The following is a 51,140-nucleotide window of genomic DNA, read 5'->3' on the forward strand; positions in this document are numbered from 1 at the left end:
CCGCAACCGTCGGAATCAACAACAATCGACTCCAGACAGCTTGACATTGAGCGGCTTCTGACAAACGCGCGCGCATTTGCGGCGTCTGGGCGCAAGGCGCGAACTCACGGGCTCACTGCGGAATTCGTCATCTATCCGTAGGTCGACGGGCACCCGAATCTGCGACAGCCGATGTTACGTCGGTTCCGGGCTGTTGCGAATGGACAGGGCCGCAGCGGACGACCGGATGTGTTCTTCGGCCGACTTCATTGCGAGCTCTGCGTCACCGGATTCGACGGCCGCCAGAATCTGCCGGTGTTCGGTATTCAGCTTGTCGGCCAACGAGTCCCAATCCTCGATCCCCAACAGCGCGGCGAGGATCGGCGCACGCATCGACTCCCGGATTGCTGCGGTGAGGGACGCGACGAAGTCGTTGCCCGACGCCTCGGCCAAGGCGATGTGAAAGTTCGTATCCGCGTCGTTGAACACCTCTCGGGTGACACCCCGCGCTGCCATGATGTCCACTTCGGCCCTCGCCTGCGCAAGCTTGTTCTGATCGGGGGCCACCGCGGCAAGGTGAACACTTGCCCGCTCGAGCGCAACTCGCGTGCTGATCAAGTCGTCGATCCGAAAGTTGGTCAGCGCGACGTGCAGGCGAAGGAGACGTGTGAGCGCCGGCCGCGGCAGCGCCGCAACGAAGGTGCCGGCTCCGGGACCCGAACCCGGTGACGACCGGAGGATTCCACTGCTTTCGAGGACGCGTACCGCTTCACGGACCCCGGCCCGGCTGACGTCGAGCTGAGCTGCGAACTCCCGCTCGGGCGGCAGCGGATCTCCGACGCGGAGATCGCCCGCCATGATGCGCTCCTCGATCGCGTCGATGACCAGTTCGTGCGCGCGGGCGCGCCGGACCGGCTTCCACGGAAGCGGTTCGTTCTGCGCCCGTCCAGCGTCGTCAGCCATAACGGTCATCCAACCAGAAGAAGGTCTGTGCCTCGAGCCTCTTGACCCCATCGAGTGTGATCCATATCATTCGTTATGTGGTCAGACCTCACACACCTCGAAGGTCTTGAATGGAGAAGCCGTGTACACACCCGATCTCGAACCGCTCGACGGCAGCGTCGGATTGTCCGCTGCGGTCGCGTGCCTGCCGCTGTTGACGGTCTTCGTCACGCTGGGCCTTCTTCGTTGGAAAGCCCACTTCGCCGGTCTGGCCGGGCTCGTCGTCGCATTGGCGGTGGCAGTTCTGGCCTACGACATGCCGGTGAATCTGGCCGGACTATCGGCCACACAGGGCTTCGCCTTCGGGTTGTTTCCCATCGTGTGGATCGTGATCTGTGCGATCTGGTTGTACGAGTTGACCGTGACAAGCGGACGATTCGACGACCTGCGCCGCATCATCGATGCCATCTCCGACGATCCGCGTATCCAGGCGATCATCATCGCGTTCGGCTTCGGCGGGCTACTCGAAGCCCTCGCCGGATTCGGTGCTCCCGTCGCCATCACCGGTATCATGCTTCTGGCCATCGGTTTCGCTCCGATGCGCGCAGCCGTCGTCGTATTGCTCGCCAACACCGCGCCGGTCGCCTTCGGCGCCATCGGCATTCCGATCCTCACCGCCGGAAACTTGACGGGCATCGACTACCACGAGATCGGCGCGTACGTGGGCCACCAGACCCCGTTCATCGCCCTGTTCGTACCGCTGTTCATCGCGTTCTTGACCGATGGTCGACGCGGCGTCGCCCAGACGTGGCCGGTCGCCCTGGCCGTCGGCGTAGTGTTCGCCGTCGCGCAGTGCGTCAGCGCAACCTGGATCTCGGTCGAATTGACCGACATCATCGCCTCGCTGGCGGGTATCGCCGCAGCAGTCGTGGTTCTGCGGTTCTGGAAGCCGACCGGATCCGACGCGGCCCGCGAACGCATCCTCCTCGCCCGGGATGCGGACCTCGATTCGGGAAGCTCGGGCAGCGCCCCGATCACGCCTGCACCGATCGCCACCCGCACCATCGAGGCCGCGCCGCTGACGACCCAACGAGTGTGGCTCGCACTGTTCCCATACCTTCTCGTCATCGCGGTGTTCTCGGTGGCCAAACTGTGGTCCCCGGTCGCCAGGTTCCTCGCCTCGACCGACATCGCCGTACCGTGGCCCGGTCTCGACGGCAATATCCTCACCGCCGCCGGTTCCCCCGCAACCACCACCATCTACAAGTTCACCTGGCTGTCCACGCCGGGAACACTGCTCCTGATCTGCGGTGTCATCGTCGCCGCCGTCTACCGCGTCAGCGCTCCCGACGCCGCCCGGCTGTTCGGAAGCACCCTGATCAAACTCCGATTCTCCGCACTCACGGTGGGCGCGGTTCTGGCGCTCGCCTACGTGATGAACCAGTCGGGGCAGACCATCACCATCGGAACCTGGATTGCCGGCACCGGCGCATTCTTCGCCTATCTCTCCCCGATTCTCGGGTGGCTGGGAACCGCGGTCACCGGTTCTGACACCAGCGCCAACGCGTTGTTCGCGACGCTGCAGCAGACTGCGGCGATCAACGCCGGCATCGACCCCACCCTGCTGGTCGCCGCGAACACCTCGGGTGGTGTGGTGGGAAAGATGATCAGCCCGCAGAATCTCGCCATCGCTGCTTCCGCGGTGGGGTTGGTCGGGCGGGAGTCCGAGATTTTCCGAAAAGTCATCGGGTGGAGCCTCGGCCTGCTGCTTGCCATCTGCCTATTGGTCGGACTCCAAAGTTCGGTCCTGGCCTGGATGCTCCCCTGACCCGTCGTCACCACCACTCACCGCAATCAGCCCACAGAATCGAGAACGTGACATGCCCATCACCCGGCAGATGCCCAAAGCTACCGACCTGCGCGAGGTCCTCTCGTTCAAGAAGCCGGATCTGAACCTGCGTCGACGACGCCTCAGCGCCGCACTCACCATCGACGATCTCCGCACCATCGCCCGACGCCGCACCCCACGGGCCGCATTCGACTACACCGACGGTGCCGCCGACGCCGAGATCTCGCTCTCGCGGGCTCGTCAGGCCTTCCGCGACGTCGAATTCCACCCCTCGATCCTGCGGGACGTCTCTCACGTCGACACCTCGACGACGGTGTTCGGCGGGCCGTCCGCGCTCCCGTTCGGCATCGCACCGACGGGATTCACCCGCCTGATGCAGACCGAGGGCGAATACGCCGGTTCTGCCGCAGCCGGAGCTGCTGGAATCCCGTTCTGCCTCTCGACGCTGGGCACCACGTCTATCGAGGACGTCAAGGCCACCAATCCGAACGGACGAAACTGGTTCCAGCTCTATGTGATGCGAGATCGCGACATCTCGTTCGGGCTGGTCGAACGCGCCGCGAAGGCAGGCTTCGACACCCTCCTGTTCACGGTCGACACGCCCGTCGCCGGATCACGACTGCGCGACAAGCGCAACGGATTCTCCATCCCGCCGCAGTTGACCGCGTCGACGATCGCCAACGCCATCCCGCGGCCCTGGTGGTGGTGGGACTTCCTCACCACGGCCAAGCTCGAGTTCGCATCGCTGTCCTCCACTGGCGGCACGGTCGGAGAGCTGCTGAATTCAGCGATGGATCCATCGATCTCGTTCGAGGATCTCGACGTCATCCGGGAGATCTGGCCCGGCAAGCTGGTCGTCAAAGGTGTTCAATCGGTGGCGGATTCGGTCCGTCTCGCCGAACTGGGAGTCGACGGAATCATCCTGTCCAATCACGGAGGCCGACAACTCGATCGGGCCCCCGTTCCCTTCCACCTGCTGCCTCAGGTGGTGAGCGAAGTCGGCTCCGATTTCGAGGTCGCCGTCGACACGGGAATCATGCACGGTGCCGATATCGTCGCCTCCATCGCGATGGGAGCGTCGTTCACCCTCGTCGGACGCGCGTACCTGTATGGCCTGATGGCCGGAGGGCGAGCCGGCGTCGACCGCATGATCGAGATCCTGCGCGAAGAAATAGTCCGCACCATGCAACTGCTGCAGGTCAATTCACTCGCGGAGCTGGCCCCGGAGCACGTCACTCAACTCACTCGATTCGCTCCTCTACAGTCCGGGGCCCGCACCTTCACACCACGCTGACCGCTGTAGGCCAGGGTTCGAGGCCGGGGTTCACGGCAAAGGCTCACGGCAAACGCGCGCGCATTCGCTGAACGCTCGCGAAATCGCTGGCCAGACGAGACGAATCCCCGCGCACCTGACAAACGCGCGCGCATTTGCGAATTCGGCCAGCGGGCGAGGCGGACCGGGACGGGCAAGCGGGGCGACCCTCACCCCGGACCCGCCCTTGCCGAGGCGGTGGCGTCGGACATTCCGAAGCGACCCAGGAACACCGACTGCCCCACTGTCACGATCACGTCCCACTCGTCGATCGTGCACTCCCGCAACTCCGTACCCATTCGCACCGACAGCCCCCGCGCCGTCTCGCACGCATCTGCTATCCCGCGGTCGAGGGCCCCGGCCCCGGCCAGCGCCGCGAGATCGGCCGCCGACTGCGCCTGATGACGTGCACCCACCGCCGAGCCGACGTGCATCACCATCACCACGACAACGATCAACGCCGACATCGCCAGCGCCGCCAACACCGTCGCGCCACCCTCCTCATCACGCAGCGCCCTCCAGAAAGCGAACTTCATTCCGCTGCAACCGGTTCCGCAGCAGCAACCGCCTCAGCAGACAACGTCAACCCCGGCAGCGGACTCGCCACCTCCACCCGCGCGACGAAGAACTCCCCGTCCTCGGTCACCGTGATGCGAGCCCCCTCCGGCGCAACCCTCTCCCCCACCGACACAGCCCGGTCCGTATCCCCTCTGGCCGCCAACCGAGCTGCCTCCCTGGCCGCATCGACGCAGCCGATGTGCAACGTCACCGACACGATCGCGCCGATGCACACCACGATCACCGCGACGATGGACGCGATCGCGAACGCCGCCTCCACCGTCACGGCACCGTCGTCATCGGCCAGGCTCAGACTGCTGTGTTCAGCGCTCGATCGATGATCCCCGTCAACGCCGTGACGATGCTGTCGCCGGTCACCACCGTGTACAGCACCGCCCCGAACGCCGCGGCCGCGATGGTCCCGATCGCGTACTCGGCGATCGCAATTTGCACCCGTGCGATTTCACCGCTCTAAGCAAGTTGCTTTCGGTCAACGAACTGCAAGCTGCATAGGCGAGGATGTCCTCGTTTTCAATGTGGACCGATCGCTCCGGGCACTCGACCTGACGACGCCCGGAATCGACGATCGCATCGCCGAAGCGACCAACCAGAAACTTGATCGAGACCATCTTCGTCTCCGACGGGATGGCTTATCCGTGACAACGGGCTTCGTGTGTCCGCGCCAACTGACAAGATGACCGCGTGAAGACGTATCGACTCGAGGCGGGCGACGACCACGTCCAGAAGCTCGCGCACGAGAACGATCCGGTAAGGGCCGTGATCGAACTCGTTTGGAACAGCCTCGACGCTGATTCCCACCACGTCGATGTAGCACTCCATCGAAGCGAAACTGACGTCGTGGTCGGTGTCGATGTCGCCGACGACGGTCACGGGATGGCACCGGAAGACATCGCCACGGAGTTCAAGTGGGTAGGAAACTCGTGGAAGCGAACTGCCCTGCGCAGCAATCAAGAGGGGCGCCCGCTGCACGGACGCCTCGGGCAGGGGCGGTTACGCGCCTTCGCCCTCGGCACACACGTCACTTGGGACACAGTGGGCGACAGCATCGACGGGAAGCGACTGCGTACCGTCATCCGCGCTCGTGCCACCAGCCGCAACGACGTCGAGGTCTCCGATCCCCTTGAGACCAGCGACGCGAAGGGAACAAAGTTCACCGGCGTGGGTAAAGAATCGCTCGACCCGCTCGCTCGCGACACCGCCGCCGAGCGGGTTGGTAGGACCTTGGCGCCATACCTCATTGCTCGCCCCACCATCACCGTTACCTATGACGGCAATCGCATTCAGCCAAGCGACAACATCCACCGCGACACGACACTTCCTGTCGAGTGGGAGCACAACGGCACCGTATGCCACGGCAAGCTGCGGATCATCGAATGGACCCAGTCCAAGGAACGCGAAATCCACCTCTGCGACGCTGATGCCGTCGTCGTCGACACGCTTGACTCGGCACCCGGTCCGGACTTCACATACTCGGCATACATGCTTTGGGACGACATGCCCCAGCACCACGACCAGTGGCCCCTCGCTCGGATGGAGACGACACCGACTGTGCTCGGTGTCCTGCTCAAAGAACTCGACCAAGTACTGGACGACTACCTCGACACTCGACGAGCCGAGCGGCGACGCGAGCTTGTGGAGGAGTGGAAATCCGGCCACGTCTATCCGTACGACGGCGACCCGTCCTCCGAGGAAGAGAAGGTCGAACGCGCCACGTTTGACGTCGTCGCGACGACGATTCGTAGGCACATCCCTAAGGACAAGAGCAAGAAACGTCTCACCCTCGGCCTACTCAAGGACTCGATCCAACAGCGACCGGGCGACGTAGCGGCGCTGCTCGACGAATACGTCGGCCTACCGCAAGACGAACGTGAGCAGCTCGACCGACTCCTTCGTAACACTGGGTTATCGCGGGTGATCCGGGCACAACCGACGTTACGAACCGCCTAGAATTTCTGCGCGCCCTCGAGCTAATGGTCTTCGACCCCGAGGCGAACAAGATGGTGGGCGAGCGCGAGCATCTGCACCGAATCTTGGAACGGGAGCTGTGGGTTTTCGGCGAGCAGTACAACTTCATGGTTAGCGAGCGAGGTCTTACGGCAGCCCTGCATCGCCACCGCGAACTTCTCGGGAAGGACCGCAAGGACAAAGTGCCGGTCAAACGACTCGACAACACCATCGGACGCCTTGACCTACTCCTGTCCGCCGCATCGACCGAGCACGACCGCAACCGTCACCTCGTTGTGGAGCTAAAGGCCCCAAGAGTTCTTGCGACACTGACAGAGCTGACCCAGATCAAGTCGTACGCCAAGGCCGTAGCAAAGGACCCACGTTTCGCCAGCAGTACGACGCAGTGGGACTTCTGGCTTGTCACCAGCGAGATCGACGATGATGTTCGGCAAGAAGCAGCTCAACGAGGCCGTGAGCGTGGCCTCGTGTTCGAGCCAGACCTCCCTGAGGCTCCCGGTGCCAAAGTTCGAGTGTGGGTTAGGGACTGGGGACAGATCATTGACGCTGCCAGGCACCGGCTCGACTACTTCCAAAAGAGCCTTCAGCATGACCCGTCGCTCGACGACGCCAGAGACTACCTGCGTCGAAACCACGGCGACGTCATCCCCGAGGGCCTGCTTTCAGACCGCGAAGTCGGCGAGCAGGGCCACGCGGAGTCCACTCCAGATCAGGTGCTTGCTTCGACGCGGCGCGCTACGTGACCGAGTGCGTCGCCGAAGCTCTCGCGCCGGGTCACAGCAGCCTGCTACATGCCACTGACTTGCCGCAGTCGACTCCATGCGACTCTTTCCATGACGAAGCCGAGGGTTCCGGGTTTGGACTCCCAGGCCCCGCCCCCGAGAAGCGATCGTCGACCGGTGACCAAATGGCTGCATTCGTAAATGAAGCTCTCCCAACTTAGCGCGGTGGAAGGCCGATATGCGTCTTCTTCTGTCCCGAGAGTCCAGTTAGGCTCGTCGGCAACGGCAACCCACAGTTCCATACTCGATTCCGCTGTAAGACGAATAGCGGGCGACTCACTCATCACGCGGAACCAGTCATCGATGTCGCCGGACGCTTCGGCAAAGTTGATGCGCTTGAGCTGGTTCACCCGCCATAGCAATTGTCCGCGCAGTCGACCTTGCAGGCCGCTCGCCCCGCTTCCGCTGCCGTGATAGTGGACGATGTCAGTTGCGGGGTTCACCCAGGCGTAGACACCGCGTTCGATCGGCAGCTCGTCGACGGATGCCGCTTGGAACCAGTCAAGCTTGGTCAGTTCGCTCACTGCGGTGAACGTGAGGCCACGGACCTGGGCTGTGCCACAGAATTCCTCGAACAACATATAATTCTCCTTGAACCTCTCTACGACTAGCGACTGAGGCTGGTCCTCAGCCCTGCGAAAGCAGGCGCGGCGAAGTTACCAACTAGGTGCGACAGTTTTACGGGACCCGACATCGATTTTCCATTGGGCTGACCTGCTGGACTGCGCGATCATGGTTGCGGCCTCAAAGCTGCGTGTTACCCTTCTGCCGAATTGACGCCGCTGCGGTCAGGTCGACGTCATTGATCCGCTGGGGGGCGAGAAGTGGGCGAACTGCTGTTAGTCGATCTCGAAGGGCTTCGAGCGCTCGGTAGGACACTCGCCGATACGGCGAGCACGATCAACGCAATCAACGTCACGGCGACTCTCACGATGCCGGGCTCGCCCATCACCCCGGCCTCGGGGCAGAGCACCACAACCACGGCCGACGCCTACACCCGCATCGCCAGCAACATCAACGAGATGGCGGCAACGTGCGAGTGGAACGCTACGAGCTACGAGGACGTCGACGAGACGCTGCGTAACCAGCTGCAGCGCTACGACGCCGGCGTCCCGAAGTGACCACCATCTCCCACGCACGGGGTTGTCTCCCGAATTCGATGGTCGATTACGCCACATCCCTACTGGCGTCCAACACCACTTTTACCGACCAGATGCACCGGATGGATCGCGCCGTCGACGCGACGATGGACACGTGGCAGGGAGAGGCGGCAGCCGCCGCGTCGGCGCGCAGTCTGTCGGAAAGCCTCGCCGCCTCCCATATCGACACGGCCGTCATCGCCATCGCCGAAGCGCACGCCTCCCACGGGGCAATACTCGACGGCATACGTACCTCGCTGCTGGCCATCGTGGACCTCGAGGTGCCCGGCGCCGGTATGACGGTGTCCGACGACGGCGCAGTGACGGCCCCGACAGTTCCGATCGGCGGCGCTGTAGTCATCGCGGCGCTCCTGCAGAGTCGACTCGACAGGCAGGCCGACGACATCGAGGTGCGCATCAAAGCCCTCCTCGCACAATTCGGTGACGGGGAACTGCGTGCAGCGCAGGCTATTCGAGCCGCGCAGCAACAACTCGACGTCGCCTCCAACTCGCCTCAGGCCGGGGCCATCAGCCCGGTCGTATCGGACATCGTCAGCGGCAAGACCTCGCTGCCGGCCGACCCGGCACAGTTGCACGAGATGTGGTCCACACTGTCCCCGGCCGACAAGGACGCACTGTTCGCCCACGACAACTACATCGGCAACCGCGACGGCCTCCCCGTCGTCGATCGCGATCACTACAACCGCATCAAACTCGACGACGAGTTGTCCCGAGCCGAGGCCTGCGACCCGACCGTGTCGAATCGGCTCACCGACCTACAGGCCGTCCGAGACACCATCGAGAAAGATCCCAACCGGATGCTGATGCTCCTCGACACCCAGTCGGGTGCGCAGACCCACGCGGCGGTAGCGGTCGGCAACCCGGACACCGCAGATCACGTGTCCGTCACCACGCCGGGTTTGAACACCACCGTCGGTGGCGCCATCGGAGCGATGACCGAGGAGGGCACGATGATGAAAGAAACCACCGAGGGGCTGCTCGAGCTCGTTCCCGGGCGCGAGAGTGAGACGGTGTCGACCATTGCGTGGATCGGTTACGACGCACCACAACTCGACAAAGACGACTACTTCTCCGAGGAGAGCATTGCGGGGGCGATTCAGGTGGCGCAACCGTGGAATGCGCAGGCCGCTGCGCCCAACTTGTCGCAGTTCTACGAGGGTATCGACGCGTCGAACCACGACGGCGACCCGCACCTGACCGCGGTCGGGCATTCGTACGGCTCGTTCACCACCGGGCTTGCGCTGCAAGAGACTCCCGACGGAATCGTCGACGATGTGATGGTCTACGGGTCACCCGGCTTGGGCACCGGCCACGACCTCGTCGACAGCAGCCTCGACACGCTCAACATCGCACCAGGGCACGCGTACGAGATGACCGCGCACGACGACCCCGTCGCGCACATGAACCGCTTCGGCTGGAGTCCCGGATACATGTCCGAATTCACCCACCTCGACACCGATGCGACGACCACCGCCGACGGTGTGGCGCGCCAAGGCGCGACCGGACACAGCGACTACCCGAGGTTGGGGGACAACAACGAATTGCGTACGTCGGGTTACAACACGGCCGTTGTCATCGCCGGTCTTGCCGATGTGCCCGGCCTGCTCGTCACCGGTGACTCGGCACTGCAAACCGGAGGAATCGACATTCTCGACGGACTGATGGATCTGACCCGATGATGCGCGAGAGCCAACCGGCCGATACCCGATCACGACGGTGGATGACGGCACTGCCCGTCGCCGCGGTCCTCACGTTGACAGGATGTGGATCAGACGTGCTCGACAACCCGTACGAAAAACCCAGCCCGGCCGTCACGGCGGACGCAGCAGCGGTCCTGGCAACTCTTCCGTCGCTGGAAGACACCGAGGTGCAGATCACGAGCGCCGTCGAGCAAATCGGAGCTTTCGTCGAAACTCTTGTACCGGGCAGGGAATGGACCTGGACACGAGACCGATCAGGCGGCGGATGCTTGGGACGGTACGGGGACACGGACGGGAAACTCGTCTACTCGAAGAACTACCTGTCGAAGGGACCGATTCCGGATGCGGTGTGGCCGGCCGTTTTCGAGCAGGCTCGTACTCTTGCCGCGGCAGTGGGCGCAACCGAGTACGAAACATTCCACGACAGTCCGGGCAATCACGATGTTCGGTTCTACAGCCCGGAGTCCACATTCATCACAGTGGCCAGCATGGGAAACGCAGTGATCACCAGCAGTACGGGATGCAGACTGCCGCAGGCGAAAATGGCCGGCGGATAACCCGTTCGCCGGGACGCTCAGTCGACCTCCTCTCCGCCCTCGAAAGGACCCCGGTGGCGATGTCCAACAGTGCATTCGACGAGCTGGGCGTCAAAGTGCAACGTGCACATGTAGTTGTCTCCGAGATCCGCGGTGTCGGCAGGGCCGGCGGCATCGTTGTCGAGGTCGACGCCGAGAACCGACTCGTCGCACTGCATCATCCAGATGCCGACATCATCATGGCTGCCTATCAGGCAGCGCTACTCGACAAGCAACCGCAATTGGACAAAGCGATGCGAGATGTTCTCAGCGATCCCGACGCCCACGCGATCGCCTCGTTCGTACAGAGCACCACTGCTGTCATGCCGGCGTCCCCAGCGCAGCCCGTCGAAGACGACGACACCTACTTCCAGAATTTCAAGCAGGATCCACTCGGCCGGAATAGATGACCGGCGACCTGGTTCGCCAGAGTTCGCATTCACGGCTCGCTTCTCCTGATTGTCTGGCGGCCTAGCCGGATACGTCCGGCTCGGCTCCGACCGCGATGCGGGTGTCCCGGTCCAGGCTGCGGAGTTTTCCAGTCGGAGTTGGGCCGTCCTCTGAGCACTTGCTGTGCGCGACGCAGCAGCGGCATCGACGGACCCGTCCATGCCGTGGATTGAGCCGGCACTCCGAATGCTGGTGGCTACATGCAGTTTGTGGGCACCTTCTGACCAAGCCCCGGGGGATTTACGTAACGGTCCACACGCCCGACCGATCGTCATCGGCAAACTTGCCGTCACGTCCGGTATTGCCATGGTCAAATGCACACCGCCACCCGCAGAACGAGGCACAGCGGCCAGGGAGGAAGTTGACCTTGGAGTAGGTCGAAGGTCAAAAATGTGGACCTCGACGCCCCACCAACGAGACTGAACCATGGCCGCGGCATCGTGGCTGGCTACGGCGACTGCGAGGCGGAAGGTAGTTGCGTTCGAGCTGATCGACCGATTCTTCGGCAGAGGCGACATCAACAAGGTCACTGTCGTTATGCGCGCGGCCGGCGTTGTCGATCACGGACGCGCCGGATCGTGTCGGCGACTCGATGCCTTGACTATGGTCGCAACACCGATCGGATATCGATCGAGGCGACCAGTCCAACCGCCAGTAGATGACGCATAGCACTGAATGTGAGCAATACGTTAGTCCTCGTTCAACTCCGGCCCGTTTCGATTCACAACGAGGTAGCGATGGATCGCGTCAGCAGAGATGGTTACCGACTGCAAGTCCTTCTGGCGCATGCGTCGACTCGTCAGAGCTAGCAGCACCAGTTCGTCGACCTTCTTTCGACCGAGCTTCGGAAACGAGTCGCGGCGTTCGCTCCGAATCTTTACGCGGAGATCTCGGGGCACCCGCCCTTCGAGCCTTTCGAGCGACTCGCCTAGAAGTCTCAACAGCGCCTGCCCCGAACCTCGATCGCGCGTTGCCAATCGAGCGAATCTGCAGTAGTCGTGCGCAGTGACTAGCAACTCAGCCGGATCGACCGGCACGGAAAGTTCGACTTGAGCCTCTTTCAGATCATGCAAAGCTACCGAGTAGTTGGTGAGAGCTATCGCTTGAAGTATCTGAATATCGAAGGCGCGCAGGAAGTCAAGTACATCGACCTTCTCGACCTCACCCGACAACTGCTCGATGTTCGGTTCTCCAGTCAAGTACGAGGCGAGTAGCCCGTCGTTGGTTTGTTTGAGCCGCAGCAACGCCTGCGCGTCGTTTTTTGCTTGGACCCCACGATCATCGACGGAATAAATGCCCATCAAGCTTTCTACGAGGGCTGCAATCCCTTCGGGGAAGATTTCGGACACTGCATCACCGAAGTCCCTCGAGCCCGTGTAAGCCCAATCGTTGGCGCACAACCGTTTGATGATCATTGTCAGGTCGTGGTAGCGGACATTCTCGGGATTCTCCACGTCATGTTGCCGCCTATGCCCGTCGATCAGCGCTGTGGACACCGCTCGGAGTGCCCTCAACTCACCCACGATGTCATTGAGCAACAAGCCCTGTGCGCGTTCGGCGTGGAAGCGCGCCACCGCTGCCGTTATCGGGCGGTTTAAGGACTCCGCTGCGTCAGCCTCTCGCGCTTTCCATAGGTGCACCGCCTTCAGAGCTTCGCGGTTCGGTTCATCTTCCCCTAAAGCGACTGCGAGGCGGGACCGGAGGACCCACGACCACGCTGCTGACCGTGCGCACTCCTCTAGGGCTGGTCTCAACGTCGAATTCTGGGAAACACGAGCTGCGTCGTAACCCACCTGCGCCACATCGAACGCCTTGGCCAAGTTCTCACTGCTACGTCGAGACTCCTGTAAAAGGCGGACTGAGTAGAAGGCGCTGATCTTCACAATGTCTGGCGTCCGCGCTTGCCCGACCGCAGAATGGTACATACGGCGCAGCAGTTCTGTGGGTGTGTCTGGGTTCAGCGTCGGTGGTAGAGCGACAGAGTCCTCGCCGCCGGGAAGCGATGCAACGAACTGGTCCAGCCGTGCCGGGACGGTTCGATCGTGCGCGCGTAGGTATCGAGCAGTCTCGATGAGGACAGTGTTGGCAGAACCGACCTGGCGGTAGATGGATGCTCTACTCTGCGGCACCCGCGATGCGCGATCCGGTTCCTGACCGCTCCGCTTTACTTGCCTGTCCAACTCTGCGTTGTACGCCTCGATCATTGCCTCGATGGTCCCCATCGTCACCGTCTTCGGCCACTTATACGACTTTCGGCTCACGTTCCAGCTGACCGCGTCGAAAATCTTATCCACGGAACCTCCCTTCGCTGAGGCGACCGTCTTACCGTACACAGCAACTTTCGCGAGACATGTCGCGCCGTTGTCTCAAGAATTTGTAGGCTTGACTCGCGTCAGTCTCTGATCTATCTCATAAGCGTTTCACCTGCACATATGTCGAAATTATTTTGTCTTTTCGCCTTGACGACGCGACATTTTGTGCGCAGACTTCAAGCACCGACACACTCCCGAGCCGCGACCTAAGAACCATCAACAGGCCCTGTGCGGATTGAACGGGAGAGTGGCGGGACCGGGGTCAAATCTGGGTGTGGTCGAGACAATTTCGTGCTTCGTCAATCAGGGCGCAATGAGCCCGTTGTACTCCACAGGAGGATTTATGTACCCGAGTTTCACCGAGCAGGCTGGGAAAGCTGCCGTTTGCCTCGCCGCCGTCGCTGCCATCGTGGCAGGTGCGCCCGCGGAAGCGTCGGCATCGACGCGTGAGCAACACTTCTGGGACGATTGCGGTCCTGTGCACTGCACCCGGTACTACAGCGTTGAGAAGTCAGTGGAGTTGTTCGAGGGAACGCAGTCGTGGGGCTGGTCCGTCATGCGAACCCTGTCCGATCTCAGCGCACTCTCTGCAGCAGTCGCTCACAAAGACCAGGTGGGTCAAGACGGTTTCGAGAGCAGCGTCAATGACGCCGTCCACTACGGCGGATGCCTCCAGTTCCAGTGGCGGCAGGACGGTGTTGGCAACGGCCGGTGGGACTACACCACGCACTCGGGCTACTGCTTCGAGGAGACCTACGTCGATTCCGACGGCAACGTCTGGAACTACGACTCCGAGTCAAACACCTACTCGACCGGTTTTTGAACTCTGACCGAGGTGCTCCCTGTCACGACAGTGCAGGGAGCACCGCTCGATCGGTGATTCTCGGATAGGCCGCTGTCACAAAGTGTTCACCGATCATGCGTCCGGAGTTCTGGCACGACGACCCGGTCTCGAGAAGTCACTGCAGATGGCACGGGGCGGCGATCAGATCGTGGCAAAGAAACCCGACTGGCCCGGTCGTTCGCATTCGAATATGGCCAGATTGCTGTGCGACCGTCCAATAGATCTCGTCGCCCTCGACCATGCGAACCATGGGGATTGGCCGCACTGTTGCTGAGGGCACCTCGGGGGAGATGCAGCGCTACGACGGTTTGCGCCTTCCCCTTGAAAAGATGGGATTCAGCTCCGATAGTGCTGACATACCAATCGCTAGTTGTGCGGGGAATGGTGCTGACGGATTTCACACGAATCCGAAAAGCTCGTCTACGTGGCCTCTTGTCGGAGACGCTGCGGGAAAGAGAGTTCTCGTGGGTAATCGCGCATAAATGCGGAGTGACTAGAGCACGAGGTGTCGTGGGCCTGACCTCGTCGATATTCCTGGTGCTGACACGTGGGCGCGGAGACGCGAGACGCGTCGGCAGCCGGAAGGCTTCGAGGGCGTGGAACGCATATTGCGCAGCAGCTCCGATGACAGGGCACGTCGACGAGCCTCTCGAGCCTTCGCCAAGACTGGCAGCATCGGCCCGGCACCGTTGGAGAAGACGGTGTTCAGGGCGGGGATCACGATTAGGTGAGATCTCCACGAGCTGACGGAACATCTGCGATCGGTACTGAATGTCGTTGCCGATTAGACTTTGTCGAGCGCGTTATCCCCTCGACGTCGACGAGGCGTACCCGCCGCCCACCGGCCGATCGAGCAAACCTGTCAGTTCAATTGATCGATAACGACGGGCTTCGTCTGCGCTCGTGCCATGAAATTCGGATTGAGGTCGAGGTCATCGTCGAACTCGCCTCCAAGATTCTTTACGAAAGTGTCCGCCAGTCGGTGACCCATCGGGCGGAACGTCACGTACGTCAGGCCGCCGGACACCACCCCGCCGACCAACGGAACGGCTTTGGTGATCGTCTTTTCCACGGTCTTCTTCGTGATCTTTTGCCCGACGACAGCGCCGACCTTTTTCACAAGCGGATACCAGGCGGTCTTCGTGAGTGCCTGTGCCGCGACCTTCTTACCGAGGTTCGCACCCGCAACCTTCGAGGTGTTCATTACCAGCGCCGATGCCCCGGCAGCTCCGAACATCGCTCCCAGGTAACCGATGACACGAATCTGCGCAGTCTCCGACAGATCCGGTCCGTCGAAGAGATCGTCCTCACCGAACATAAACGCGATCTGCTGGGCGAGGTTGATGGCGAAGCCGAAGTACTGCGCCACGTCAGCTCCACCCGCCGCCACCATGATCACGGGGTTACCGGGCAGGCCGCTGGCGAACGATACGGCCGAAGTTTTCGTCGCGCTGTTCTTGATCAGGGCATCGCACTTCTTGCGGAGCGACTCGACCGTGAACACAGCCTGAGGGCCCTCAGCGAGGATGATGTCGAGGTGCGGCGAACCCTTGAACTGCGCACGCAAGAAGGAGTCTCGGTCGACATGTACAACGGGAAGTTTCGCAACGACTCCGATCGTGCGCATAGTGGTTGCGTACAGCTTGTCCTGCGATTCTTCCGCCATGCTTCGAAGACTATCCGGTATGTGGAGTTCGCCCGGAAGGTGCACCGGCCGAAATCAACTGATGGATGATCGGCCTTCCAACTTGCTGCCGTCGCCGCAGCAGTTGCCTACCTTCCTGTCCGACTGGTCCGACGAGTGGCGGGAGTTGTCCCCGCGGACGAGGGACTGCGGGACAGCAGTTACGGAAAATCGGTAATCGATCCACCGTCGACGCCCACCACGACAGGGTCGGTGCAGCGTGAGTCGGTGGCCTACAAGTCGATAGCGCTCAGGAGGCGCGCTCTGATGTCGTGTGCAGACGCCGCCAGATCGACAGTGACGAAGCGGAAGCGGTGTCCGTCGATGACGGCCGATTCGTCGAAATGGCTGTCGACTGTCGGATAGAGCAGAACACCGTCCGCCGTCCTTCCCAGCTCATCTCGCGAGCTCTGTGAGCGGACATAGGCGTAGAGCTGAAAGACATGGTTGCGGTCGAGGCGGCGGACACCATGAAACCCGGGTTTAAGGGCGTCGGCGAACTTGGTTTCGACGATGATGCGTCGGCCGTGCTGTTCGAGTTCAATGTCGGTGCGCATGGTGGGCAGCATGGCGAGCATTCCCGGTGACGTCGCGGTGGTGAGCCAGTGGCGTTGTGTCTCTCCCGCCGCCACCCGCCATGTCGGTGGCAGTTCTGCGCGGTAGAAGCCGCGGACGGCGCGCTCGTAGAGTGCTCGGATCGTGGCTGCGTCGCGGTCGGGGTCGCGGCCGGCGCGTCCACCCGCATCTTCGGTGGGAATGAGCATGTTTAACAGCAGCGCTGCTGCGGCGACGGCTTCCGCATCGTCGCGGTCGTTGCGTCCGAGCCGCGCGGCCGCCGCGGTGCGCCAGGTCGTGGGGTCGGCTGTCACGCCGTACTGGATCAGTGTGCGGGCGAGAGCGCGGGCTCGGCGTGCTGTGGTCGCGTCATCGACGACGCGGCTGGCGCGGTGGAGAGCGGTGAGGAGAAGGCGGTTGCGGGCGGTGTCGACGGTCAGTTCGTCGAACGTGCACGCCACCCGTCCTTGGTCGAGCAGCTTTCTCGATTCGGTCGCCAGCGCGTCGATGCGGCCGCGAACACGCGTGAGCACAGCGCGACGGTCCCGGTAGGCGTGGCCGAGTGGACGCGCCAATCGTCGCTCGACGGCCGTCACGAGAATCTCCCCGACCAGGTCCACGAGATCCTCGGGGTTGTCCTCCACGGCGGCCAACAGGCGTGTGTCGTGCTGCTGGTACAGCGTCGAGGCGTACAGCATGAGCAGCCACAGGTTGCGTACAGGGATGCGGTACGCACCGCTGGTGATAGTGCGGGCTTCCGTCACCTCGGCACGTCGAGCAGGGCAGCTTCGCGTTCGATCGCGGCGGGATCGTCGAACCAGTACTCGGCCAGCAATGGTCGGATCTCCTGATCGATGATGCCGCGCAGCCAGAGGTGCGGGTCGTCGATCGCGGGGCCGTCCGGTGAGGGGGTGAAGAAGCTGTGGCCGATGCGGTACTGCTCGCCGAGGTCCGGCGCGTCGGCGATGCGCTGGTTGAGTGCTGTGAGCCGAGTTCGTAGTGCGTCGACGAATGCGACATCGACCCCGCGGGCAACGAGCCAGTCGCGCCAGGCGTCGTTGAACTGCGGCTGCAGGTCCGCGAAGGCGAATCGCCGTCGGAGTGCGAAGTCGACGATGGCCAGGGACCGGTCGGCGACGTTCATGGTGCCGATGAGATATAGGTTGTCGGGGATGTAGACCAGGTCGTCTCCTGGTTTGGAGTAAGCCAGCTTGAGCGCCTCGGACGCTTTTCTCTTGTCCGCTTCGAGCAACGTCAGCAGCTCTCCCATGACCTGTGCGAGGTTCGCCCGGTTGATTTCTTCGACGACGAGGACGTGCTCGGCATCAGGGCGATTACGGGCTTCCTCGATCACCTCTAAGAAGTAGCCGTCGGTGAGTGTCAGTCGCCCGTCGTCACCTGGACGCCATCCGCGGACGAAATCTTCGTAGGAGACGGTGGGATGAAACTGGACTGCGTGTATCAACTCCCGGTCCTTAGTGCCCATCAACGCGTATCCGAGGCGTTTCGCGAGCCAGGTCTTCCCTGTCCCTGGTGGACCTTGAAGAATGAGATTCTTCTTGCGCCGCAGCGCTTCGAGATAGCCGGTGAGGTCCTGCGGCGACACGAAGCAACCTTCGTCGATGATGTCGGCGACCGTGTAGTCGTCCTCGCCCGGCAGTTCCTCGATCGTTGCGTCGTTGTTCGGTGCCGGCTCCGAACGGCGTCGGCCGCCGAAGTACTTGTCCGCCCAGTAGGGGGCTGAGAGAAATGACGCGTAGTCCTGCTCCTCATCGTCAAAAGCGAAGCCGATCAGAGCCTGCGCCTGCCAGGAGTCGGGTTTGATGCCCCACACGGTGTTGCGTGAGGTCCAGAAGTACCAGTCCTCGTCCGGGACGGCGGACGGTTCGTCCCAGTCGACGACGACTTGGTCGCCGTCACCGGGGTTGGCGGTGATGGTGCCGGTGGCGCGGATCGCCATGACCGCCGAGGTCTGCCCGTCGATATCGAAGGGAAGGTCGTTCTTTCGCGTGAACGCTGCTTTGATGGCGATGCGTTCACCCGCTTTCATCGATTTGATCGCCGCGGCGTACTTGTGGGGCTGCTGCGCCCGCCAGAGCCCGTTGGCCACGAACTCCGGTGTTCGGTCCGACGGCGCGCCGCCGTCGATGCCGAACATCGCTCCGACGAACCAGAAGGTGGCGAGATCATCGGAATCGGTCGCCGCCGGCGCGGGACGGCGCGTGGGCTGATAGTTCTGAAACGCGGGGACAGCGTGCAAGTCCGCCTCGGTGATCTCGACCGGGTGATCGCGCAGCATCTGGTATCCGAAATCTGTGATGCGTGACCGCCCGTTCGCCACTTTCTCGACGGCGGCGGCTCGCCGTAGGAACGATAACGCCCAACCGATTCTGTTGTCTGCTCGTCCCTGGCCGGAATTCAGCGTTTCCGCACGCTGCGCCTCGGTAAGGCCGACGCTGTCCATCACAGTGGACTTGAGCGCGGACGTCCTCCAAATGGACCCGTCACCGAGCACGTTGAGCACCGGGCGAGCGAAAGTGGGCCATGCGGGAACAGGCGACGCCTCCATTGCCGAGTTGAGGTCGGTCACAGCGGGTACCGCCGGCCGTAGTGGTTGCTGAAGCAGCGAGCCATGACCGCGGGTAGATGCATCCTGTGACAGTATCGCGGCGACGACACCGCCGACCGAGCGCAGCGACGTCGGCCCTCTGCACGGGAAGGGTCACTGCTTCGGCTGACAGGATCGTAATATCGGCAATGATTATTGTTATGAATTATGCCTGCCGTTTCGCCGCGCCGGTCGGCCGGGCGGCTTTTGCGGAACACGACGAAAAGCAGTACCACCAGGAGCGATGCGGCGAGGCACAGCATCAAGAATGAGCCGACCGAGTCGCGGAAGAGGGAGGAGTCCTCCTCGGGCGGCTGCGTCGTCGACTGTCACGTCACGCGGTAGCCGGCGGGGTCGTCGGTTCCCCCGACTGCAAGCCGTCATCGCTAAACTCGGATACCAACCGCTTCTTCGCCTCCTCGGCCGCCACCTGGTCAACCTTCCGCTGGTCCAAAAACATCTTGCCCGCAACAAGACCGATGCCCATGAGTGCTGCACCCGCTCCGACGCTCTTCGCGACGATGCCGGGCAAGGCCTTAGATACAGCCCCGCGCTCGATGTTCTCGATCAGTTGCGGTACGCCCCCCGCAGACTTGGCTGCGATCGAGAAGGCTTGGTAGGGGCCCAGGTTGTTCATCTTCTACCCTTCGTACGTGTGTTAGTTAACGGCTCGCTGAGGGGATCGGCGAGCCAAGGGCCGGGTCTGAGCGAGCATGCGAGTGGGTCGGCCGCAGGCCTGCTTCATCTTGAACGCGCTTCCAGGGCGCGCCGAGCGGCTGCAAGTTCGTGTTGCTCGAAGGAGTCGTTGGCGTATTCGAGTGCAACGTCGACTATCTCGGCGATAAACGCAGCGTCGATATCGGTGCCGGGCGACAACCGGAACTTGTCGGTGCGGTCGTACTGCGAGTTGCTGGACCCCCTATGGAGGTCTGATTCAGCAAGTTTCGCGTGGAAATGGTCCGTCCAGAACGGTGGAGGTGCTGGTCGATATGTCACTTCGGCGATCAGCCCTTCTGAGGAGACATCGAAGTCATTCGGCACGACCCTTACGTCGCTTACGCGCTCAATTCGCTTCCAGGTCCTGACGGTGCGGGCCTCAAGGACTTCGAGGAATTCGGCGTCGGTCTGCAGAGGCTTGAGGCCTCTGGTGAAGCCATGACGTTGCGCCTCAAGGTTCGTCATTCGTCGAACCTGCTGTGGGGGCTGAAACCTGTCAGGTGTACGGATTTTGACGGCCTCGCTGGTAGTGATGCGCTCAATGGCCCCGCCCAGCTTTTGACGCCAGCGCCTCCCACTGGCGTCGGTGTACTCGACTACGAACTGAACGCCGTCAGCGCCGGTGGTGTGGACTGTCACGAGGGTGAACCAAAGGTGGTCCTCGGTGTGATCGCGGTACGGGGTGAGCTCTTCGCCGCTTGGGATGAACTCGTGCAGGCGGTTGTCTTTGGCGACGAGCTCGGCCGTCCGGTGTTCGACCTCGCCGTCTGCTCCGTTGGGTGCCTCAACGAATGGCACGGAAACATCGAAGAACGTGTCCTTACTGCGGTTCTCGATCCGGTAGGTGGGTAGAGACTCAAGCGAGAGCTCGCCCTCCACTTTGTAGATCGTCAGAAGCCGCGCTTGCGCCATCTCGTCGTCCTGACGGAGCCGGCCCGCTTCGCGGCGGTCGAATCGGGTGTGTGCACTGGAAACGGAGATGCTAGCGGCAGCGATGAGGAAGGCCGCCGCCGTCCCGAGGCCTCCGGCCCAGGTGCCCCACGCGATAAACCAGTTCGAGGTGATGTCATTCGCGTCGTACATGGCTTTGACAATGGTGACAACTCCAAAGGCAACAGCAAATAGAAGAACGCTTAAGCAGACGCCGAGAAGGACCGCTCGAAACGTTTGCTCTTCGGGCAGACTTCGCTCGCTGTCTGAGCTTCCGCTACGTCCGATCATCGACGAATGGTAGACGAGTCGTTGAGGCCGTCCGCCCAGCCGGTGGCGTCGAGATTCGCGTCCACAGAAGAACGCGCCGCAGAGGTGTCCTTTGCTGTGATCCCGATTGCAACGCACAGCCGGGCGCGCCTGGTGGCCGTACTCGGAGTCAGTCGTCAAGATTCGAGTTGTGCAGCCATCAAGTCCTGAACAGAAGAACGACCATCCTTTCCCGAGCGAGTACACGCTGGTTCAGGATTTTGGTTTGTTGACCGACGCCGAGCGCGACGTCGTGGCTGACTACACCCTTGGGTCGTACCTAGAAATAAACGAGGCGCTGCGCGGGCGGCGCGCTATGACGGATGAGACCCAAGCGAAAGTCGACCTTATGAGGTCGGCGGTGTCGAAGTTTCCACTTGAGAGCACGTGGCGAGTTTCACGCGAGACTGAGCTTGCCGACTTCGGCCTTGAGCCTGGTCAGACACCCGCGAGTCTGGTGGGAGAGGTCGTACAGGAGCTTGGATTTCTATCGGTGAGCGGGCTGCGCCGCCCTCCTCGGATAGTCGAGCGCAAGGTTCCGGTGTGGCTTGATCTATACGTCACGGCAGGTGTCCCGGCTCTCTACTTGTCTGAGGCGCTCACCATGGCGTCCGACTACGAGCGGGAGATGCTTATCGTGGACGCTCGCGAAGTGTTCGTGACCGGCGTAAGTTGGGACACGGAGAACGAGCTCTGGGTCTTACAAGGCCTCCTGACCAGCGAGGATGGTGAATGACGTGTCGGCGTTGACGAACGATCGTCTGGACCTTCGGCGAGTCAAGAAGACGCCGGAGCAGATACAGCGACTGCATGCCAAAGCGAGGAAAGAGCTCGGCACCGAGGCACCGGTGGCGGCGAGCCGCGTCTCGAAGGTTCGCGAGGCCGGCAAGCCGGGTAAGCGCTCTTAGGTTCCAGTGGGTGGCGAGCGATGAGCTAGCGACATATCGTCACATTTGATGCGCTAAGCAGCAAAAATGCCATAATATCTGTTATCGGCAGGATATTTCCGGCGCTGATTGTCGGATCTATAGACTCAAATTGGGCGGGATGATCCCGCAACACCGGCCTGGAGAAATATGTGCCGGGGACCAGCTGGCGCGTGCGGTAGAGCGATGAGGTGGGTTCCTGACGTGACTGCCTCTTTCTGTGTGAGATGCAAGCCGATCAGGTTGGTGACTGTCGCGGCGACAGCAGCGAGATCGGCTGCAGACCCATGGAACGTGGGCACAGAGCAGCCTCTCGTCGGGATCAATTCGTCGCCTTCGGCTGCTTCTCCCCAAAGCTGGTGGTAGAGCTCCAGCTCGCCATCTGCCAATACCAAGCGTCCTGCTTGATCGTCCAGCTCGGACGGCGTCGAGATGGCACCGGACGCAGAGATCGTGGCGATACCTAATGTTCCTGTCTTGGCGTCGGTTGCCACCTGGGCGATGAGTGCGTCCCGGTATTCGCCGGCAAGGGTGTCAAGGTAAGCGGTGATGCTGTGACTGACGGTTGCGTCGATGATGACGTCCGCGGTACGCGAGACGGTTGGATCGGAGATGTATCCGTCTGCGACGGTGACTTCCAGGTCATCACGGATTGCGCGGAGACGTGTTGCGAGGGCGTTGGCCTTTGTCTCGCCGATGTCGGCTTCGGTGTAGTTCTGTCGGACGAGAAGTCCTCCGGTGATGGCACTGGGGTCGCAGACCGTGACGCTTCTGACTCCGGCGCGCGCGATGAACTCGGCGATCCATGATCCGAGCCCGCCGCACCCCCAGATGTGAACGGTTGTCCCTCGAAAACCGTTGACGGGACGGTTGTCGTCGCGTCGTGTTGTGACTTCTTCTCTTTCGTCGGACATGTTGCACCATTCGATGGGGATATCGGCATTGATGGTGGCGAGATCGAGGTTGACCGCGGGGCCGTGCTTCTCGGCGATGCGCCGGAGGGTGTCGGCGGTACCGGCGGGTAGGCGTCCACAAAGGAGAAGATGCGGTCCGCCTGCTGGGTGAGGCACGGCAAGCACGAAGTATTGCTCGGTGCCGTTGGGGTTTCGCAGAGCGCTGGCGAGGAGCGAGGTGAGGAAAGCTGGTGACTGTGGTGAAACCTGTGGTGACCGCCCCTCGGCGCGGTCGAGGTGCGGGTCGTCCAGGAGCCTCAGCAACAGGGCGAATGTGGATGTTGCGCCGAACGGGAGATCGCTCGTTAGGACCAAGACTGGCACGCGTTGCCCGTCACGATCAGTGGAGTAGGTGAGGTCGTAGCGGTGGGGTGAGCGAGGGATGAGGCGAGCGATCTGCTGCCGCTTGAGTGGGCCGGTCTCGCGGGCAACGATGGTGGGCGTGCTGGCGGCGTGGTGAAGCACTCCTCCGACGGCGTGGTACATCGCGGTCGAGGGATCGAACACGCCGCCAGCGGCATCAGTGAGCCAGTCCCACAGGCGGCTGAGAAAACCAGCCATTCCTGAAGATGGACGCCACTCGCGGGACGGATCGAGATACATGCAAAGCCGCTGCCCTTGGAGCACGTGCGGGAAACCGAGAAAGCGCGTGTGATCGACTTCGACGCTCGGAGGCAGGAACATCGAAGGGCGAATCTTGACGACGAACTCCTCGTCGTCGGCGAGTACCAGCCCACCGGGCCGGTGAAGGATGTCCGTGGTGTGCAACTGCAGTCGTAGGGTGGCGTAACCGTCAGTGTCGAGATGCGGTTGCTGGACTATCCGCAGGTCTTGGGAATACGCCCTGACTAGTGACCTCAATTCATCGACGAGATATTTTTGCCAGGTCGTCAACGCGACCGCGCGGCGACGGCTCATCCCGCGCGACCAGACCGCCCCACGGTGGACACGACTGCGGGTGTCGCTGCCGGGAATCTCGCGCTGCTGGACGCGGCGGCCGGGGCCCGGAAGCCGTCACCGAAAACGCCCTGCCACAGCTCGACGCTGCGGTCTTTGTTCCTCTCCTCGAACGCTTCCTCGATCTCGGCGGCGTGGACGTGGATGCGGTCCCGAAAGTAGTTGTAGGTGGACTGCTCCCATCGATGGTCGAAGGTGACCCCGGACCCGGAAGGGTCTGGAATGGACGGCTTGGTCGGGCGGTCTTGAAGCCAGACGTCGAGGTCTTTGACTAGGTGCAGGAGAGTCGTGGGGACGTCGCTGTAGTAGCTAGGGTCGACGAACGTGCGCAGCTCGGTTATCTGCTCTCCGAGCAGTGTGGTCAAGAGGATGGACCGTGTGCCGGTGAATGAGTTTTTGTGGTCACGCAGGTACTTCATGAGTCGGATAACCTTGCGTAGGTTGCCGTTCGCGAGCGCGTCCTTGGTTTTCATCCAAGTGGTGAAGCCTTGAGGGTTGGTCAGCTCCCAGTCGTTGTCGTCCCGGTTCACGATGACTTCCCGTCCGTCAGCGAGGTTCAGGTGCGGCACTATGTCGAGGTGCATGGAGTTGGCGTAGACGAGTCGGACGCAGCGGCACTTGCGTGAATGGGGCATGGTGGCGTACGTGCTGTGGCGGTGCAAGACCGCGTACACCTCGTCGATGTACTTCTTGGGGCTGTCGGACCAGTCCGGGTTTTCGGTCATATCGAGCATGAAGTCTGCGTCGAACTCGTTGCTACCAACCGGGTTGATGATGGTTTTGTGCGCCCAGGACCCCTGGGCTGTCTTGCCCAGGATGAGCGGGCCGACCTGCTCGTCAGCTTTCAAAGCTTTGTAGACCGCTTCGACGCGCGAGTTGAGCGAGTCGAGCTTCACCTGGCCTAGGTTGACAGTGTCCTTGAGTAGGACGTTGAAGTAGTCAGTGAGCTTCATCGGAGACCTCCGTGGTCGACGTGCTGATCGGGTCGCAACGGTGTCGGCGGCCATCGATCAGCGGTGTGTATTTGGCTGCGCGATGGCCGGCGAACAGCGCTGTATAGATCGGGCTGAGGTCGCGGCTCACCGACGCCGCGAGGCCAGCGAGGTCGTCTGCATCTGCCGAGTCCAGTGCGTACAAGTTGCCGGGAACTCGCGCGTCGAATCGGGTGTAAGCATCCTTGCCGATCAGATGTTCAGCGACGCCCTGACTTCCGCGGCTTCCAGCATTGAGAATCAGGGGTGCGATCGGTTTCGCCCAGTTCACCAGTCCGCCGCGGTCAAGGCGTTTGGGGTGGTTCGTGATCTGGTCGACGGTGCCGACGTTGAGCACCCTGATCGAGGCCAGTGGTACTTCGAGCATGCTGACGGCCTCGGCAATCGCGACAACGGAAGGGTTGTTCGCCCATACCCCGCCGTCGATGAGGCGGTGTCCATCAACCCGTGCGGCGGGAAAGTAGAGCGGTGCCGCTGATGTCGCCATCGCGATGTCCACCATCGAAACGCGCCAGTCCCGGACGAGCCGCGTGTGATGCGGCGTCTTGAAGATGTGCACGGTGCCGCTTTGCACGTCCCAAGCCGGGATAACCAGGGGTTTCACACTGTCCCCGAGCAACCGTTCGCCAAGCACTCTCGTCAGGGCGGTGCGCAGCGCGTCTCCGTCGTAGATGGGTGCAGTAAGTTGGCGTGGCCGTCGCCAGAAACGCCGGCGCGCGGCCGGGAAGACCGCCTCGACCAGTTCTTCGTAATGCCCCACGATTTCCCTCGGAGTCAGGCCTGACCCCAGCGCGAGCGCGACGATCCCGCCGGCGGACGTCCCGGCTATCAGGTCGAAGGAGTCCGTAATGCTTTCACCGAGGTCCTGTTCCAACCGCGCGAGCACGTGAGCTGTGAACAGTGCCTTCGCTCCCCCGCCGTCAAGAGCAAGAATCTGGAATCGTTGCCGGGCAGAAACATTCACCTCGCCGGTCGCGGATCCATGGTCGCGCCAACAAGGTTCCGAGACAACTTCGGACTGCATCTCGGGTTCAGGTCCGGTCGAACCTTCCGGAATTACATCCATATACCCATGGTAGGGCCAGGCACCGACACAATCCGGTGCGCTTTGTGCTCTCCTAGCGGTCGATCTTCGCTGTTACAAACGCTTGTGCCGACGCCGGTTCATATCTTGTATCAAGTCGGCCCACTGAGGGTTGGTCATCATGTTCACAGGACAGGATCGGAAGCACCCAACGCACCGAGGTGATCCCAGCAGCACGACCTGGGCAAGCCTGGTGGTCGTTATTGGCGCGCCGGGGGTCAAAATTGAGCTGTGCAGCCACAATCCAGGAACCGGAGCTCGGCCACCCCTATCCCAGCGAATACACGCTGGTGCAGGATCCCGGCCTGCTTTCTGACGCGGCGCGCACTGTGGCGTTCGGTAGGGCGCTACCGCTAGCTCGGCTCAATCCCGATCTGGCGGCTGAGACTTCGCTCAGGCTAATACATACCCGGAATCTAGCGTCTTCGATGGGTTGCCACACACCCTAGGGTCGCGGAGCTCAGGGTGGGTCGTCGCAACTATTGCGGCGGCTGAGAAAATTTCGGAGATGCACCGGTGAGTTACCGAAACGGGTGACCCGCAGATCTACCACTGGTGCGTTACGACCGTTGACGCTGGTCTGGAAGAGATTCGAAGAACCAGTGGAAGACGTCGTTGAAGACAAGAGTGACTCACATAGCAAAGAGCCACGGCGCGGGCCACGGCTTCATATATGTTTCAACGGACTAAGTAATAGAACAACCGAAGGCGAGTGGCGTCGTGAGCACCATGCTGAGCTCGAACAAGCTACCCGTCCTTGGTCAACTAGTGCGGGTGCGGAGCCGTCATTGGGTGGTCACCGACGTAGCTCCTACGGCGCTACCTTTCGACGTCAAGTCGACCACCGTCGGCGAGGGGCAAACCCTCGTCACCCTGTCCAGCGTGGAAGACGACGGGCTGGGAGACGAACTTCGGGTGCTGTGGGAACTAGAGGCTGGACGTAAAGTTCTCGACGCCGCCACTCTCCCCGATCTCACGCGCGGGAAGTTCGACGACCCGGCGACGTTGGGTGCGTTTCTGGATGCACTTCGTTGGGGCGCAGTGACGAATGCGGAAACGACGGTGCTGCAAGCACCCTTTCGTGCTGGCATTGCGATCGAGGACTACCAGCTCGAACCCGTGACACGCGCGTTGACGATGCCTCGGGTAAATCTACTTGTCGCCGATGACGTTGGCCTCGGTAAGACGATCGAAGCTGGGTTGGTAGTTCAGGAATTACTGCTGCGTCAGCGCGCCCGCCGTGTGATGATCGTCTGTCCGGCACCGTTGACGGTGAAGTGGCATGAGGAGATGGCGGCCCGTTTTGGGTTGGGCTTTCACATCGTGGACACGGCTGAGGTGCGTAGGGTCCGCCGCGAACGTGGTCTGCACGCCAACCCTTTTCGGGTACACCCTTTGACGATCGTCAGCCTGTCGTGGCTGCGCGGTGCTCGGTGTCAGCGTCTTCTCGAAGAAGTTTTGGGTGATGACGGCCCCGCCCGTCCGCGAGCAATCGACTTGCTCGTAGTTGACGAAGCGCACCACTGCGCGCCTCCTGGCAAAGGGAAGTACGCCGTCGACAGCCAGCAGACACGAGCAATATCGCGTCTCTCGACGCACAGCGAGAACCGATTGTTCCTGACCGCGACCCCGCACAACGGATACGCCGAGTCGTGGACCGCTCTCCTGGCTATGCTGGACCCGCAGCGGTTCGCCCGAGGTGTGCCGCCGGACCCGGCGGCCCTTAAACAAGTTCTCATCAGACGCTTGAAATCCGAACTGACCAAACCCGACGGAACCGCATTGTACCCAGAGCGGTTGGTGGAGGAAATAACAGTCGACTACCCGCCACATGAACGGGACGTCCACTCCGTGCTGCGGGAGTACACCACAGCTCGCCGTACACGACTCGCGAAGCAACAATTGCAAGGTGCAGGTCAAGCAGCCGATTTAGTGACGTTACTACTGAAGAAGCGGTTGTTCTCCAGTCCCGCAGCGTTCACCCGCACAATGACGCTCCACCTGAACTCAGTCACACGTACATCTGAGGCAGCGGACATCGACACCGAGTGGGTCGGCGATCGGCAAGCGGAGTTGGTGTACGGCGAATGGTCCAACGACGACGCGCTGAACGAGGCGGAGGACGCCGCGGCCGATGCCGCGACCACCGCCGCCGGCAAACCAGGCCCCGCTGAGCGTGAGTTGCTCGGCAAGCTCGAAGCATGGGTGGGCGAACACGGACTCGACAGCGACGCAAAGGCGAAGGCGTTGCTTACGTACCTCGACCAAGTATGCAAAACAGACGGGCAATGGAACGACGAACGCGTCGTCATCTTCACCGAGTACCGCGACACCCAACGCTGGCTCGCTGATCTGCTCGCAACCTACGACCTCGCCGCCGCAGGACGCCTTGAGCTGCTTCACGGCGGCATGGACGAAGACGAACGCGAACGCATCAAGGGCGACTTCCAAAAGCCACCACGCATGCATCCGGTACGTATCGTGTTGGCAACCGACACAGCAAGCGAGGGCATCGACCTCCAGGCTCACTGCCACCGATTGATCAATTACGACATCCCGTTCAATCCCAACCGGCTGGAACAACGCGCCGGCCGCATCGACAGGTACGGACAAACCCACCGACCCGAGATCCGCCACTTCGTCGGATCGCACTGGAAGAGCGCACCACCCGAAAGCGCAGAGGCAGACCTCGACTTCCTTACCCGAGTCGCGGTAAAGGTCGCAACCATGCGCGAAGACCTCGGCAGCGTCAATCCGGTGTTGGCCGCAGCTGTAGAGCGACGCATGCTCGGAGGCTCCGACCGTGCCTTCAATATCGAGGCGGTCCAACCGAAGTCTGCCACCCGCGACGCCCTGAAGGTGGAGCGAACCCTGCGCGCCGAGGCCGACCGGCTGCGTGCCACCTTGGCCGAATCGGCGCACGAATTGCACAGCACCCCTGCCGATGTCGAACGCGTCGTCCGAGTCGGTCTCGAACTGGGCCGCCAATCCGCACTACAACCACACCTCGACGAACAGGCCGGCCGGACAGTGTGGCGAGTACCGCCGCTGACCGGATCGTGGGCCCGAACCACCGCCGACCTCGTCGACCGCGACTACGGCGCCCGACCGATCAGCTTCGACGCATCGATCGCCGCTAAACGCGACGATATTGTCCTCACCCATCTCAATCACCCCCTTGTCGCAATGGCCACCCGGCTGCTTCGCGCCGAAGTATGGGGGGCAGGCCACCTCGAACGGGCAGCGAGCCTCATTGTCGACGACCCCCGACTCACCGACCCGATGTTGGCGGCGTATTCGCGTCTCGTTCTCGTCGGAGCAGATGGAAAACGACTGCACGAGGAATTGTTTGCGGCCGGCGGCTGGGTCCGCGGGAGCTCATTCTCCCGCCTTGGAGTCACCGCCCTCGCCGACCTTCTTGATGCAGCCCTCGGCCCGGCCTCCTCCCCACGCGACAGCAGCGCCGTCAATAAGAACGACCTCACGCAGAGTTGGCCGAAAGTGTCCGGCAACCTCGAAGCGGCGATCACAGCCCGCGCCAAGGAACGAGAAACGTCACTGGGAAAGTCTCTCGCGAAGAGGCAAATGGACGAGCACGACCGCACGGCCGCATTGCTTTCGGGGTTCGAAAAGTCGTTGCGAAATGCCCTCGCAGAGCAACACGAGAGCCAGCAGTTGTCCTTCGCCGACCTCGACCCGGACGAACGCAATCAACTCACCGCGGACCGTGCAGCCTGGCGCCAACGCCTGGACTCTCTACCCGCTGAACGAGACGCCGAACTCGCCTCGATCGCCCGCCGGTACACCTCCGTGCAAATGCTGTGGTTCCCTGCAGCTGTCGTGCACCTCGTTCCCGCGAGGAAGGCCAGATGACCCCCACCCGCCGTCGCCCCCCACGCACCAGAACCAACTCGAATCCCACCGAATGGCTGGAGCTTCTCGCCGTCGACGGCCCATTCCTGGCCGCACCGGTAGCTATGGATGTCTGGCCGGGTGGGCTACCGGCAGTGGACAAGGACGCCGTCTCCGCACTACGGGACGCCAGCAGCGCCCTCGACGCCAGCCCCGGTACCCGCGACGCCTTCATCCGCCACGTGCTGGTCACCTTCTTAGGATGGAAGGCAAATCACCTCGGTGCCGGCCATGTGCCTTCCACTTTGAATACCCGAGTCGCCGAGTTCGGAATCGAAGTTCGCCCCGACCTTGCTTTGGTGAGCAACCCTGAAAACCCAGCCTTGCAGCCGCTGCTGTTGGGAATGGTCGTCGATCCTGGCGTACGTGCGAGCGCTCGCTCCATCACCGGTACTGAAAAATGGCCGGCGAGCCCGGTCGATCGGCTCGCGCACGTGCTGCGAGCACACAAGGTCCCTCTCGGTCTGGTCACCGACGGCACCGAATGGACACTCGTCTGCGCACCCGAAGGCGGAGCCACCACGACCGCCACCTGGACCCGGCACACCTGGTTCGACGAACCGGACACTCTCAAGGCCTTCGCAGCGCTTCTAGGCCGGCTTCGATTCTTCGGCGTCCCCGACGAGCACACCTTGCCCGCGTTGCTCGCCGCCAGCATGGACCGCCAAGAGGAGATCACCACCCGGCTCTCCGAGCAGTCCCGGGCGGTCGTAGAGATGCTGGTGGCGTGCATTGGACGACTCGATGCCAACCACAAGACACAGCACGGCGAGACCCTGTTACCTGCTGCGGTCGAACCGGCCGAGGTGTACCAGGGCGCAGTCACCGTCTTGATGCGCTTGGTATTCCTGCTCTACGCCGAAGAACGCGGACTGCTCCCCGTCGACGACAACACCTACGCGGACGGCTACGCCATCAGCACCCTCGCGGGGCAGCTGAGAGAGCATGCCAGCGACGTTGGCGAAGACACCTTGGAGCGCTCCAGCGCCGCCTGGCACCGCCTCCTCGGCGCATTCCGGGCGGTCCACCGCGGTGCCCGCCACGAGCAACTCGCACTGCCGGGCTACGGCGGCAGTCTCTTCGACCCCGACCGGTTTCCGTGGCTCGAAGGCCGGCGCGACGCCGACACAAGCCTCGACGACTGCGACCCGCTCCCTATCGACGATCGCACCCTGCTACGTGCCCTCGAAGCATTGCAATGGTTGAGGTTCGCCGGTGAGCGCCGCCGCGTCTCCTTCCGGGTGCTCGATGTCGAACAGATCGGCTACGTCTACGAAGGTTTGCTCGATCAGGATGCCCGCCGCGCCCCCGACTGGATTCTGGGCATCGCCGGTGACAGCAAGGGCGAAAAGGACGGCCCGGAGATCGCACTGACCGCCGTGATCGGTCATTTCGAGAAGGGCATCGAAACCTTTGCAGCGTGGCTGTCGGGTGAGATCAAAGAGGTAGGTGGAAGCCGCAGCTCCGCGGCAATCAAAAAATCTCTTGCCACACCTAGCGGTGCCGCGTCCGTCACCGCATGGACAGCAGTGTTGGAAGCGTGTGGTGGGGACGAGCTCACAGCCAACGCTATCTTGCCGTTCGCGGGTCTGCTACGCCGTGACCCCCGCGACCTCCCCGTCATCTATTCACCGGGCAGCCTCTACCTCACCGACAGTGACCTACGTGCACACACTGGTGCCGTCTACACCCCCAGAGCCCTCGCGGAACAGGTCGTCGCCCGCACCCTCGAACCACTCGTGAAATCACCAGGACCGCTCGACACCGAGGACGAGGCCGTATGGAAGATTCGAACACCGGAGCAGATCCTCGCAGTCAAGGTCGTCGACATTGCCGCCGGCAGCGGCGCATTCCTCGTCGCAGCCACCCGGTATCTCGCCGACCGACTCCTCGACGCCCGACGTATCCACGAACCAATACAGACAGGTGTCGAGGTGGACGACGAGCAGGCGATCATTGATGCCCGCCGTCAGATTCTCGACCATTGCATCTACGGCGTCGACATCAACCCGATGGCCCTGGAGATGGCGAAGCTCTCCCTCTGGTTAGTGACTCTTGATCGCAACCGCCCGTTCGGGTTCCTCGACGACCGCCTCGCTGTCGGAGACAGCCTCCTCGGGTTGACGAGCCCTGATCAACTTTTGGAGATGCATCTCGACCCTCGTGGGGGCCGCGCTGCGCGCAGTCACGAGCAGATCGCTGCCTACACCGCCGATGTGCCTGGTCTGCTTAAGGAAGCAGCCGTGCTGAGGCAAAGAATTTCCGACGTCGAACTCATCGACAGCCATTCCGCTGAGCACAAAACCCGTCTTCTCGTTGAATCTGGGGAGTTGACACGGCGGTTTGCCGTGCTGGCGGACGCACTGTCCGGTGCAAGCTTATCCGGTGGGGCACCGGGAAATTACGGCTCGGTCGCCGCTGGTTTTGGGCTCGCCACAAGCAGCTCTGGCAGTGGCACAGCATGGACAAGATTCGAGGAAGAAGCTCGATTTTCCCTGACGGAGGAGGGCGGTCAAGTCCGTCGTCCAGCGCATTTTCCGCTGCTTTTTCCCGAAGTGTTCACCTCACCGCAGACAGGGTTCGACGCCGTCGTCGGCAATCCACCTTTTCTCGGCGGATCAAAGCTGACGGGTGCCTTTGGTGCGCCATACAGAGAACATTTGGTCCGCGCCGTCGGACGTGGCGTCCGAGGGAACGCCGATCTGATTGCGTATATGTTCTTGACGGCGACCTATTTATGCAATGCTTCGGGAAGCTTCGGCCTCATCGCCACCAATACTGTCGCGCAGGGCGACACTCGCGAGATCGGCCTCGACCAGATCGCTGCTGACGATTGGGATGTGTATGCCGCGGTCAAGAGCGAGAAGTGGCCGACCAAGGGTGCAAATCTTCAATATAGTGTCGTCTGGGCGTCCCGTCGCGGTCGAACCAGTGGCGTTCGCGCGAACGCGGATGGTTTACTTACACAGGGGATTACACCAAGCCTCGATCCCCTCGGCCGCGCTACTGGCAATCCTTTCCGTTTGACCGCGAACCGTGGACTTGCGTTCTCCGGTTCTAAGGTCGACGGCTTAGGGTTCACCATGAGCCATGACGCGGCACAAGAACTGATCCGAAGCGATCAACGCAGTACGGATGTGCTCTTTCCCTATATAAACGGCGAAGACTTGAATACAAGACCAGATACAAGCGGAAGCCGCTGGGCCATAAACTTTTTTGGTTGGACAGAGGAACAAGCCAGACAATATCCCGACTGTTACGAGATTGTTCGCGAATTGGTGAAACCAGTTCGGGACCAAAACAATCGAGAAAGCCGCAAGCGTTATTGGTGGCGTTATGCCGAACACGCCCCGGGTCTTTACAAAGCGATCGAGGGCATGTCGCACGTTCTCGCAATTACGCTGGTGAGCAAAGTCGTCATGCCCGTACGGATACCGACTGGCCAAGTATTCGCGCACAGACTAGCAATCTTTGCGACGGAAGACATGGCAGACCTCGCGCTGCTGTCGAGTGCACCGCACTACTGGTGGGCAATCAAGTATTCATCAACACTCGAATCCCGAATCAATTACACCCCGTCCGATGTCTTCGAGACTCTGCCGCGTCCCACCTCTACCGATCGAATGCGCGCTGTTGGCGAAGCGTTTGATCGTGACCGTCGTAAGTTCATGTCAGAACGCCAGCTCGGGTTGACTGACACCTACAACCTCATTCACGACCCTGCCGTTGCTGATATCGAGGTTACCCACCTACGTGCACTGCATGTGAACATTGACGAAGCTGTGCTCACTGCTTACGGGTGGGATGATCTGCCCTTGGACCACGACCATTACGACACCCGCCAAGGCGTCCGTTGGTCCGCGTCACCGGCGGCGCGGCTGGAGCTGGTTGATCGGTTATTGGAACTCAACCAAACCCGCTATGCCGAAGAGAGAGCTGCTTTGACCATGTCGCCCCTCCGCAGCAAGGGCCGTATCAAAGCCACACCGAAACCCGCGGAGAACGCATTGTTCGACACTGATGAGGACGTATGAACATCGAGGCCACGCCCACTGGGCAGGCTCACACCGACAAGACGACACTGGAATCATCTGAGTCGGATGAATGGACCTCGCGTCAGGTCCGCGCCGAACTCGAACGGTTTCTGGTACGGGATCTGCTCGGCCCGTGGGCAGGCGAGATGGAGGAGCTACCCGCCGGCACCATCCCGTCAGAGCGGTACATCCTCGGAGTCCTGTCGCCGGCGCGTGTGTCGCTGGACGCGGAGACCACCGATGACACGGCCAGCGACGACGGCTCCGGAGAGGGAGCAGCCGAAGTCACCGCGGCCGCAGCAGCGGGGTCAATGGCCCCGGCCTCACTGGGTCTGTCTTTCAGCCTGCCGGTGGACGCCACATCGGTGCGTATCACCGCCTCGTGGGGGCGATACGTACAAGGTGAGTCCGCCGGCGACGTCACCGACGGCGGGGTACCCCGGCTCGTGTGGCGACGCGAGGCCGCAGGGGGCGCATTCGATCTGGACGTCACTGCAGCCGAATCGACCGAGATCCCTGATCGGAATCAGCCTGGAGTGCTGGTGCGTGCCCATTGCCGGCTACAAACTGCGTGCCGGGTCGTTGATGTGGCGATCGTCAACGCTCAACCGGAGTTACCAGACCGTAAGGACGCTGCGAAAATTTTCCAGGTCCGCGTACAGGTGACTGCTCTCGACGGAGCAGGGGCGGTGTTCCTGCCACACAACGATCCTTCACACGTCGTCGCCGACGACACCGCGCCGGTAGCGGATCTGGAGCTGCAGGGCTTGACGATGCTGTATCGCCACGCCCGGCAATTCGCGGTCGGCCGCAACGCCGGAGTCGACGTGGCTCGGCGCGCCGACGAGCACTGCGCATGGCAAGTTGCCACCACCAACATGCCCGCGTATGAGGTAGAGCAGACCGTCGCCCCGATCCCCGCTCAGGTACCGCAGCTCGCAGGTCTCGAGGTCGACATGCGGACCTTGGCGACCGCGCCCCGCGCACAGGTTCTAGCGGCTCTGCGCCCGCTGGCCGACGGATATCTGAATTGGTTGGACCAGCAGGACGCGCGCCTGACGACGGACCAAACGTTGGCCGGGCATGACGTTGCAGCTCGCAGTCATCTCACCGCGGCACGGACCGCGGCACGACGGATCGCGGCTGGGATCGACCTGCTCGAAGACAACGACATCGCCTGGCAGGCATGGCAATTCACGAACTTGACGATGGCCATGCAGCGTGAGCACACCGAAATTGCTACCGAACGCGCCAAGAACTCCGCCCTTACGCTCGCCGCCGCATCAGCTCTGGTCGACGAGCCCCGGAGGCGGTCGTGGCGACCGTTCCAGCTGGCATTCGTACTGCTCAATCTCCCGTCGTTGACCGATCCAGAGCATCTGGACCGCGCCTTGGCCGGCGCAGCGAACGGGCCTGGTTTGGCGGATCTGCTGTTCTTCCCCACAGGCGGCGGAAAAACCGAAGCCTATCTCGGTCTCACTGCGTTCACACTCGCGATACGCCGGCTCCAGGGTGTTATTGGCGACGGCGACGACGCGCGCGATGGACGAGCAGGCGTGGCAGTCCTCATGCGCTACACGCTGCGGCTTCTCACCGCCCAACAGTTCCAGCGCGCCGCGACCCTCATCTGCGCCGCCGAGCACCTGCGCCGCACCGCCGTCGAGGTGCAACGCGTCGGCGGGCCGGTCAACCCGTGGGGAGAAGAACCGTTCCGGATCGGGCTCTGGGTCGGATCCAAGGTCACCCCTAACTGGTACGACCAGGCGAAATCAGCGCTCGAAGCCATGCGCAACCGATATGCCGGTGCCGGGGCCTCGAATCCAATCCAGGTTCTGGCCTGCCCATGGTGCGGGCGAGCCATCGAGCCTGGGCAGGACGCAGAGTGCGACGACTCCCGCCGCCGGGTGTTGGTGTGGTGCGGTGACCCCGACGGACTGTGCGCGTTCTCCCGCAAGCAATCGCATTCCTGGGGCGAGGGGCTGCCCGTCGTGACGGTCGACGAAGAGGTCTTTCGGCTCGCACCAAGTTTGGTGATCGGAACCGTCGACAAATTCGCGCAGCTCCCGTTGCGCGGACAGACCGGTTTGCTGTTCGGTCGGACGTCGTCCTGGTGTGAACGCCACGGGTACCGGCACCCGGATCTGACTCCGAAAACGGACTGCAAAGACGGGGGCCACCCCAAGCGCGGCACCCGTCCCGGGACCAAACCGCAGGCCTGCGGGCCATTGCGGCCCCCGGACCTAATCATTCAAGATGAGCTGCACCTGATTTCAGGAGCACTGGGCACCATGGTCGGGCTGTACGAGACCGCAGTGGACCGCCTCGGCGCATGGTCGGTCAATGGGACCACTATCCGCCCCAAGGTCGTGGCCTCGACCGCGACGGTACGTCGAGCCAAGGAACAGGTGCACGGACTGTTCAATCGGGATCTGGCGATCTTCCCGGCCCCGGTCCTCGATGCCGGGGAAACCTTCTTCTCTACCCAGATTCCGGTTGATGAGGATCATCCCGGCCGCCGATACCTCGGAGTCTGCGCACACGGTCAACGCCTCAAGCAAGTCCAAATCAGAGTCGCGCAACTGCTACTGGCGGCCGCCCAGCTGCTGTTCGACGAGCACGGCCGCGCCGCCGACCCCTACATGACCCTGGTCGATTACTTCTCCTCCACCACGGAACTAGCCGGAATGCGCCGATTGGTCGACGATGACATCGCCACCCGGCTGCAGCAACAGGCTCGGCGCGGTCTGCGGGATCGCCGAAACATGGAAATACGCGAACTCACCGCACGCATCAACAGCCAAGACATCGGCAAAGCGCTCAGTGCACTGGCTAATCCGTTCGATCCCGATATCGATTCCAGCGCAGCAAAAGCCACCGTATCGAAGCTCCGAAAGGACTCGCGCGATGGCGGTGGAAAGACGGCCGCCGCAAGGGCCGCCCGCGCTGCGCTCGATGCCCTTCCGCTGCACGACTGGGAGGACAAACCCATCGACATGCTGCTCGCCACCAGCATGTTGCAAGTCGGAGTGGATGTATCGAGGCTCGGGTTGATGGTCGTGACCGGGCAACCGAAGAACAGTGCCGAGTACATTCAGGCATCCTCACGAGTCGGGCGAGACGCCACAAGACCAGGCCTGGTGGTGACACTGTTCAACTGGGCCCGGCCCCGAGACCTAGGGCACCTGGAAACCTTCACCCACTTCCACGAAACCTTCTATGCCCGTGTGGAACCGCTCTCGGTCACGCCTTTCGCCGACCGAGCCCTCGACCGTGGGCTGGCCGCGGTACTCGTCGCCGCACTGCGCCACGCCCGCGACGACTGGGAGAGCGAACCGGGAGCCCAGGCAGTGCCGGTCACCGACACCGACGTCGACGCCGCCGTCGAATGGATCGCGGAACGAGCTGGCGACGTGCTCGGCGATGCCACCAAAGTGGCAGAGGTCGAATCGATGTGTCGCGCCTTGCTGGACGACTGGGATCGTCGACGCAAAGGCCTCGAAGTCGGTGCCCTGTCCTACACAAGCGATAAGAAGGGCCTCGACCCGCTTCTCGATTCCGGGGTCGGCCGCTGGGGTACCTGGTCGGCAGGATGGTCGCTGCGCGAGGTCGAACCCGAGACGAACATGCTGATCACCCTGGCCGCACCCGAGATTGCAGAACGACCCGGTTGGATATTCGGCAACGCACCCGGCCCTAGCAACGACGAAGACGAAGACGACACAGAAGAGGCCGACGAAGCGGGATTGATCTCCGCGGAGCCGGTTCCGGCGACAGAGGGAGAACCCGACCGATGAACGCCGCGCCCGCCAATCCCCCCACCGACAAGTACCTCCGCCGAGTGGGTAGCCAACGCCCCAACGCCCTGTTGTATTCCGACGGTGTCGGCTCCGTCGTCGACCTACCGCATCTGTCGGTCGTGGTCCAAGGCTTGGACTACTGGGACTACCGCCAAGCCACCGACTTCGAGCTCACCGAACCACGCCTGCTCCAACGTGTCCGGCAAATCCTCGGCCCGCACGTACGCCAACTACGCGCCACCCCGCACCGAGAAGACAGCACCGACCAGGACGACACCGAGGCGAACCGGGTGGGGGTTCCCGTCAGCCCGTTCCCGCGCTGGATGCGCTGCACCAGCTGCCGATTACTGGCCGGCATCAACGCCGAAGGCACCGGCCCGTTCCGGTTCGAAAACAAGAACAAATTCCGCCCCGACGAAGCTCGCTTCGTCCACGACTGCCGTTCGACAGCACCCGGCAGCAAGAAGTCCCTACAACCGACCGTTGTTCCGGCGCGATTCGTCACCGCCTGCACCGGCGGACACCTCGACGAATTCCCGTACGTCGAATACGTCCATTACGCCGGCGCGTGCAGCAAAGGCCGCGAGGGTCGACTGACGATGCTCGACCCAGGCGGGAACTACGGTTCACAGATCAGTATTCGATGCTCGTGCGGCGCGAAACGCACCATGCGTGACGCCCTGAAACACCACCGGACGGAGGGCAGCATCGCCCTGCCCGGATGCCGCGCCCGCCACCCCCACCTCGGTTGGTTCGACCCCAAAGGATGTATCGCTCCGGTCCGCGCCATGGTCCTAGGGGCCAGCAATCAATGGTTCAGTCTTCTGGCGAAAGCGCTCTACATTCCGGCGCTGGGCACCGAACTGGCTGCCCTGATCGAAAAGCACTGGGCACCTTTGTCCAAGGTCACCGGACTCGAAATCTTGACCTTTGCTTTGACTACGATCCCCGAGCTCTCACCGCTGCGAATACACGACCCCGCGGCGATCTGGGCAGAAATTCAGGCACGCCAACAACGTGAGGCGGACGTGCCGGCCGAACCCGTCGATCTGACCGCCCGGGAATACGAAGCGCTCACCGACCCCACCAAAGCCCGACGCGATTCCGACTTCACCGCCGATGTGGTGCCCACGCCGCATGCGTGGACGGGGCTGGTGTCGAAGGTCGTGCAGATGAGTCGACTCCGAGAGACCAAAGCCATGGTCGGGTTCACCCGGGTCGACGCCCCGGACTGGGGTGAGCCCGACAGCAGTCAACGCGCGCCGTTGAGCCGAGCCGAATTGGATTGGGTACCAGCATCCACCACTCACGGTGAAGGCATCTTCCTGGTACTACAGCGCACGGTGATCGAGGCGTGGGAGAAGGCAGCGGAAAGCAGCTCACATCTGAACCGGCTGCGCACGGCGCATACTCGGTGGCGCAACAATCGGCAGCTGGACGGCGTTCCCGAGGATCACTGGCCAGGAGATCGTTACCTACTACTACATACCCTGTCTCATCTGCTGGTCCGTGAAATCGCGCTGGAGTGCGGATACTCCTCGGCCAGCATCACCGAGCGGATCTACGCCAACACCGAACGCGGCGAGACAGGCATCCTGCTCTACACAGCCGCCAGCGACAGCGAAGGAACCCTGGGCGGTCTCGTCCGCCTCGCAGACCCCACTCAAATGGACCGACTGCTGCGGGCCGCGTTCGCCAACGCCCGCCGCTGTTCGTCCGACCCCCTGTGCGCCGAGCACGCACCGCTGATCACCGAGGACACCCTGCACGGAGCAGCCTGCCACGCATGTTTGTTCGCGTCCGAGACCACCTGCGAGCGAGGCAACCGATTCCTCGACCGCCGGTTGATCGTGCCCGTCGACCCGAACGAGCAGCAACTGGCCCTCGACGGGTACTTCACTATCGGAACTCCCTGACCTCGTGAATGCGGAACTTCCTTCTCGGCGTCTCCTCGAAACCGCCGCCAGTGTCGGACGCGGCCTGCAACCAGCACATGCCGAACGGCTCGCCGCTGCCCTCGCCCCTCTCGAGCACGCCAGCCAGGCCCAGCACCTGCCCAGCCTGATACCGACGCCCGCGTTCGGGCAGAGCGTGCAACGTCTACTCCAAACATGGTCGCAGCAGCCCGGACCAGCCGGCATCACCGTCGGAGCAGCCGTCGCCGCCGCGTCCCACGCCCACCAGGATGCCCGGCGCAACCCTCATCTCGAACTCGTCGTCAGTGGCCCCACAACCACCGCGATCCACGCGCGCCGCACCGAGCAGATACTGCTTCAACTGATCGGCGAAGCGACGCAGGAAATCCTGCTCATCACCTATGCCCTGCATATGCACGACCAACTGAGAACTGCGCTGGCCACGGCGAGTGCACGGGGGGTTACCTTGACCGTCCTGGCCGAGGACCCCGGCGACAATCACAGCTTTTCGGGCGCACCAGCTACCGCCCTGTCCGGTCTCGTAGTCAACCGGTTGCGCTGGCCTGCGGACCAGCGACCCGCATCGGGGGCGGCCCTGCACGCGAAGGTGGTTGTCATCGACCGAACCATCGCCCTGATCACCAGCGCCAACATCACCCGGCGCGCAGCAGGTGACAACCTCGAGACGGGATTGCTCGTGCGGGGAGGGGACATACCCCGCCGACTCGCCGGACACGTCGATCAGCTTCTGCAACGGCAGGTCTTCCGCGCCTCACAATGAGCCACCGGCCGCAGCATTCAACCGTAGAGGCGGCAATTCACCTGTCCCCCATGTGAAGAACCCAATAGCCTGGACTTCCAACCCGGCCAGCTCGATTTTCGTACTTGTCGAGTACGACGCGCGACGTCGAAACCATACGAGTGGCGATCGCGCATTCGGCCCCCGCGCCGCCCTTCCGAACTTGACATAAGGGCTCCTTATCGGCGACGCAGCCGCAGGCCATGACACCTAAGACGAACTCGTTACACCGTTCGGGGGACTACCCGACCGGTGACGTCACGTGCCACAATCCCAGAAAATATGTTATTTAAGATGGAGGCTTTGAAATGGGCATCTTCGAAGACGCGCAGAAACTGAGGCACGTGCAGGCCATGGAAAAGGCCAAGCTGGATGCCGCGAGAAGTCACCACGACTCGGTTGAGACAAAGCGGCTAGACGCATTGACGCGTAAACAAAAGACGGAGATCAAAGAGTTCATCGAGGCAGCTCAGCGTCTGAATGTTCGGCCCAGTTCTTACAAGACGTATACATGGGTATGGAAGGGCGGTCCCGACCGTCGCAATGAAAGCACACACAAGTCAATCACCGGATGGTCTATAAGGAGCTACCAGGGGCTTTCGTACCAGACGGACGTCGACACCAACAAGGATCGCACGTATCACATGGTCGTATCCACCGATGGGGAAATTTATTCAACGGAGAATCAGAAGCAAAAATGGAGAATCTCCCCTCTTCAGCTCCCATTTGAAGACGACAGCGTCGGAAATCTTTTGCGAGATGCTGTCGTCAAGATGATAAACAAAACGTAAAGCAGTTAGTCGGCGAACCAGCCTGACAGGCCTACTCAGTGCTGCGCATCGCCGGAAGTGCAGGGTCCACCCGCTCGCGCAGTGTCCAACGCAGGTTTCGCGCCGATCAGGCCTTTGTTGCAACCAGCCCCCCCGACTCGAGCGATGTTCATCGATGCTCGGGACTGCGCACTGCGGGCGTCGAGATGGGTCGGTTGCGACGACTATCCGCAGACGAGTTCGCGGATCTGCGCAAGTACCTGCTGAGCGTCGCTGTCGACAACCTGCATGAGAATTTGGTCGCCAGGTTCGCTCGGTTCGATGACAGCTCGGATGACATTTCCGAGAGGAGTGCCGAGCTGGTACAGGCGAACCTCTTCCCACTGATATGAGGGTAGTTCGGCCGGCAGATGCCCCAAGCCGTAGCTTTTGAGCTGGTCAGAGATACCAGCGCGGATATTGACGCCGAGCTTCGCCGCGCCATGGGCGAGCTTGAGCTCGTCCATGGTGGTCAGGTATAGCCCCTGAGTTGCGACAACGTGGTTTCTGAGATCTTCGTACGACGTCATGACGGCTCTTCTCCGAGTTTGTGCGAGCAAGTTCCTCAACTTTAGCAGGTGTCGTACAAAATACGGATATTTTTGCGCTAGTTTTATCTCAAATAAGCAGGAGCTGCCTAGACGGCCGTCCTCCAGGGAGCCAGTGCAGGCTTGACATGGCAGTATCCGACATTGGACTGCCGCTTGGCGTACACCGTGGAGACTTACGCATCTGCCCCGTGCAGCAAGAGGCACCAGCGTGACGCGAATCCGCTGAATAGGCCTTCACCAGCACGATGAGACAGGTACAAATGTCAACGATCCCTGCTGCTCCTTCCAACTGAGGACGACAACTCGATGAGTGAGAACCACACAGATGTAGATGGCGATGTGAATCGAACCAACTCGCAGATCAAGACCGTGGCGGACTTGAAATCCCCGCTGATCGCCGCGATATCACAGCGCCTCGAAAGCTTGACTATCGACAATCTGCTTGAGTTAGCTGCGCACATCGGCGTGCCTGTTCGGCTCCAGACCGGCGAATCGCCGACCGCTGTGACAGAAGCCAAGACCTTCCCCCTGGTCGACGTTGTCGATACTCGCAACGGTGACGGATGCGACAGCGACGGTGTACGAACTACTTACCGACGATCGTCGGCTGCAGAGATCAAGGAACGGGTGAGCTCGAGCCGCTATGCTTCTTCGACGAATTGGCAATCGATCGGCGGCGGCGGAAAGCGCGGCAACAAGCAGTCATCTCGCCACCGGGATGCCGACGAGCGCCAAATGCGGCGAAAGTCCGTCTGAGAAGGCCAGACCGAAGGTGAGCCCACCTGATCTCGCCTACCACCAACCGCGATCATGGTGTTTGCCATGAGCGGTTGCGCGATGCAGAGCTCGTCACCCAGACTTCAGGCTGATTCCTGATGCATTGGCCGCTTTGACTACCGGGTATTGGTTGTGCCACTGGGCAGATCGGTGCCCGCATAGAAGAAGGGCGAATGGCATGTTCGGTTTGTGGCGATCGAGATGGCACTATTCCGAACCTGGATCGATTCCTGATTTGGTGACCCAGACCTCAGTCGAGCTCTGGAATGCCCGGGATCTGGTGCCGCCGATGGGTAGCGCGCACCCTGTGGTTGCAGACCTCAGAGATGGCCGTTGGCGCTATTGCGGGTGGTGGAGCTCCGCGGACGCGCACGACGGGCTACCGAAACGAGAGGACCCACAGATATACGACAAGGTGCGATACGACCGACGGCGCTGGTCGGGCGGAGATCCGAAAGAACCAGTTGTTCATCCGACTCACACCTTGTACATCTCACAACACTGATCGGACCGACACTGCCCTTCCGCCGCTAGTCGAGCCGTTGCCACTGCGGTCCAGGATCCGCGAAGCCATCGTCAGATATCAGGGAGTCCGGCATAGTGGTGCCGACCGGAGCCATGTACACCTCTGCTTTCTGACTAAAGCGGGTCTCGGCCACGACGACTTCCTGCTCGAAGACAGCACCGGGCAGCATCGGCAACAAACCATGACGGTGCAGCCACTCGATGACGTGGAGAGTGGAGACGGTCATCTCCATGAGGCGACACACCAGTGGTGCGGCAGCCCGAAAGCGTTCCTTCACCCCGTGCTGTTCAGTTTCCCGCAGTCGTTCGGCATCACAGTGCACCACGTCGCCGTAGATCCAGGCAAAGGCCAGGACATTGTCGGCTAGCACGTCACTCGTCCGACCGTCCGAAAAGCGACCGGACTGGACCGAATACGCCTGGGCCGTGCGCCCGTTCGAATCGAACTCTGACCACTCCGACTTGAGTCCGTCCAAGAATGCCGAGGAATCGGTGGGTGGACCGCCAGGAACGTCCGGCAGGGTCACTCCCCTGAGGAAACGTTTCAGGGCATTGAGCATCTTGCCGTGGTGGGCATCTTCGTCTTGAAGAATCAGTGGCCGCAACCGAGCCGCCGCCGACTCGACCACTTCCTCCGGCGGGAGGTCCTGCACCAGCCACACACCGTCCGGGTCCTTCTCCACTCGAAGCTCCACCCGTCCAACCCGCTGCACCATCTCGAGATCGCGATACATCGAGTGCGCCTTCACCCGACGTGCCCGCAGCACGAAGGCAATCAAGTAATCGAGGTAACGCTTGTCGAGCTCGATCTCGGTAGACCGTGCCATCGTCTCCCCTTCGGCTCGCGGCTGTGGCAGCACTCGCATACGAGCTTGACCGCATATCGCATAGTATCGGCGTATATGGAACTTACTCCATATACAGCTATAGTGCTCGATATGGAATTGGAGCTGAACCCGTTCAAGCCTGGCTCGGGGCTCCGCCCTCCTGCCCTCGAAGGCCGTGCCCCTCAGATCGACGCGTTCGACCTTCTCGTCGCCCGCAGCAAACGACGCAACTACGACCGCGGACTGATCCTCACCGGACTACGGGGAGTGGGAAAGACAACCCTGCTCAATACACTCGCCGAGCACGGCGATCGCCAAGGGTGGTTGACCATCGGGATCGAAGCCAGACCCAACGACGCCGGTGTCGCGGCAGTGCGGGCCAAGCTCTCCCAGGAGTTGACCGTGGGGCTTCGCCGATACAGTCGAAAGCACAAGCTCGCAGCACTGATCGATCCCCTCATCGACATCGCACGCGGATTTTCCCTCGGAATGGGGATCGGGCCGGCACACGTCGATATCAGCGCTGGCGGCCGGGCCGCAGCCAGCGGCGACATCGAACTCGACATCGAAGAACTCGTCGAAACGATCGCCACCACCCTCCACACCAGAGGCAGTGCTTTCGGGCTCTTCATCGATGAAATGCAAGACCTGGACCGCGACCTGCTCTCCGCGCTATTGGCTGTCCAGCATCGCGCCAACCAACGTGAATGGCCGTTCTTCATCATCGGCGCAGGTCTGCCGAACCTGTCCGCGGTTCTGGCCGACACCCGCTCCTATGCCGAACGGCAGTTCCTTTACAGCACTATCGGCCCTCTGGACCCACGCGCTGCAGCGGATGCCCTTCGGATTCCCGTCGAGCGCCACGGCGGTGCGTTCACCGAGGACGCCCTCGACTTGCTCGTTCACGCCAGCGGTGGTTACCCCTACTTCCTGCAGGAATACGGTAAAGCCATCTGGACGGTCGCCGGAACCACCCCATTCGATCTCGAGGATGCCGAACTCGCCGTCGACGTCGGTCGCCGGCACCTCGACGACGGATTCTTTCCCTCGCGATGGAATCGCGCCACCGAACGAGAACGCCGCTACATGCGCGCCATCGCCGACACCGGCGAGGACACCCCCCGATCGGGAACGGTCGCCGCCCACATGGGCTCCACCCCATCCGGGGTCAGCGACGTCAGAGACTCCGCCCTCCGCAAAGGCTTGATCTGGGCACCAGAACACGGCCGCATCGCCTTTACCGTCCCCGGCATGGCCGACTTCATTCGCCGACAACCCACCCAGTAGCCGCGCGCTTCAGCGTTCCAGGGCGGTGCCCACTGATCGACGTAACAACCTGCCGCGCATGATAAGCGCCGCTTCTTGGCCGCGGCCATGATGTGCCCAGCCCAGGATTATGACTTTCCTGGCTTCCTACGTCTCGACGTGACATGCGGTTCCCAGATGCCCTCGGCACAGACTGTCGAGGACGACGACATGTACCTCAAAAGCATCCGACAGGACCCGCTTGGTCGGAACCGTCGAAAGCAACTCATTCGGTAAAGCCCACATTGACAGTATGCGTCGGCCGCGCGTTCGGCTTGCCGGCGTCTCGGCCGCTCTGGCACGGTGCGCCCGGACCTCGCCAGACGGGCTGGCGTGAATGCGGGGTGGCTCGACAGCGGTCTTGGCAAAAATCGGAGTTACGTTACGTTTCGTTTCGTTACATGTAACGAAACGAAACGAAAAAGTCGGCTGAGCCCGGCCCATGGCAGAATAGCAACGACTTGTTATTTCTCAGCTGACCTGGCGATATCGTGACGAGCTCTCTGGACCATTCTTGGCTAGGTAGACACCGCGCCTCTTTACGGGCCGAAGCTCCACCCTCAAAGGTGGACACGCCTACTCTTCCTTCCAACGATTATCAACCCCGTGACGATATTCCGAATAAAGACGCCGACTATCTATTGGCAAACCGCTAGATCAAGTCGCGGATAAATAATTCGGAGTAACTTCAGGCACGAGTCCGCCACAGTCCAGAGTCGGGTCCGGGGCGACCGCACTGGGAGCTGGCGAGTCCCGCCGCCAATCCCGATAATCGGCCTCGATCGACTGCGTCCGCCCCCCTTGGTGCGGGCATGAAGGGCCTACAACTGCCAGGGGTCCGAAGGACGACAGAAACGGCCGCCCGATCCGACCCAGCGCATCGGAATATCGACACGCTCACCGTGAGTTCGGCTGATGCCGACACCCCGCATCGGGACGGTACCGAGGTGTGGGAGGGGCTCCCCGCAGCACCCTCCGAGTGCCAATCTCCGGGCTGTCTCGCATCCCCGCTGACGCGCCAAGCGGGGATGCGGATCCTCGTCCGGCAACCGAACTGACACCGGACATCAAGGGCGACCTTCCTGCCCTCCTCAGGGCTGCCGAACGACGTCCGAGCGGCGCCGTGACGTCACAAGGACCAGTCTCGGGACAGACCTCCGCCGCCGCGTCGAACCGACCCCACAGTGCGAGACCGGGGGACTCGTCGGACCGGTCCACGGGGCCGGCTGGGCTTGGAGTGAAGCCTCACGGCGGCTCACTCGGTTCGCCTCGGACACCGAGATCGAAACCGTGAAGTGCCTGAACATCCGACGACCAGGGAGCGTCGGGCCGCCGCGGACCGGGTCACTCCGCTCGTGCTGCGGGCGGCCACAGCGGTCCCGACTCCGGCCCTGCTCATCACAGCAACGCGCGCCAGGGGCGCGATACGGGCCGGCAGGACGCAGCATCAGCTACAGGGCACGAGCGAGCGAGTGACCGCCCCGGAACGGGTCGCAGGCGCGCTAGCGCCGAGCACCGCCAGCTACGGAAGCAGCAGCGTCCCCAGGGCACCCCGCAGGGGGTCGACGTAGGTGAACGAGGGAGGGCGCGCCAGCGGCCGGAGGAGAGAGCCGAAGGCGATGAGGACCCGAGCGCAGCGAGTGGCGACGAGGCACCAGCCGAGGAGGTCGTCCCGGCTCTGCCGGGCAAACAAGGGTGTAGTGAGCGAAGCGAACGGAACCCGCCGTGCGTCACGACTCCTTATGCCCTTTTAGTGTGGAGCCACAGCAACCGACCCAGAGCGTTAGCGGCGGGAGGTTGCGGCCGTGGCGATCTGGGGAAACATAGCAGAATCTCCGTCCTTGCGACCGGTCGCAGACCGGCGACAGCCGCCCGGAACGGGTGGTCGCAAGGACGGTATCGATGTCGTGTTTCCCCAGCATGGAGCGGTGACGCCTTGCGCCCTGTGAGCCAGGAGCCTGACGCAGACGGCGCAAACCCCGTTTTTGGGTTTGTGGCGGTCTCAGAGCCGCTGGGAGCGCAGCGACTGGCGGGGCTGCACCCATGGTGGCGTCAGGGTCACACGGGCCGCGCCAGCGGTCCGTCTCAGCACGGTGACACCGTGCCCGCGGCGTCAGCCGCGGTCCCCCGGGGGGTCTCTGTCTCGGAGCAGCAGGCGGCCTCGGCCGCCGTCCCCACCGTCCGCGCAGGTGCAGTGGTCTCGTGGGTCCGATGCCCGCGCGTCAGCGCGCCCGAGAGAGTAGATGGCATCGGTGAGGGCCCCACGAGAACACGGAACCGGAGCGGTCCCGGCGCGAACAGGCCTCGGTGGCCGAAGGCCACTTCGACCCTTGCCGGGTCGGCGGCGTCCCTGTCGTTCCCCCGGTGTGGCGGAGAGTCTCGACCGCGCGTGAGCGCCGGCGGTGCCGCCCTCGGCAACCGCCTCGGGCACAGGCCTGCCGCAGCTCTTCGCGGCAGACCGTCACGGGCGCGCAGCCGCCCGGCCGCAGGCATCTTCCAGACGTGTCACTGCCCCGCTCGACGGGCTCCGAAGCCTCGCCGCAGGCGGCTTCGAGGGGTGATCCGGCCGCCCGGTGACGTCACAGCGTCGGCGGCCGTCCACGGTTCGGCCGCCCGCCTCAGCGGGTGGCGTGATCAGGGCTGCGAACGGTCGCTGCGAGTGGGATCTGACGGCCCGGCAGGGCCGCTCCACAGACTCGTCGAGACCCCGTGCGGCCTGCCAGCTTCACCGGCCGGCCGCACGACAGCAAGGTTGGGTCGGTCTCGCTTCTCGGGGCTGTCGCAGCCATCGGGCTGCGGGGGTCGGCTGCGGCCACAGGCCGCGGACGGAACGGTCACAGGCGGGCTTCTCCGGCGCACGTGGGTGGCGGCCGCAGCGCATTTCTGCGGACGACGGCGGCCCCCGGGCCGCCGGCCAGATCACCGGTATCGCATCGAATATCTGGTGCCCACGTGCGCCGGAGAAGTCTGTTCCATCGGTGTCGCGGAGTATCTCGTCTGCCCGCTTCGACTCGGTTTATCTCGCGTGGCTCAGAGACGTCAGTGATACCTCTTTATGGGTCATAATCGGCAAATTAATCCGCTCTTATTGGAGTCCGAACAATCACATCGATGGCGAGAACATGTACTGCTTTTCGGTATTGGGTAATTGTCCGAAATCGACCGCTTATATCTGCCGATAAGTCCGTCTCGACTATCTTGCGGCAGTATTTTTGTGCATGTTGGGGGGCGTTGGGGGCGATTCCAGGCATGGCGAACGGCCAGGTCAGCGGCCTACGGCATGAGAATCGGCCCTGACCTGCTTCGGTGGTTACTCAGCGGCGGCCATACCGCGGTAGTACTGGCTCCGGTGCGGCCAGATGCACCGCCCTCGTGGGCAGCCGCGATTCGTGCTGCCGTGCCGTAGCCGGTGTATATCCGTAATGAATCCGCTCTACGTCCACTGTGCGTACATTGCGACGCCGCACAACGGCGCAAGCCGCTGGATATCCGCTGTATATCCGTAGCACCGGCTGTTGCACGGAAATACAACGGCGCGACCGAGTTTGCCGCCGACAAGGCGGTGCTTGTCAGCTGTCACCAGTGCGGCCGCTGCGTTCGGCGGATATCCGGACTGTGTGCGAAAAACAGAACCCGCACTCTGCCGGGGGCAGAGTGCGGGTTCTTGCGTTGAACGTGGTCTCTCGATCGGGTTCGTTGTGCTCCGTGAACGTCAGTGTGCGATCTGGTCGAGTTCGCTCACACCACATTCAGGCGTACACAGGTACGGCGACCGAGACGAGGCGCTCGAGCTGTGCGAGCACGCCGGCTGTACTTTCCAGCGACATGCCGCCGTCGCCGAGCGCCCAGGACATGGCGTCCAGGTCGGTGCCGCTCAACGTGACGGTGGTGTTGTGCTGCTCCGGATCCGCGAACTCGACTCCCACGATGGCGAGCTCGTCTCGCGTGATGTCGTTGAGCCAGGCCACGGCATGGAGTGCGTCGCCGATCTCTGCAGCGGATTCTCCGAGATCGATGGGGTAGGCCTGCCACAGGTTGTCGGCTGGAAGTGTTCGTGCGGGGAGGACCAGCAAGGTCAGTGCTGCGCGGTCGATCGTGGTGAGGGTGACAGTCATGGCGTTTCTCCTGCTCGGACGGCTCTGTGACGACGGCGGGGGTGTCTGATCGCGTCGATGTCGCTTCGAGGTCGGCTCCGCCGACGCTTGTAGAGCGGGTGTGCCCGCGCGCCGAAGAAAGCGAGAACCCGCACTCCGCCCGGGGAGGCAGAGTGCGGGTTCTCGGGTCGAGTGCTCTGGTTCAGTACCGCCAGTGCACTGAGGACCGCGGTCAGTAGGTCCGAGCGCAGTCTGCTGCAGCCTGCGATCCCGGGTCCGAAAAGTCGAGGTCCAACTCGTCGTGCAGGTCGAGCAGAGTGGATTCGTTGCGCGCTGTGACCGTCACCGGAGTCAAGATGGGTCCTTGTTGGGCGAACACGTCGTCGCGTGAGCGGATCCCGCCGTCCTGCAGCTCGACGATCTCACCGGCGATATAGAGGGTGTCGCCGTCGTCGTATGCCGCGGGCGATCCGAGTTCGTACCCGCTCGATTCGAGCGATGCGTTGATTGCCGCGAGGACGTCGCCCGGGGCGTCGAGGCAGCCGGCCGCCGGCGTCGCCGCAGCGGTCGTCGGAGCGGGGCGCACCGGTGTGCGCGGTGCAACAGAGGGGACAACAGCCGGTGCGGGTGTTGTCGTGGCGGCCGGCAACTCCGACGACGTAGCCGAAGCCTGATCAGGGTCGGCCTCCTCCTCGTCCGAGCCGAATGCCGATCCGATGCCGACCGCCAGAATCAGCACTGCCGCGATCGACAGACCGATTTTGAGTCCGTGGTTGCCGCCTGGCCCCGGTGACGACCCAGGCGAAGGGGTCGTCGGCTCTGTTGTTGGGCGAGGTACACCCGGGGCGGAGCGATCGGTCCACTGGCGGCCGTCCCAGAATCGTTGACCGCCAGCGTTGGACGGGTCGGGGTCGGGATACCAGCCGGGGTTCGGTGTCGTCATCGGAGAAGTGTCTCAGCTCGGCGTCACCGAACCCCACCTTCCTGACTTGGCGGCTGTTCGCAGCCGACGCCGTCTCCGTCGCCGTCGAACTTGGTGCTGAATCCGGGTTGTCCGACTCGGATGGGTGCTGCTCCGGCGGCGCGAACTGCGGCGCAGTTCGCATAGGTCACGCTCGCAGGCGGTGCGTCATCGACCGGACCTGGCGCGGGAGCCACCGGTTCCGGCGCCGCCGGTGCAGGCTCAATGGACGGGACGGGTTCCGCGATCGGTGTGCTGGCGCCGCATTCCCCCAGCACGCGGGCGATGGCGTCTTGTTCCGGCGGGGTGACCCAGAGCCCGTAGGCGGCTTTGACCTCGACTTGCCGGGAGACGTAGGTACACCGGTACGACTTGTTGCTCGGCAGCCAGGTTGCGGCGTCGCCGTCACTCTTCTGTTGATTCGCAGGGCCGTCGACGGCCTGCAGATTACGAGGATCATTCGCGAAGTTCTGTCGTGTGGCAGAATCGAGTTGCTGCGCACCGGTTTGCCACGAATTGCTCAGCGACATTATGTAGGGGCTTTAACTATGTTGGGTAAGGGGGTTGGGAGACCCCGATTGGACCACGGGTCGTCTCCCGCCAGCCGCTCCCGACTAGGGCGTGTCTCCCAATCGGCGTAGCCAGGTGAGAATTGCGCAGAGGGTGACG

Annotated in this window: 38 protein-coding genes and 1 pseudogene; 20 read left to right on the top strand and 19 right to left on the bottom strand. The window is 62.5% G+C overall.

The features are described 5' to 3' along the window. Positions 1-174: 174 nt before the first annotated feature. Positions 175-942 (bottom strand): FadR/GntR family transcriptional regulator, encoded by a 768-nt coding sequence (locus QM615_RS21835; protein ID WP_149407313.1) that lies wholly within the window; start codon positions 940-942, stop codon positions 175-177. 121 nt (positions 943-1,063) lie between these two features. Between QM615_RS21835 and QM615_RS21840 the strand changes: the two genes are divergently transcribed. Next, on the top strand, positions 1,064-2,749 hold the full coding sequence (locus QM615_RS21840; protein WP_149407312.1) for an L-lactate permease: 1,686 nt from the start codon (positions 1,064-1,066) through the stop codon (positions 2,747-2,749). Between the two features lie 52 nt (positions 2,750-2,801). Continuing rightward, positions 2,802-4,064, top strand: a complete 1,263-nt coding sequence (locus QM615_RS21845; RefSeq protein WP_149407311.1) for an alpha-hydroxy acid oxidase — start codon at positions 2,802-2,804, stop codon at positions 4,062-4,064. A 188-nt stretch (positions 4,065-4,252) separates the two neighbouring features. Here the strand turns inward: QM615_RS21845 and QM615_RS21850 are convergent, their stop codons facing one another. The 3 genes from QM615_RS21850 to QM615_RS21860 are packed head-to-tail and all read right to left on the bottom strand — an operon-like array spanning position 4,253 to position 5,102. Continuing rightward, the gene (locus QM615_RS21850; RefSeq protein ID WP_149407310.1) at positions 4,253-4,618 is read right to left on the bottom strand and encodes an Rv3654c family TadE-like protein; all 366 of its coding nucleotides are present in this window, start codon (positions 4,616-4,618) and stop codon (positions 4,253-4,255) included. Next, complete coding sequence (locus QM615_RS21855; protein WP_149407309.1) at positions 4,615-4,926, bottom strand: TadE family type IV pilus minor pilin; 312 nt, start codon at positions 4,924-4,926, stop codon at positions 4,615-4,617. The genes QM615_RS21850 and QM615_RS21855 overlap by 4 nt, the downstream gene beginning before the upstream one ends. Before the next feature lie 23 nt (positions 4,927-4,949). After that, positions 4,950-5,102, bottom strand: coding sequence for a DUF4244 domain-containing protein (locus tag QM615_RS21860; RefSeq protein WP_283347927.1), 153 nt, complete (start codon positions 5,100-5,102; stop codon positions 4,950-4,952). A gap of 240 nt (positions 5,103-5,342) precedes the next feature. Between QM615_RS21860 and QM615_RS21865 the strand changes: the two genes are divergently transcribed. Together QM615_RS21865 and QM615_RS21870 are read left to right on the top strand one after the other, a co-directional pair. Beyond that, positions 5,343-6,608: an ATP-binding protein gene (locus QM615_RS21865; protein WP_283347898.1), complete on the top strand. Its 1,266-nt coding sequence runs from the start codon at positions 5,343-5,345 to the stop codon at positions 6,606-6,608. A 23-nt stretch (positions 6,609-6,631) separates the two neighbouring features. Further along, entirely contained in the window at positions 6,632-7,369 is a 738-nt protein-coding gene (locus QM615_RS21870; RefSeq protein ID WP_283347899.1) for a hypothetical protein, read from the top strand. Between the two features lie 44 nt (positions 7,370-7,413). On the opposite strand, the gene QM615_RS21875 is transcribed toward QM615_RS21870, so the two are convergent. Next, positions 7,414-7,989 (bottom strand): hypothetical protein, encoded by a 576-nt coding sequence (locus tag QM615_RS21875; protein ID WP_283347900.1) that lies wholly within the window; start codon positions 7,987-7,989, stop codon positions 7,414-7,416. A 243-nt stretch (positions 7,990-8,232) separates the two neighbouring features. Between QM615_RS21875 and QM615_RS21880 the strand changes: the two genes are divergently transcribed. From QM615_RS21880 to QM615_RS21895, 4 genes are read left to right on the top strand one after another with little or no spacing between them, the layout of a single operon-like run. Next, positions 8,233-8,529: a hypothetical protein gene (locus QM615_RS21880; protein ID WP_283347901.1), complete on the top strand. Its 297-nt coding sequence runs from the start codon at positions 8,233-8,235 to the stop codon at positions 8,527-8,529. A gap of 38 nt (positions 8,530-8,567) precedes the next feature. Next, positions 8,568-10,247 (top strand): alpha/beta hydrolase, encoded by a 1,680-nt coding sequence (locus QM615_RS21885; RefSeq protein WP_283347902.1) that lies wholly within the window; start codon positions 8,568-8,570, stop codon positions 10,245-10,247. Beyond that, a complete protein-coding gene (locus QM615_RS21890; RefSeq protein ID WP_283347903.1) occupies positions 10,244-10,825 on the top strand; it encodes an LppA family lipoprotein in 582 nt (193 codons plus the stop codon). Before QM615_RS21885 ends, QM615_RS21890 begins: the two co-directional genes overlap by 4 nt. Before the next feature lie 59 nt (positions 10,826-10,884). Next, the gene (locus QM615_RS21895) at positions 10,885-11,253 is read left to right on the top strand and encodes a hypothetical protein (RefSeq protein ID WP_283347904.1); all 369 of its coding nucleotides are present in this window, start codon (positions 10,885-10,887) and stop codon (positions 11,251-11,253) included. A 729-nt stretch (positions 11,254-11,982) separates the two neighbouring features. Here the strand turns inward: QM615_RS21895 and QM615_RS21900 are convergent. Continuing rightward, entirely contained in the window at positions 11,983-13,587 is a 1,605-nt protein-coding gene (locus QM615_RS21900) for a hypothetical protein (RefSeq protein WP_283347905.1), read from the bottom strand. Positions 13,588-13,879: 292 nt separating this feature from the next. On the opposite strand from QM615_RS21900, the gene QM615_RS21905 reads away from it, so the two are divergent. Together QM615_RS21905 and QM615_RS22495 are read left to right on the top strand one after the other, a co-directional pair. Continuing rightward, positions 13,880-14,428 carry a hypothetical protein gene (locus QM615_RS21905; protein ID WP_283347906.1) on the top strand — a complete coding sequence of 183 codons (549 nt, stop codon included), beginning with the start codon at positions 13,880-13,882 and terminating at the stop codon, positions 14,426-14,428. A 19-nt stretch (positions 14,429-14,447) separates the two neighbouring features. Next, a complete protein-coding gene (locus QM615_RS22495) occupies positions 14,448-14,723 on the top strand; it encodes a recombinase family protein (RefSeq protein ID WP_397522202.1) in 276 nt (91 codons plus the stop codon). 588 nt (positions 14,724-15,311) lie between these two features. Here QM615_RS22495 and QM615_RS21910 read toward each other — a convergent pair. The 5 genes from QM615_RS21910 to QM615_RS21930 form a co-directional block, all read right to left on the bottom strand. Further along, a complete protein-coding gene (locus QM615_RS21910) occupies positions 15,312-16,115 on the bottom strand; it encodes a hypothetical protein (protein ID WP_283347907.1) in 804 nt (267 codons plus the stop codon). A 251-nt stretch (positions 16,116-16,366) separates the two neighbouring features. Then, the gene (gene mcrC / locus QM615_RS21915) at positions 16,367-17,452 is read right to left on the bottom strand and encodes a 5-methylcytosine-specific restriction endonuclease system specificity protein McrC (protein ID WP_283347908.1); all 1,086 of its coding nucleotides are present in this window, start codon (positions 17,450-17,452) and stop codon (positions 16,367-16,369) included. Next, positions 17,449-19,278 (bottom strand): AAA family ATPase, encoded by a 1,830-nt coding sequence (locus tag QM615_RS21920; RefSeq protein ID WP_283347909.1) that lies wholly within the window; start codon positions 19,276-19,278, stop codon positions 17,449-17,451. Before QM615_RS21920 ends, mcrC begins: the two co-directional genes overlap by 4 nt. A 352-nt stretch (positions 19,279-19,630) precedes the next feature. Then, positions 19,631-19,933, bottom strand: a complete 303-nt coding sequence (locus QM615_RS21925; protein WP_283347910.1) for a hypothetical protein — start codon at positions 19,931-19,933, stop codon at positions 19,631-19,633. Positions 19,934-20,037: 104 nt separating this feature from the next. After that, positions 20,038-21,234 (bottom strand): hypothetical protein, encoded by a 1,197-nt coding sequence (locus QM615_RS21930; RefSeq protein WP_283347911.1) that lies wholly within the window; start codon positions 21,232-21,234, stop codon positions 20,038-20,040. A gap of 247 nt (positions 21,235-21,481) precedes the next feature. Between QM615_RS21930 and QM615_RS21935 the strand changes: the two genes are divergently transcribed. Beyond that, positions 21,482-21,988, top strand: coding sequence for an ADP-ribosyltransferase (locus tag QM615_RS21935; RefSeq protein WP_283347912.1), 507 nt, complete (start codon positions 21,482-21,484; stop codon positions 21,986-21,988). A 1-nt stretch (position 21,989) separates the two neighbouring features. Then, positions 21,990-22,160 carry a hypothetical protein gene (locus QM615_RS21940; protein WP_176457510.1) on the top strand — a complete coding sequence of 57 codons (171 nt, stop codon included), beginning with the start codon at positions 21,990-21,992 and terminating at the stop codon, positions 22,158-22,160. Between the two features lie 125 nt (positions 22,161-22,285). Here the strand turns inward: QM615_RS21940 and QM615_RS21945 are convergent, their stop codons facing one another. From QM615_RS21945 to QM615_RS21955, 3 genes are read right to left on the bottom strand one after another with little or no spacing between them, the layout of a single operon-like run. Then, positions 22,286-24,049: a ThiF family adenylyltransferase gene (locus tag QM615_RS21945; protein WP_283347913.1), complete on the bottom strand. Its 1,764-nt coding sequence runs from the start codon at positions 24,047-24,049 to the stop codon at positions 22,286-22,288. Continuing rightward, positions 24,046-25,041, bottom strand: a complete 996-nt coding sequence (locus tag QM615_RS21950; protein ID WP_283347914.1) for an SMODS domain-containing nucleotidyltransferase — start codon at positions 25,039-25,041, stop codon at positions 24,046-24,048. The genes QM615_RS21945 and QM615_RS21950 overlap by 4 nt, the downstream gene beginning before the upstream one ends. Next, positions 25,028-26,146 carry a CBASS cGAMP-activated phospholipase gene (locus QM615_RS21955; protein WP_283347915.1) on the bottom strand — a complete coding sequence of 373 codons (1,119 nt, stop codon included), beginning with the start codon at positions 26,144-26,146 and terminating at the stop codon, positions 25,028-25,030. The genes QM615_RS21950 and QM615_RS21955 overlap by 14 nt, the downstream gene beginning before the upstream one ends. Positions 26,147-26,893: 747 nt before the next feature. On the opposite strand from QM615_RS21955, the gene drmD reads away from it, so the two are divergent. The 6 genes from drmD (at position 26,894) to QM615_RS21985 (ending at position 41,413) form a co-directional block, all read left to right on the top strand. Then, on the top strand, positions 26,894-30,037 hold the full coding sequence (drmD, locus tag QM615_RS21960; protein WP_283347928.1) for a DISARM system SNF2-like helicase DrmD: 3,144 nt from the start codon (positions 26,894-26,896) through the stop codon (positions 30,035-30,037). Then, entirely contained in the window at positions 30,034-34,110 is a 4,077-nt protein-coding gene (locus tag QM615_RS21965) for an Eco57I restriction-modification methylase domain-containing protein (RefSeq protein WP_283347916.1), read from the top strand. The genes drmD and QM615_RS21965 overlap by 4 nt, the downstream gene beginning before the upstream one ends. Beyond that, positions 34,107-37,904 carry a DISARM system helicase DrmA gene (drmA, locus tag QM615_RS21970; RefSeq protein WP_283347917.1) on the top strand — a complete coding sequence of 1,266 codons (3,798 nt, stop codon included), beginning with the start codon at positions 34,107-34,109 and terminating at the stop codon, positions 37,902-37,904. The genes QM615_RS21965 and drmA overlap by 4 nt, the downstream gene beginning before the upstream one ends. Continuing rightward, positions 37,901-39,823, top strand: a complete 1,923-nt coding sequence (gene drmB / locus QM615_RS21975; RefSeq protein ID WP_283347918.1) for an MrfA Zn-binding domain-containing protein — start codon at positions 37,901-37,903, stop codon at positions 39,821-39,823. Before drmA ends, drmB begins: the two co-directional genes overlap by 4 nt. Positions 39,824-39,827: 4 nt before the next feature. Continuing rightward, positions 39,828-40,604 carry a DISARM system phospholipase D-like protein DrmC gene (gene drmC / locus QM615_RS21980; protein WP_283347919.1) on the top strand — a complete coding sequence of 259 codons (777 nt, stop codon included), beginning with the start codon at positions 39,828-39,830 and terminating at the stop codon, positions 40,602-40,604. A gap of 326 nt (positions 40,605-40,930) precedes the next feature. After that, complete coding sequence (locus QM615_RS21985) at positions 40,931-41,413, top strand: hypothetical protein (protein WP_283347920.1); 483 nt, start codon at positions 40,931-40,933, stop codon at positions 41,411-41,413. Between the two features lie 203 nt (positions 41,414-41,616). Here the strand turns inward: QM615_RS21985 and QM615_RS21990 are convergent, their stop codons facing one another. Next, positions 41,617-41,961 carry a hypothetical protein gene (locus tag QM615_RS21990; RefSeq protein WP_283347921.1) on the bottom strand — a complete coding sequence of 115 codons (345 nt, stop codon included), beginning with the start codon at positions 41,959-41,961 and terminating at the stop codon, positions 41,617-41,619. Positions 41,962-42,288: 327 nt separating this feature from the next. Between QM615_RS21990 and QM615_RS21995 the strand changes: the two genes are divergently transcribed. Beyond that, positions 42,289-42,738: a hypothetical protein gene (locus tag QM615_RS21995; RefSeq protein ID WP_283347922.1), complete on the top strand. Its 450-nt coding sequence runs from the start codon at positions 42,289-42,291 to the stop codon at positions 42,736-42,738. A 551-nt stretch (positions 42,739-43,289) separates the two neighbouring features. On the opposite strand, the gene QM615_RS22000 is transcribed toward QM615_RS21995, so the two are convergent. Continuing rightward, on the bottom strand, positions 43,290-44,018 hold the full coding sequence (locus QM615_RS22000) for a hypothetical protein (RefSeq protein WP_283347923.1): 729 nt from the start codon (positions 44,016-44,018) through the stop codon (positions 43,290-43,292). Positions 44,019-44,222: 204 nt separating this feature from the next. On the opposite strand from QM615_RS22000, the gene QM615_RS22005 reads away from it, so the two are divergent. Continuing rightward, complete coding sequence (locus tag QM615_RS22005; RefSeq protein WP_283347924.1) at positions 44,223-45,398, top strand: ATP-binding protein; 1,176 nt, start codon at positions 44,223-44,225, stop codon at positions 45,396-45,398. Between the two features lie 3,767 nt (positions 45,399-49,165). Here QM615_RS22005 and QM615_RS22010 read toward each other — a convergent pair. The 3 genes and pseudogenes from QM615_RS22010 to QM615_RS22020 all read right to left on the bottom strand — a co-directional run. Continuing rightward, positions 49,166-49,531 (bottom strand): hypothetical protein, encoded by a 366-nt coding sequence (locus QM615_RS22010; RefSeq protein WP_283347925.1) that lies wholly within the window; start codon positions 49,529-49,531, stop codon positions 49,166-49,168. A gap of 211 nt (positions 49,532-49,742) precedes the next feature. Further along, a complete protein-coding gene (locus QM615_RS22015) occupies positions 49,743-50,453 on the bottom strand; it encodes a DUF2510 domain-containing protein (protein WP_283347926.1) in 711 nt (236 codons plus the stop codon). Between the two features lie 23 nt (positions 50,454-50,476). Beyond that, positions 50,477-51,007: pseudogene (locus tag QM615_RS22020) on the bottom strand (excalibur calcium-binding domain-containing protein); the annotation flags it as partial. Between the last annotated feature and the right edge of the window lie 133 nt (positions 51,008-51,140).

The organism is Rhodococcus sp. IEGM 1341 (assembly GCF_030056895.1).
Lineage (GTDB): Bacteria > Actinomycetota > Actinomycetes > Mycobacteriales > Mycobacteriaceae > Rhodococcoides.

Coding starts and splice junctions, on each gene's coding strand:
- QM615_RS21835 (WP_149407313.1), bottom strand. CDS start 942: ATGGCTGACGACGCTGGACGGGCGCAGAACGAACCGCTTCCGTGGAAG.
- QM615_RS21845 (WP_149407311.1), top strand. CDS start 2,802: ATGCCCATCACCCGGCAGATGCCCAAAGCTACCGACCTGCGCGAGGTC.
- QM615_RS21850 (WP_149407310.1), bottom strand. CDS start 4,618: ATGAAGTTCGCTTTCTGGAGGGCGCTGCGTGATGAGGAGGGTGGCGCG.
- QM615_RS21870 (WP_283347899.1), top strand. CDS start 6,632: ATGGTCTTCGACCCCGAGGCGAACAAGATGGTGGGCGAGCGCGAGCAT.
- QM615_RS21875 (WP_283347900.1), bottom strand. CDS start 7,989: ATGTTGTTCGAGGAATTCTGTGGCACAGCCCAGGTCCGTGGCCTCACG.
- QM615_RS21885 (WP_283347902.1), top strand. CDS start 8,568: ATGGTCGATTACGCCACATCCCTACTGGCGTCCAACACCACTTTTACC.
- QM615_RS21890 (WP_283347903.1), top strand. CDS start 10,244: ATGATGCGCGAGAGCCAACCGGCCGATACCCGATCACGACGGTGGATG.
- QM615_RS21895 (WP_283347904.1), top strand. CDS start 10,885: ATGTCCAACAGTGCATTCGACGAGCTGGGCGTCAAAGTGCAACGTGCA.
- QM615_RS21910 (WP_283347907.1), bottom strand. CDS start 16,115: ATGGCGGAAGAATCGCAGGACAAGCTGTACGCAACCACTATGCGCACG.
- QM615_RS21925 (WP_283347910.1), bottom strand. CDS start 19,933: ATGAACAACCTGGGCCCCTACCAAGCCTTCTCGATCGCAGCCAAGTCT.
- QM615_RS21930 (WP_283347911.1), bottom strand. CDS start 21,234: ATGATCGGACGTAGCGGAAGCTCAGACAGCGAGCGAAGTCTGCCCGAA.
- QM615_RS21945 (WP_283347913.1), bottom strand. CDS start 24,049: ATGAGCCGTCGCCGCGCGGTCGCGTTGACGACCTGGCAAAAATATCTC.
- QM615_RS21950 (WP_283347914.1), bottom strand. CDS start 25,041: ATGAAGCTCACTGACTACTTCAACGTCCTACTCAAGGACACTGTCAAC.
- QM615_RS21955 (WP_283347915.1), bottom strand. CDS start 26,146: ATGGATGTAATTCCGGAAGGTTCGACCGGACCTGAACCCGAGATGCAG.
- drmD (WP_283347928.1), top strand. CDS start 26,894: ATGCTGAGCTCGAACAAGCTACCCGTCCTTGGTCAACTAGTGCGGGTG.
- QM615_RS21965 (WP_283347916.1), top strand. CDS start 30,034: ATGACCCCCACCCGCCGTCGCCCCCCACGCACCAGAACCAACTCGAAT.
- drmA (WP_283347917.1), top strand. CDS start 34,107: ATGAACATCGAGGCCACGCCCACTGGGCAGGCTCACACCGACAAGACG.
- drmB (WP_283347918.1), top strand. CDS start 37,901: ATGAACGCCGCGCCCGCCAATCCCCCCACCGACAAGTACCTCCGCCGA.
- QM615_RS21985 (WP_283347920.1), top strand. CDS start 40,931: ATGGGCATCTTCGAAGACGCGCAGAAACTGAGGCACGTGCAGGCCATG.
- QM615_RS21990 (WP_283347921.1), bottom strand. CDS start 41,961: ATGACGTCGTACGAAGATCTCAGAAACCACGTTGTCGCAACTCAGGGG.
- QM615_RS21995 (WP_283347922.1), top strand. CDS start 42,289: ATGAGTGAGAACCACACAGATGTAGATGGCGATGTGAATCGAACCAAC.
- QM615_RS22000 (WP_283347923.1), bottom strand. CDS start 44,018: ATGTATCGCGATCTCGAGATGGTGCAGCGGGTTGGACGGGTGGAGCTT.
- QM615_RS22005 (WP_283347924.1), top strand. CDS start 44,223: ATGGAATTGGAGCTGAACCCGTTCAAGCCTGGCTCGGGGCTCCGCCCT.
- QM615_RS22010 (WP_283347925.1), bottom strand. CDS start 49,531: ATGACTGTCACCCTCACCACGATCGACCGCGCAGCACTGACCTTGCTG.
- QM615_RS22015 (WP_283347926.1), bottom strand. CDS start 50,453: ATGACGACACCGAACCCCGGCTGGTATCCCGACCCCGACCCGTCCAAC.